Raw genomic sequence first — 57,671 nt, 5'->3', positions numbered from 1 at the left:
TGCTTATACTTACTACAATTGGTGGTTCCTTATAAAATTTTCTATGAAAAAAATTATCATTAAGGGTGCAAAAACCCATAATCTGAAGAACATCGATGTTGAAATACCTAGAGATAAACTAACTGTTATTACAGGACTTAGTGGCTCCGGTAAATCATCATTAGCTTTTGATACCTTATATGCCGAAGGGCAAAGAAGGTATGTTGAGTCTTTATCCTCATATGCAAGACAATTCTTATCAATGATGGATAAGCCAGAAGTTGAGCATATTGAGGGACTTTCACCTGCTATTTCAATTGATCAAAAGACAACTTCTCACAACCCTCGATCAACAGTCGGGACAGTTACAGAAATATATGATTACTTAAGAGTATTTTTTGCTCGAGCTGGTACTCCTAGATGTCCAACTCATCATATAGAGTTAAAGGCTCAAACTATAAGTCAAATGGTTGATAAAACTCTAGAGTTTGATGATAACACTAGATTAATGATATTAGCACCAGTAGTTTCAGAGAAAAAAGGTACTCATCATACATTGTTAGACAAGATATTAGCCCAAGGTTATATCCGAGTAAGAATTAATAATGAGTTTTATAACCTTGATGAAGAGCATCCTGAGTTAGATCGTTATAAAAAACATAACATTGATGTTGTTGTAGATAGATTTAAACCTAAAAAAGATAACCAACAGCGGATTGCAGAATCTATAGAAACAGCTCTAGATCTAGGAGAAGGTATCGTTAGGTTAGTAAATATGAGTGATGAAAATGCTGAAGATATTTTGTTTTCATCAAAGCATGCTTGTCCTTTATGTAATTTTGCTTTAAAAGAGTTATCGCCAAGAATATTTTCGTTTAATAGTCCTTTAGGGGCATGTAGTAGCTGTGATGGTCTAGGTGTTAAAGAGTTCTTTGATGAGAAAAAAATAATTATAGATCCTAGCTTATCTTTAAAAAGTGGCGCTATCGTTAAATGGAATAAAGCAAATCAATATTATTACTCGCAACTAGAATCTATAGCAACTCATTATGATTTCTCTTTAGATGAACCTTTTGAAAAGTTATCAAAAAAAATACAAGATATAGTTTTGTATGGTTCAGGTGATGAGATGATCAAGATGACTATTGACTCAATTCGAGGCGGTAGACAAGTTAGAAATAAAACCTTTGAAGGAGTTATTCCTCATTTTGAACGCAGATATTATGAATCTGATTCGGATATGGTCAAAAAAGATCTTTATGAATTGATGAGTAATCTTACATGTAAATCATGTAATGGCGCTAGAGTTAATGAGTATGCTAGAAATATTTTTATAGCTGATAAGAATATTGCAGATGTTTGTGCTTTATCAATAGAAGATCTATTAAATTGGTTGGATGATTTAGAGTTTGTTGGTCAACAACAAGTTATTGCGGAAAACTTACTTAAAGAAATTAAGCTAAGAGTTAGGTTCTTAGAGAATGTTGGTTTAGAGTATTTAAATCTTGCTAGGCAGGCAGATACTCTTTCTGGCGGTGAAGCCCAACGTATTCGTTTGGCAAGTCAAATAGGAGCTGGTCTTGTTGGTGTAATGTATATATTAGATGAGCCATCTATAGGTCTACATCAAAGAGATAATCAGCGCTTATTAGATGCCTTACACAATCTTAAGAGTCTAGGAAATACAGTAATAGTTGTTGAGCATGATGAGGATGCTATTCGTCAGGCAGATTATATAATTGACATGGGCCCAATGGCAGGTGTTCATGGTGGTGAGGTTGTAGCTGCAGGAAGCTATAAAACTATTGTTAGTAATAAAAAATCATTAACTGCAGATTATCTAAGTGAGCGTAAAAAAATAGAAGTACCTCAGAAGCGCCTAAAGGCAAGTAAAAATAGATATTTACAGATTAAAGGAGCTTCTGGGAATAACCTTCAAGGCGATGATCTGAAAATTCCAATAGGAGTGCTTACTTGTGTAACAGGTGTTTCAGGATCAGGCAAGTCAACTCTTATAAATAGAACATTATATCCTTTAGCTTCAAGGTTACTAAACAGAAGTAACTTAGTGCCAATGGAATATCAATCACATAAGGGCTTCAATCATTTAGATAAAGTTATTGATATTGACCAATCACCAATTGGAAGAACGCCACGTTCAAATCCTGCAACTTATACTGGTGTATTTACACCAATTAGAGAGTTATTTGCAGCTACAGCTGAGTCTAGATCTCGAGGATATACTGCCGGTAGATTTAGTTTTAATGTTCGTGGTGGTCGATGTGAAGCTTGTCAAGGTGATGGTGTTATTAAAGTAGAGATGCATTTCTTGGCAGATGTATATGTTGCATGTGATGTTTGTGAAGGTAAGCGTTATAACCGTGAAACATTATCCGTACAGTATAAAAGTAAAAATATCTATGAAGTTTTAGAAATGACTGTTGAAGATGCTCTTGAGTTTTATGATGCTGTCCCAAGTATTAAGTCTAAGCTTCAAGCATTAGTAAATGTTGGCTTATCGTATATCAAGCTAGGTCAAAGTGCGACGACATTATCAGGTGGTGAAGCCCAACGTGTAAAACTAGCTAAAGAGCTTTCTAAACGCTCAACTGGTAAGACTTTATATATACTTGATGAGCCAACTACTGGTCTGCATTTTTATGATATTCATCAGCTTTTAAAAGTAATTATGGACCTACGAGATAAAGGTAATACAGTAGTAATTATTGAGCACAATCTAGATGTTATAAAAATGGCTGACTGGATTATTGACTTAGGCCCAGAAGGTGGTAATAAAGGTGGACAGATTATATTTGAAGGGACTCCTGAAGATATCATTGAATGTAAAGAATCATATACAGGTAAGTATCTAAAAGATCTAATTTGATTTTTACTTTCTTCTAGTTACCAAAATTATTTCTAATATTTTAAAATTTCTTGAGATCTTCGTATTAAGTACGAGGATGACGATGATTTTTTAGAAGACTCTCTATAGGAATGTTGTTTCTTATTAAGTAATAAATAACTTTAAGTAGCTGGAATATCTTTTAAATCTTGGGGTTTTCCTAATATAACATAGATTAGAATTGATATAAGTCCTAGACAATAAATAACTTGTACCCAAGAAAATGCAGATATAGATATTACGGATTTAAAATCTATGTGGGTGATACCTGATAGGCTTGCTAGTACAATACTAACCCAAGAGATTGCAAAAGCGTTGCTAAGTTGAATTACTGAACTATTAATAATACTTGTTGGGTTCATATATTTATCTTCTTTTATAGAATTGTATATTCCAGCATTACAGACTGTAGTAAACATACTGAAACAAGCTCCTATAATTATAAGTAATATAGAGAAAATTAAGAAGTTAAAATCAATTAAGACTAACCCTAAAAGTAAATATCCAAGAGCCATTAGACATAGGTTAATTATGAAGAATTTATAATAGTGAAGCCTAGACAATATTTCCTTAACTATCTTTTTTGCAAACCAAAAAGGTATTAAAAAACACATTATAACTAAACCTGACTCAAAGGCGTTAAACCCTTGCTTTGTTTGTAAATATAGTGGCAGTAGGAATAATATTCCCATAGTTAACAATCTGGTTAATGAGCTAATTATAATAAAGTATCTAAAGCAACTATTTTTAAAAATATTAATATTTATAACAGCATTATTCTTTAGTAACATAGCATGCTTTATATATAGTAAAAAGAGAATGACTGAAACTATTAGCATTAACCATTTTAAATAAGGTAAGATTTGTGGATCGATTATTAAATCAATAAAAAACATAAGTAGAGAAATTGATAAGCCAATAATTATAAAGCCTTTTAAATCAAATCTTCTAACATAAGAAGAAGTAATGTTTGGTAAATAGCAATATATTAATATTGCAGTAATTAGCCCAACAGGTAAATTGATAAAGAAAATCATGCGCCAACCTAAATGAGTAGTAATGGCACCACCAAATAAAGGTCCTATAATAGGTCCTAAGGTTGCTACAGCAGATACAAGAGCCATAGCTTTGAGTCTATCGTGTTTAAATATCTTAACCATAGCCAGACGAGCAACTGGTGCAGTAAATGCTCCAAAAATTCCCTGAATAGCTCTAAAAAAAACTAGACTAATAATCCCTGTAGATAATCCACATGCAACTGATGATATCGTAAATCCTATAATTGAAACTATAAGTAGGTTCTTACTTCCAATTTTATCAGAGATCCAGCCAGAGGCAGGGATGAATAAACCTAGTGTAAGAAGGTATACTGTAATGGCTACTTTTAATGTTATAGCATTCACATGAAGGTCATAAGCAATTTGAGGTAGAGCTGTATTTAGAGCCGATCCATCAATTAGTTCAATAAGTAATATCAGACCTATTGTATAGGCGATTATTTTGTCTTTATTCATTTGTTGAGTAAGAGCATAATTAAGTTTACAATTACATGAGAGATATTTTAGCTTTAAATCCTTTATATGATAGAGCTTTTATGCAATTATTTAATAAAACGACTAGCTAATAGGCAATTTTTTTAATATAGTATACTAGTCAAAATTATATTTTAAGAATTCAAAGAAAAATAGGATAATAATAATCATATGGCACAAAAAAATGATAATAAAAATAATATGATAAAAAATATTATTTTTTGGGTGTTAATCATTGGTGGAATGTTGCTGCTTTTCAATGGTATTAATGATACGAGTTCATCGTCTAATAGTTTAGATTATTCTGCTTTTGTCTCAAAATTAAAAGATAATCAAATAAGTTCGGTTGATGTTGATGGAAGAACAATCAAAGGTAAAACTACTTCAGGGCAAAGCTTTGTAACTTATGCGCCACTTTTAGATGGTGGATTGGTTAATAAGCTTGAAGATAGCAAGGCTACAATCAAAGCTAAAGCCCCTGAAAAACCAAACTTGTTCTTAGCATTCTTACTAAACTGGTTGCCAATGCTGCTTATATTTGGCTTTTTCATATATATGATGGTAAAAGCTGGTGGTGGAAGCAAAGGAGGACCTTTTTCTGTTGGTAAGAGTAAAGCAAAACTACTTGGTGAGGATGAAATAAAAGTAACTTTAGAAGATGTCGCAGGTGTTGATGAAGCAAAAGGAGAGGTTGCTGAGATCGTTGATTTCTTACGTGAACCAAAAAAATATGAAAAAATTGGAGGTAAGATCCCTAAAGGTGTATTAATGGTTGGGCCGCCAGGAACTGGTAAAACTCTATTAGCTAGAGCTATTGCTGGAGAAGCTAAGGTACCATTTTTCTCTATTTCAGGTTCTGATTTTGTAGAGATGTTTGTCGGTGTTGGTGCATCTCGTGTGCGTGATATGTTTGATCAAGCAAAGAAAAAAGCACCTTGTTTGGTATTTATCGATGAAATAGATGCTGTTGGAAGACATCGTGGCTCTGGTATGGGTGGCGGTAATGATGAGAGAGAGCAAACTCTTAACCAAATGCTTGTAGAGATGGATGGTTTTGCTGATAATGAGGGTGTAATCGTTATTGCTGCAACAAACAGACCTGATGTTTTAGATAGAGCATTATTGAGACCTGGTAGATTTGATAGACAGGTTGATGTAGGTTTACCAACTGTTAAAGGTCGTGAATCTATACTAAAAGTTCATATGAAAAAGGTGGCTCTTGGCGATGATGTAAGAGCAGACTGGATCGCTCGAGGAACTCCTGGTTTTTCAGGTGCAGAGTTAGCAAATCTTGTTAATGAAGCAGCTTTATTCGCAGCTAGAGAATCAAAAGATAAAGTTACAATGGCTGATTTTGAGAAAGCTAAAGATAAAATTCTTATGGGTTCTGAAAGAAGAACTATGGCTATGACTGAAAAAGAGAAAAAACTTACAGCTTATCATGAAGCAGGTCATGCTATCATAGGTAGATTAATGCCAGAACATGATCCTGTTTATAAGGTAAGTATTATTCCTAGAGGTAGAGCTTTAGGTGTAACTATGTATATGCCAGAGGGTGATACTGTTAGCCAAAGTAGGTTAGTGCTTCATGGTCGTTTATGTAGTATATTTGGTGGTAGGATAGCAGAAGAACTTATATTTGGTTATGATCATGTGACTACTGGTGCGTCTAATGATATTCAAGTAGCTACAGATATTGCGCGTAATTATGTCGCTCGTTGGGGTCTTTCGGACTCTATGGGTACAATATTATATGATGTTGAAGATGATGGCCCATTTGGTGGCAATGGTGGAAAATCTGCTAAACTTTCAGATTCTACTATTCGTGAGGTTGACTCAGAAGTTCGTAAACTTATTGAGACAAGTTATAAAAAAGCTAAGAAACTTTTAGAAGAAAATATAGATATTCTGCATGCAATGGCAGATGCTCTAATGAAGTACGAGACTATAGATGCTATGCAGGTAGATGATCTGATGGCAAGACGTGATGTTCGAGAGCCTGGAGATTATGGTGATAGTTATAAACCTAAAGAAGAACAAGCTAAAGTTATAGCTCCAATTGCTGATGAACAAAGTGATTCAGAGGACACATCTTCAGAAGAAAATCTATAATATTCTAATCTTAATTTAAATATCTCTTGTATAAATTCCATTTTTCACATAAATTAAAAATAATTAATCGTATAAATTTATTATTAGAATAATAAAATTTTTCTAATTATGCTAATATAGTTCCAAGAGTTTTAAACATTACTATTAATAAGGAAAGAGATATGTCATTACCTACTCCTCATATAGAAACGCCAACAAAAGAGGAATTTGCAAAAACTGTAATAATGCCAGGAGATCCTCTAAGAGCAAAATATATAGCTGAAAATTATTTAGAAAATATTACAAGAGTAAACGCTGTTAGAAATATGTTTGCTTATACAGGCACATATAAAGGTAAAAAAGTAAGTGTCATGGGTTCTGGTATGGGTATGCCTAGTATGGGTATTTATGCATATGAGCTTTTCAAGTATTATGATGTTGAGAATATTATTAGAGTTGGTTCGGCAGGGTCTTATAAAGCAGAATTAGAAGTTTATGATGTTGTTTTAATTAATGAAAGTTATGGTGAATCTGATTATATAAAAATTACTACAGGTGAAAATGTCCGTAATGTTTCTGCTAGTGAAGAACTAAATGAAAAGCTAATAAAATCAGCAAAAAGATTAGAAGTTGAGCTTAAAGTTGCAAAAGCACACTGTAGTGATGTGTTTTATAGAAAAGATGCAACTGACTATAAGCAAATCGTTAAAAATCATAAGTGTGGATTGGTAGAGATGGAAACAGCTGCATTATTTGCTACAGCTAATGAACTTGGTAAACAAGCAGCTGCAGTTGTTACTATTTCTGATAGTTTTATCACTGGTGAATCTACTACTTCTCAACAAAGAGAGCAATCATTTACAAATATGATGGAAGTTGCTTTAGGAATTGTTGACGAAAAATAGTCTATAACTTTAAATCTTTTTTTAATTTTTCTATCGCTTTTTTTGTATACTTATTAACTTTTTTGGTATTACCTTTTTTAGGCTTACTATAGTCTATAGTTATATCTATTTCATTAACCTTTGAAAAGAAAGTAGTTTTATTTAATCTATCAATAAATTGATCATGTAATTCTTTAACTTTTGATTTTAATATTTCTCTATCGCTTTGCAGGATAATTTTTTGAGGTGAATAAAAAACAATCTCTGTTTCATTTAAATATGGTAGGTTTAATTTTTGTAATTCTCTATTAGCAACTTCAAGAGAAGTTTTTAGATATGAGGCTCTACTTATTAGTTCTTTACTAGCATAAGTTGAATTAGTTATTTTTTTGCGGGTTTTGTGTGAGTTAATTTTAGCAACTTTTTCAGGGATTATTTTTATGCTCATTATCTTTAGTAAACTCTTTTTGCATTCTCTAACTGAGAATAGAATATTTGAACAGCTTTGTCTATAGCTACTGACCGACCTTGCTTTGAACATGCTTTGACACTGTATTGTTTGGGATATATTTGTCCAGAAGTTTTATCAAAGACTTGAAGTTCAATTTTATTGTTTAGACAGTAGTTTTGATTTTTATAAACACTATCATAGCTTTGTAATTTTAGTGTAATATAAATATTTGCAAGATCTCTATTATTAACAATTGTATAGTCATTAACTCTTAGAAACTTTTCTAGGGAATCATAAAAAAATCCGCTATTTTGTTTATCTACATATATTTGTATACTTCTTTTGAGATTAATTAGTTCGTTATCTATATTATTTAGCTCTATCATTTGCTGTTCAATATTTATATCAGGAGATAATATAAGTAATGTTCTAAGGCTACTTCTTATAGTTTTAATATTATTATTCACATTTTGTGCTATATCAAACCTATAAAGAGAGCTTTTATTTAGGGTATTGCCTAAAGATTTAGTTGCTAGCTCAAGATTACTTTTTATAATCTTTTGTAAATCGTTGATAGTGTGTTGTTTATTGATTTGTATTTCAATATAGTAAGTGTCGTATGATTTTTCCTGATTGATAATATTATAATTAGGAATATTAAATTTAGCTGTATGTGTCGTAACTTGTTGGATTAATCTTTGTGAGACACTGTTATTATTGATGATATTTTCAAAGCTTGTGGTTGAGGAAACTATCACTTGTAACCTTTGAGTCATATCAGCTAAGGCATTACTTGTTGCTTGATCTAAAGTTTTGCCTGTTCCAAAACCATAGAGTAGATTATCAGAATTATTTTGCCCAGTTGTAAACCAACTAGGAGCTATAGATTCAGTTTTTTTTATATTTTTTGATGTTTTTAGAGTATTTGTTTTTTTATTATTATGATCAAAATTAAGCGGGTTATAATACTTAGGTGAAGTGCTACACCCAAAAAGTGTTATACAGGCTAAGCTAATAAATAAACGCCTCATTATTATGAGTTTGCCTATAATTGTTATAATATTGTATCTATCTTAATTTAAATTTCTTATAAACTCTATATAATGTATGTTCAGAGTATTATATTTATTATAAATTTTTATAAGAGAGTTGGTTAAATAATAATGTTAGGTTTAGTTCAAAAAATTGTTGGTAGTCGAAACGATAGATTTATAAAAAAGATTTCTAAAACAGTTGATAAGATTAATTCACTTGAGCCTGAAGTTGAAAAGCTTACAGATGAGCAGATTAAAGCTAGAACAACTGAATTTAAAGAAAGATTAGCAAATGGTGAATCCTTAGATAGTCTATTGCCTGAAGCTTTTGCAACTGTTAGAGAAGCTGCTAAAAGAACTAAAAATATGCGCCATTATGATGTGCAGCTGATTGGCGGTATTGTTTTACATCAAGGTAAAGTAGCTGAGATGAGAACTGGAGAAGGTAAAACACTAGTTGCTACATTACCAGCATATTTAAATGCTTTGACTGGTGATGGTGTTCATGTAATCACAGTGAATGACTATCTTGCAAAGCGTGATGCTGAACTAATGAGTGAAATTTATGAGTTTCTAGGTCTTACAGTTGGAGTAATTGTTGCCGATCTAGATCCTGAGCAACGTAAAGAGTCTTATGCTTGTGATATTACTTATGGTACCAACAATGAGTTTGGTTTTGATTATCTTAGAGATAATATGGCTTATGAAAAAGAGCAGCAAGTTCAAAGAAGCCGTAATTATGTAATTATAGATGAGGTTGACTCAATCCTAATTGATGAAGCAAGAACTCCTCTTATAATTTCTGGAGCTTCTGATGATAGTTCTGACATGTATAATCTTTTTAATAGATTAGTACCTTTCTTGGAAAAGCAAGATAAAGAGGAAGTGGAAGAAGGTCAAGAGCAGAAAGATTTTTATGTGGATGAGAAGTCTAAAAATGCATACCTAACCGAAAAAGGTTATGCAAAGATCGAAGGTATGCTTAAAAAAGAAGGCGTACTTGAGGAAGATGATAATCTTTATAGCCCACATAATATTACAAAAATGCATTATTTAAATGCTTGTTTAAGAGCACAATCTTTATATCAACTAAATGTTGATTATATCGTGCGTGATCAAGAAGTTGTAATTATTGATGAAAGTACTGGTAGAGCGATGCCTGGACGTAGATGGTCAGATGGTCTACACCAAGCGATAGAAGCAAAAGAAGGTGTTAAGATAAACGCTGAAAATCAAACAATGGCATCTATTACATTCCAAAACTTCTTTAAGCTATATAATAAAATAGCAGGTATGACAGGTACTGCAGATACTGAGGCTTTTGAGCTTCATTCTATTTATAATTTAGAAGTTATAATTATACCTACAAATAAACCTTTAATTAGAAAAGATCATCATGATGAGATTTACGGTAGCGTTAGAGAAAAATTTGATGCTATAGTTGTTGATATTAAAGAGAGAATATCTAGAGGTCAGCCGATATTGGTTGGTACTGCGTCTATTGAAGCATCTGAAGTTCTATCTACTTTATTAAAGAAGAAAAAAATCAAGCACAATGTCCTAAATGCTAAGCAACATGAAAAAGAAGCAGGCATTATTGCAATGGCAGGTTACCCTGGTAATGTAACAATTGCGACAAACATGGCTGGTCGTGGTACAGATATTATCCTTGGTGGTAACTGGGAAGTTGAGATTGCTGAGTTAGAAGATGCTACTGAAGAGGATATTGCTAAGATCAAAACAGAATGGCAACAGCGTAATGAAACTGTTAAAAATGCTGGTGGTTTATGTATCATAGGTTCAGAAAGACATGATTCGCGTAGGATTGATAACCAGTTAAGAGGGCGTGCTGCTCGTCAAGGTGATCCTGGTGAAAGTAAATTTTATCTATCTATGGATGATAATCTTTTAAGAATTTTTGCATCTCAAGGTATGGCTGAGAGAGTTAAAAAAGGTTTAAAAGGTGGAGAGTCTTTAGCATTTGGATTTATGTCAAAAGTTATTTCAAAAGCTCAAGGCAAGGTAGAGAATTATCACTTTGATATTCGTAAGAATCTTTTAGAGTATGATAATGTTGTAAATACACAGCGTAAAGTTATCTATGAGCAAAGACAAGCTTTCTTAGATGCTGAGGATGTTAGCGATATCTTAGCGGATATACGTATAGATGTCGCAGAGCAGCTATTCCATGATTATGTTCCAGCAGGTTCTATGCATGAGTTATGGGACTTAGAAGGTTTAGAAAAAGCTCTTAAATCTGACTTTATGATAGAGGTTGATTTACAAAAGCTTTATAAAGAAAATGATAATCTTGGTGAGGAAGACCTAAAAAGGCTTGTGAGAGAGACGATCACTTTAGAGTTCGATGAAAAGACAAAAGAGCTAGAAGCAGAAGCTGTTAAACAATTTGAGAAATTCTCGTTATTACAAGGTTTAGATAATCACTGGCGTGAGCATTTAAGCTCGATAGATCATTTACGTAATAGTATCAATCTACGTGGATATGCACAAAAAGATCCTAAGAATGAATATAAGAAAGAAGCTTTTGAACTTTTCTCAAGTATGCTTGATAGCTTTAAATATGAGGTTATATCTTCTTTAGCTAAGATTAGAATCTCTACGGAGGAAGAAACTCAACGAGCTCAAGAAGAGTGGAAAGAATCTATGGGTGATATCAAAGCTGAGCATGAGAGTGTAATTGATAACAACCAAAGAGAAGATGAGCAAGAGTTACAACAAGAAGAAACTCCTAAAATTCAGCAAGTTAAAAGAGAAGGACCTAAGATAAAAAGAAATGATCCTTGTCCATGCGGTTCTGGTAAAAAGTATAAACAGTGCCATGGCAAAGTAGAGTAGTTTTGTCATCAAATCTACTTAATTTCTAATCAAGACTCTTAACTCTAAATTTGTAATTTCTAACTTAATATTAATACTTTTAAATCAAAAATTTCATCAAAATTCAGTATATCTAAAATAGTACTCTAAACCTTACAAATAAATTGTATTTATAGTTTTTAGTTTCTAATATAAATCTTAGAGGTTCTGTTTCTTATTTAAGGTTTAATTTATGAAATTAAGTAAGATATTACTAATATCTCTGATCTCATTTGTAATATTTGCGCAAGGTTATAGTCTTGGAAATAGCTATAAATCTCAAATGGCAGATATGGAAAAAAACTATGCAGAGAAGACATATGGTGGAGAGCTTAAAATAGAGAGAATTAATTTTGGTGGATTATAAGTCATATAAGGAGCTTATGAAAGTACGGGTTGGTTTAGTAGTAGAAAGTTATATGAGTGTAAGGTAGATATTAAAAATATAAAATATGCAAAAAATGCAAATCGAAATGTATCTATTATAGCAGGAACTTATAATGTAACAGGTTCTAGCTGTGGCTATGTAATGATAATACAAAAGCTGACAAAATATATAGAAAAGAATTTTTGTACTAAATATTATATTTTAGATAATATAGATTTTAATGCTGATTTAAGAGCTAATGCACCACTTAACTCAAATCTTGCTACAGAAATGACTCATTACATTTCTTCAGAAAAGTGGCAGTTGGAATTTAAATACAAAAGAATGGCTAACTAAATATAAAGATAAAGTACAAATTGATAATGTTTCTATAAATATTTACGAACAACCTAAAAATGCAGAAAACATAGCAAAAGCAATGGAGTTTGACTATAAACTTAATGAGTACTTACGTGGTTTGACAGATAGTCATAAGGTAAATGGTATTTTTATTTATATCTATAGTTTAGATATGAAGGCTGCTAAAGAAAGTGGAGGGAAAATATCTAGAGTTAAAGATTCTAAAGGATATAACAGGCTAATACATAACTATTATTCAGCTATAGGTGATGGAGGCTGCATTAAATATAAGCCTATAACAAATTCAAATAGTGAAGTTGATTTGATTCCAATTAAAGATACAAAATATTATCAACCAGTTAAAAAATATTAAATTCAAAATTAAATAAAAAAGAGATTTAAAATCGATTGTTAAAAGCAATTTTTGATACAATACTCATTTATATTATTTATATATAAAAACTATGAAAAACTACTTATTACAAATAGAGTATTTCGGTAAAAATTATTGTGGTTGGCAAAGACAATCTCATTCACCTAGTGTGCAAGAGGAGTTAGAAAAAGCGCTATCTAAAATTGCAAATCATAATGTAGAAGTAATTTGCGCCGGTAGAACAGATACTGGTGTGCATGCTACTTCACAGGTTGTTAATTTTTATTCAGATGCTGATAGAGCTTTAAGTTCTTGGCAAAGAGGAGCTAATGCTTTACTACCTAAAGATATTAAGATATTAGATATTAAAGAGGTTGATGGTGATTTTAATTCTAGATTTTCTGCTATAAGTAGAACGTATAACTACGTTATATATAACTCTACTATAAGCTCACCTATTTTTGTAGAGCACTGCTTATGGGAAAATCGCCAACTTGATATTACAAAGATGAACCAGGCTTGTAAGTATCTTTTAGGAGAGCAAGACTTTAGTTCTTTTAGGTCATCCCAATGTCAGTCAAATACTCCTTTTAGGAATATTCAAAAAGCTGAGTTTATTAAACAAGGTAATTTTATAGTTTTTGAGGTTATTGGAAATGCTTTTTTACATCATATGATTAGAAACCTAGTAGGATCATTACTAAAAGTAGGTTTAGGTTTGCAGTCACCAGAATGGATAAAAGAGCTTTTATACGCAAAAGATCGAACCAAAGCAGCTGAAACAGCAAAAGCACATGGCTTATATTTTGTTGGAGTGGAGTATCCTGACTTTCAATTTAAGCGTCAAGTAATGCAATTGTTTTGTTAACCTCAATCAACACTAAAATAATTATACCTAGTCAAGGTTAGTATATATTTATTTGATATACCTTATGAAGTGAATGTGATCATATATTTGATACGAATTTTTTATTAAAATAGATTCTACGATCAAGTCGTAGAATGACATGTTTCTTTTGATTAGCTATACTGATACCTTGGTACAAGAATATTTAATATCTGATATGAAAAAGTTATCTACAATGGCTGTGATATTTATCTCGACTGGTGGGATGATTGGCAGCGGTTGGTTGTTTTCACCATATTATGGATTTCAAACAGCAGGTCAAGGAGTTATAGTCTCTTGGGTTATTACAGCTTTACTTACTTTACTTGTGGCATTGTGTTTTGCCGAGGTTGCATCTATGTTACCGATAGTCTCCGGAGCAATGCGTTTTTTACGAATTACACATTCTCGAACGTTAGGCTTTTTATTTGTTGCTTTAGGTTGGATAAGTTATTTGGTCTATTTACCTTTAGAAGCACAGTCAGTTGTCCAGTATTTAGGATTTTGGTTTCCAAGCTTAGTTGATTCAAGTTCAACAGGAGTTTTCTTATCATATTATGGAGTAACTTTTGCATTTTTGATTATGCTAGGTTTGACATACTTAAATACTTATCAACTTAAAAACGTTGCCAAAATTAACTCGATAGTTAGTATTTGGAAAATCTTTTTGCCAATAGCTATTGCTGTAGGAATGTTAGCTTTTTATGGATCTTTTAAGAATTATCATGCTAATACCTTGCATATAACTGTTAATTTTGAGCATATTTTATTAGCTATTACAGGCTCTGGTTTAGCTTTTGCTTTTTCTGGTTTTCAAAATGGTTTAATCGTAGCAAACTCCGCAAAAAATCCTAAATTAGCAATTCCTCTATCATTAATAGCTCCAGTAGTAGTTGGTTTGACAATGTATATATCTTTATCGTTGCTTTTTATGTTCTGTATACCTGGATCTGTGAAAGGGTTTGATGGAGGCGTGGCACCTTTACTAGGTCTGTTAAGCTTATTTAGTTTACATATTATTTATACGATATTATTTATAGATGCTATGGTTGCTCCATTAGGTACTGGTAATGTTTATACAGCTGTTACAGGCAGAATTCTTCAAGCATTTGGATTAGAATTTTTCAAAAAATCAGTTCTAACAAGGTTAAATAAAAATCATGTGCCAATATTTTGTATTTGGATTAACTTTTTTGTAGGTTTGATATTTTTATTTCAATTTCCAACTTGGACAGCTTTAGTAAATTTCTTATCTTCTTTAGTTTTATTTAGCTGTTTATCAGGACCTGTGGTTTTGATTATCTTTAGAGATAAATTTCCTGAGATAGAGAGAAAATTTAAATTGCCTTTTTATAAATTATTTGGGTATTTAGGGTTTATATCTTGTACATATTTTATATATTGGTCAGGTACTTTTAATTTATTATGTTTAGTTATACTAGTTGCTGTAGCTTGTATTTTCTATTGGTTTGTCTTTATGCGTAGTCATTTTATTGATGTATTTAAGCAAACGTGGTTTGTTTGTGCATATATCATATGTCTATGGGGTATTTCGTATATTCACGAGTTAAAACTAGTAGCATTTCCTTACGATAACTTAATTGTGACTATAGTTAGTGTCTTATTCTTAAAAGTGTTTATTGCTACACAAGCCTCTACAGAAACTATTCAAGAAAATATACAAGGAGTTATGTCAGAGGTTGAGAACCTTAAAAGTGTTTAAATAATCATTTTTTCTTATCAAAAGCTAATTACAATTAAGTCCTTTTAGGATAAAATAACACATTAATCATTTCTTTATTTTTAGAAAAAATAATGGCAGATATACATAATCATAAAATTTTGATCTTAGACTTTGGCTCACAGTATACGCAGCTTATTGCTCGTAGAGTCAGAGAAGTCGGTGTTTTTTGTGAAATTTTCCCTCATGATATAGATGATGAGTTTATTAAAGAATATGGCGCAAAAGGCATAGTTCTTTCAGGTGGACCTGAGTCTGTTTATGACTCTCATGTGAAAGCTCCCGAGGTAGTTTTTGATCTAGGCGTTCCAATTCTTGGTATTTGCTATGGTATGCAAACTATGGTTATGCAACATGGTGGCGAGGTCAAAGGCTCAGATCAAAGTGAGTTTGGTAAAGCAATAATTAATATTTTAAGCTCTGATGATAATATCTTCTCTAATTTAGATAGTGAGCAGCTAGTTTGGATGAGCCATAGTGATAAAGTTACAGAGACTGGTGAGTATTTTGAAGTGATTGCATCTTCAGTAAATGCTCCTGTAGCTGCGGTTGCTCATAAAACTAAGCCTTTCTTTGGTGTACAATTTCATCCTGAGACAACTCATACAGAAAATGGAAAACAAATTGTAGAGAATTTTGTTGTAAACATCTGTGGTTGCGACATTTTATGGAATATCGATAATATTATCGAAAATGATATTGTTGAAATTAAAAAGAAAGTTGGCTCTGATAAGGTTATATTAGGTTTATCAGGAGGCGTTGACTCATCTGTTGTAGCTGCAATTTTACATGAAGCTATAGGTGATCAGCTAACTTGTATATTCGTTGATACTGGTTTACTTCGTTTAAATGAAGGTGATCAAGTGATGGAAGTTTTTGCAGAGCATATGGATATTAATGTTATTCGTGTAAATGCAAAAGACAGATTCTTAAGAGCTCTAGAAGGAGCTTGTGATCCTGAGCAAAAACGTAAAATCATAGGAAAGCTTTTTGTAGATATATTTGATGAAGAAGCTGCAAAAATCGAAAATGCTAAATGGCTTGCTCAAGGCACTATATATAGTGATGTAATTGAGTCTGCGGGTAACAATAAATCAAAAGCTCATGTTATAAAATCTCATCATAATGTAGGTGGCTTACCTAAAGAGATGAAGCTAAAACTTTTGGAGCCTCTAAGAGAGCTCTTTAAAGATGAGGTGCGTAGATTAGGCTTAGGATTAGGTTTACCATATAATATGCTTTATAGACATCCTTTCCCAGGTCCTGGATTAGGTGTGCGTATATTAGGTGAGATCAAAAAAGAATATGTAGAAACTTTACAAAAAGCCGATGCTATATTTACAGAAGAGTTATATAAGCATAACTTATACCATGATATTTCTCAGGCTTTTGGTGTCTTTTTGCCAGTTAAATCTGTAGGTGTTGTTGGTGACCAGCGTAGATATGAATACGTAATAGCTTTAAGAGCTGTTGTGAGTATTGATTTTATGACTGCAACGTGGGCAAATTTACCTTATGATTTCCTATCTTTGGTTTCTAATAGAATAGTCAATGAGGTGAAAAAAGTTTCTCGTGTTGTTTATGATGTGACAGGTAAACCACCTGGAACTATTGAATGGGAGTAAATAAACTCCCATAATATAAAGTATAAGTTTAATTAGTATATATTTTATACTTTTAAATTAGGTGAACATTTTTATACTATGCCAAAATATAAAATTTTAGATAAGATAAACACTCCAAAAGATCTAAAGCATGTTCCTGAAAGTCAGCTTAAGGAGCTATCATCAGAGCTAAGAAGTTTTTTGGTCGATACTCTTGATGTTAGTGGAGGGCATTTTGCTAGTAGTCTCGGAGCTACTGAGCTAACTGTGGCTTTGCATTATGTCTATAATACTCCGCATGATAATATCGTTTGGGATGTAGGGCATCAAACATATATTCATAAGATTCTTACAGGAAGAAAAGATCAGTTAGTAACCGTCAAAAAAGATGGCGGAATATCTGGTTTTCCAAAACGTAGTGAGAGTGAATATGACACTTTTGGTGTAGGGCATTCTAGTACTTCTATTAGTGCTGCTATTGGTATGGCAATAGGTGATAGGCTAAAAGGTAAACCATCTAGTACTGTAGCGGTTATTGGTGATGGAGCTATTACAGGTGGTATGGCATTTGAAGCTCTAAATCATGCTGGTGGCATAAAAGAAGATGTTTTAGTAGTGCTAAATGATAATGAAATGTCTATTTCGGATAATGTAGGTGGACTTTCTGCTCATTTTAGTAAGATTATTTCAGGTGGTTTTTATAATAGCATCCGAGAAAAGGGTAAAGAAGTTTTAAAAAATATTCCTCCGATGTTTGAATTTGTTAAAAAAATTGAGACTCAAACAAAAGGGATGTTTGTTCCGGCAAACTTTTTTGAAGATTTAGGTTTTTATTATGTTGGACCTATAGATGGTCATGATGTTAATGAGCTAGTAAAAACTTTAAGAATTTTAAAAGACCATAAAGGACCTAAGTTATTACATATTATAACTAAAAAAGGTAAAGGCTATACTAAAGCTGAATCAGATCCTATTAAGTTTCATCATGTAGCACCAAGCTTTCATACTGGAGAGAGTAGTTCTAAAGCTTCAAAACCTACATATTCAAATATTTTTGGTAATTGGATTTGTCAAAAAGCAGCTAAAGATGAGCGTTTAGTAGGTGTTACTCCCGCAATGAGAGAAGGTTCTGATTTAATAAGATTCTCTCAAGAATATCCAAATAGATATTTTGATGTCGCTATAGCAGAGCAGCATGCTGTGACATTTGCTGGAGGTTTAGCCTGTCAAGGACTAAAACCCGTTGTAGCTATTTACTCAACATTTTTACAAAGAGCCTATGATCAGGTTATTCATGATGTTGCCTTGCAGAATCTTGATGTTTTGTATGCTGTCGATAGAGCTGGTTTAGTTGGTGCTGATGGTGCGACACATGATGGTAGTTTTGATTTATCATTTATGCGTTGTATTCCAAATCATGTGATAATGACGCCTAGTGATGAAAATGAAGCTTATCATATGCTTGATTTAGGTTATAAGTATAATGGGCCAGCGATGGTACGTTATCCGCGTGGAGCAGGTATAGGTGCTGAAATTACTGATAAATTGGACTTAGAGCTTGGTAAATCAAAATTGATTAGAGATGGCTCTAAAATAGCTATATTGAATTTTGGAACTTTGCTACCAGTAGCTAAGCAAATTGCAGATAAATATAATGCTACAATTATCGATATGCGCTTTGTAAAACCTCTAGATGAAAAAGCTATAGATGACGTTTGTAAGTCACATAAAATAATCTTAACTTTAGAAGAAAGCTCTATTGCAGGCGGAGCAGGCTCTGCAGTTAATGAATATTTGGTGGCTAATAGTTTAAATAAAGATTTAACTATAAGAAATTTTGGCCTTCAAGATCAATTCTTAAATCATGGAACAAAAGATTTATTACTAGATCAAAGCAATCTTTCTTTTAAAAAGATATCTACGGAAATTGATAATATTCTTAAATAATTAATTCAAAAATCATACATATATCTTATACTTATAATTAAAGCTATTTTAGTGCGCTCAAGTAAATGAAAAAAATAATTATAGCTATAATCGCTTGTATTATAATTTATCTAATTTATTATATTTTTTTCTCAACTAGTTATAATAATTGGCATATTATCAATATTCAGCCTAAAGGTAAAACTATAGTTGCTTTTGGGGATAGTTTAACGGCAGGCTATAGAGTTAACAAAAAAGATAACTATCCATCACAGCTTTCTAAAATGATTAATCAGCCTATTATTAATATGGGAGTATCTGGTGAGACAACTCAGCAGGCTTTAGAGAGAATTAATAGTGTAGTAGCTAAAGACCCTAAAATTGTGCTTATAACTCTAGGTGGCAACGACCTTAAAAAAAGAGTTCCTGCTGGAGAAGCTTTCGATAACCTCAAACAAATAGTCGATATTTTACAAGCAAATGGCGCACTTGTTGTTATTGGAGGTCTAGATATTCCTTACTATTCTAATGATTATGCAGATGATTATATTACATTTGCTAAAAATAATGGTTGTTTACTTGTTCCAGATGTTCTTAATGGATTGTTTGGTAATAAAAAGCTAATGGTTGATACAGTTCATCCTAATGCAAAAGGATATACAGTTGTAGCAAAAGAATTTTATAATGTTATTAGAGATTATATTAATTAAAAGATTATGAAGGGAAACGAGTTATTCTAGCAATTTCTTCTTTTGTGTAAGAATGGAAAACATCTAGTAAGCCTAATTTTTTACGAATATATGGTAAAGAAAAATAACCTCGAATATATTTTTCACCATCTTTGTTTTTGTCAGAAACAACAAAGTGAGGATGAGTGGAATTTATCAGTGTATTTAATATATGACCAATCTTTGCTTCTTTGATAATTGCATATGGCGCAACATTAACCATAGATATATCAAACTTTGCATCATCAGCAGTTAATTCTGCGGGTTTAACGCCAGCATCTCTAGCCCTTTCTTGTAAGCCTTGACCTTCAATATAATGTAAAGAAATAGTACCTGTAACTTTATCACTAGAACTAGTTACAAGGGCATAATCCAGATGATTATCAATTAATTTAGCTTTCACATCTTTTATATGAGTATCTCCTCTAACAACTAAAGCTTTATGTGCTTCAAAATCTCTAAAAACTGCCAGTGCTGGACTATCTAAAAATAACAAGCGATTTACTTCATCTTTAAGGTATTCAACAGATTTAGTATCTTTAAAGTGAGAAAGTTCTATTTTTTTGAATTCTTTTAGATCCACTAGTTTCTCCTAGTATAAATAATGGAATAATTACTTAGATTTTAGACAAAATATTTGCCTTTTTCAAAGGTTATTAGCTATTATTTACACAAGATAATATTTAAATTGATATACTATGGCAAATTACTTAGTTACTGGAGGGTCAAATGGAATTGGAAAGGCTCTCATTGATATATTAAAGCAAGATGAAAGCAATAATATTTTTAATGTAGATCTTACTGGATCTAGTAATGAGAATAATGTTAGCTTTATTAAAGCAGATTTAACAAAAGAACAAGATATTCTAGAAATTGTATCTAGAGTTGAAGATATACAATTTGATGGTATTTTTCTAAATGCTGGAGTATTAATCAAAGGGTCTATTTTTGATATTGATATAAAAGATATCAAAAAAGTATTTGATGTGAATGTTTGGTCTAATATTTATCTAATCAAAGGTTTAAAAGATTCTATACGTCATGGTACTTCTATCGTGTTTAATGGTTCTGATCAATGCTTTGTTGCTAAAGCAAATAGTTTTGCTTATACAACAAGTAAAGGAGCTATTGCTCAGATGACAAAGTCATTAGCTATTGATTTAGCTAAATATAATATTCGTGTAAATGCAGTATGCCCCGGAACTGTTGATACAGATTTTTATAGGAATCTTATACAAAAATATGCTCAAAACTCGGGAATATCATTTGAGCAAGCACATAAAAGTGAAGAAGAAGAATTTCCTTTACAAAGAATTGCTCAGCCAGAAGAGGTCGCGAATTTGGTGTATTTTTTACTTAGTGATAAAAGTAAATTTATGACAGGTGGCTTGATTCCTATTGATGGTGGTTATACAGCTCAATAGTTTTACGATAAAATATATAACAGTGTTATACTTTTAGTGTAAGTACCTATAATTTATAAGTTAAGATATGATTGAAACAGATAGAATAATTTCAGCAAATACTGTTCAAAGTAATGATGAAAATGTTATAGATAGAGCTATTAGACCTAAGACATTATCTGAGTATGAAGGTCAACCGACAGTTCGTGAGCAGATGGAGATATTTATCGAGGCAGCAAAGTCTCGTAATGATGCTCTTGATCATACTCTTATATTTGGCCCTCCAGGTTTAGGTAAGACAACTTTATCAAATATTATTGCTAATGAAATGGGTGTAGAACTTAAGCAAACAAGTGGTCCAGTATTAGAAAAAGCAGGCGATTTAGCAGCACTTTTGACAAATCTTGAAGAAAATGATGTTTTGTTTATTGATGAAATTCATCGTTTGAGTCCAGTTGTTGAAGAGATATTATATCCAGCGATGGAAGATTATCAGCTTGATATAATGATTGGAGAGGGTCCCGCTGCAAGATCAATAAAGATTGATTTACCACCATTTACATTAGTAGGAGCTACTACAAGAGCAGGATTATTAACATCACCCCTTAGAGATAGATTTGGTATTATTCAGCGTTTAGAATTTTACTCTGTTGAAGATTTAGCAAAAATTGTTTATCGTTCAGCTAAACTACTTGAGTTAGATATAACTGAGGATGGGGCACAAGAAATAGCTAAACGTTCAAGAGGAACTCCAAGAATAGCAAATAGGTTATTACGCAGAGTTAGAGATTATGCTCAAGTAAAAGGTTCTGGTGAAATAAATTTTGAAACCGCAGATAAAGCTTTATCAATGTTAAAAGTAGATCCCGTAGGTTTTGATCATATGGATCATAGATACTTGTTAACACTTATTGAGAAATTTGCTGGTGGTCCAGTGGGATTAGACACTATGGCTGCTGCATTAAGTGAAGAAAAGGGTACAATTGAAGATGTTATCGAGCCATATTTAATTCAGCAAGGCTATATAATGCGTACAGCAAGAGGTAGAATAGCTACTTTAATTGCATATAATCACTTTAAGTTAAAAATCCCAGAAAATTTAGATCCTAACAAACAGCAGAACTTATTGATTTAGTTCTTTATCATCCTGATATACAAGGATATCTCCCGGTTGGCAGTCTAAATATTTACAGATAGCTTCTAATGTAGAAAACCTAACTGCTTTAGCTTTTTGATTTTTAAGTATAGAAAAGTTTTGCTCTGTAATTCCAATAGCTTGAGCTAGCTCTTTTGATCTAACTTTCTTATCTGCCATAATAGCTGCTAAATTAATCTTTATAGCCATATTTAAAGTATACCTTTTAGATTGTTAGTTCATTTTCTTCAGAGATTTCTTTGGCTTTTTGCATTACTGATGCAATTGCTATAACTATAGCTCCAGTAATTAAAGCTAGGATATCTAAAGTATCTATAGAAACACCAATAAATCTTTCTCCAGGGGAATTATTATAGCTTAGAGTCAATGTTATTAAAGGTCCATAGATTAATTTAGCAATAAACCAATATACTAAGGCATTACCAAGTTTCTTATAAATAATGACTACTTTAGATGAGAATACTTCAAGATTTTCATAATGACTAAATAGCCTTATAAGCAGTTCAATAATATTTAGAACTGCAAGAGTAGGAATTAGACTCACAAATAATGCAAAGATTCTTGTAGTAAGTGAAAGCTTGTGAGAAATATAGCTTGTAAATGACTGAGATACTCCAATAGAGTCAAAAATATCAAGGTTTGTTTGAACACATGCCCAAAATAATGGAACTAATATTATTATAACTATGAATACTAGCTTAAAGAATTTTTTATATAATCTACTTTTTTGCTGAAGTGAGTACATTTGTTTATTTTATTAATATTTATTCTATTAACAAAATATAACTTAAAAATTATTGTTTTTCAATATTTAGTTATTGTTAAACAGTAAGTTTTTGTATTATTATAGGAAATAAAACAATATAATTAAGATCATAAGGATATAGAATATGAGGTTTTTAATTATTATCATTGTCTGTTTTTTGATAAATACTTTACAGGCAGAAGATTTAGGAAATTATCTGATACAAAAATATGATTATCAAAAACTAAGCTTACTTGATAATTATAAGAATTTTCCTGCTCTGTATTTAATAGGAAAAGTAAATAATAACAAAGCTTATATTTTGTTTGATACAGGCTCTAATGGAATAAGTATTTTTAATAGTTCTGTTAAACAGCTTAAGCTTAAAGAAGACAATAGTTTAAATCATTCAAAAAATATGACTGGGCAATCAAGTATTAATCATAATGTGATTTTAAAGCGAATAAAAATTGGTGATATTTTTTTAAAAAATGTCAAAGCTGAGATAACTAACCAACCTAAAAAAAAGCAATATCCGACTATTGTTATAGGAACCAATTTTTTAAAGAAATACAATGCTATATTTAACTTCTCTAATAATAGTATATATTTAAGCACTAGGCAGATAACACCTAAAGATCATTATTTAATTGGTCAGAAACTACAAGTTAAGAATTATTTATTAATTAATCTAACAAAACTACTTTCACAGCATCAGATTATACCAGTAGTATTTAATAAAAGTTCTCCAGTGAATTGTTTGCTTGATACAGGGACTTCAAATTTTACAGTGTCGGATGAATATAGTAAGAGCATTGGTTTAAAAACTACCTCTAAAGAGACAATTAAGGCAACAGATGGAACACTGACAATCTCTAATACTAACATTGCTAGCCTTACACTTAATCCTTTAAATACTTTTTATCAAAAGAGATTACAGTTATTTAACCTTAAAGCAACTTCAGCAAATATAGAATCTTTAAGTAAATTCTTAGGAGTAGTTTGTATATTAGGATTCAAGGAGCTAAAAGACACTAAGTCAGTTTATGAGTTTTCAGCAGCAAGGCTCTATATTCAAAGTGATTTATAATTCATTATTATTAAATATATTTTTATAAAAAAGTAAAATTATTAATGCTGCTAAAACTTTAGCAAGACAAGGTAATATACAATAAATTAGTCTTAGAATAGTATCAAGATTTTCAGGAGTGGAGTAACTAATAATAGGAAAAGTAATAATGGTAGCTATTGCAAAACTAAATTTACCTATAAAAGCTAAAATTGCATAGTAGCCATTTCCAAGCTCTCTACGTTCAGGGTAGCTATCTATCCATTTAGCTAATAATATACTTGGTAGTATTAGTTCTGCGGCTAATCCTGCTCCTGCAAATAGGCAAATTAGTGTAAAAGCTATATATTGCCCCGCAGATAAAATAAATACAAAAGAAAAAACTAAAGCATAAAGTATCAATACTATAGCCCAGATTTTTAAGATCCCAAATCTTAAGGCTAGTTTCTTTATAATAGGAATAAATACAATAGCCCCTAAAAAATATGTAAAAAGATATACACCAGTAAAATCAGGAGTCTCTAAAACATATTTACTAAAAAAAACTAATGTAACAGCTGGCAGGGTAGAGCCTACAGCACTTATTGTATATACAATAAACAATAAGACACCTTGCTTATCAAAATGGTTAATGTAGTTTTTTATATTAAAGCTATATATTTTTTGCGTGTTATTATCCGTTGAGCTAGCTTTATCTAACCATTTGAAGAAAAATATACTAGAGATAATTATCAAAATAATTGAGATAATTGCGTAGAGAAAATAGCCACGTTGACTTGGTAGATAGATCAAAAATACTGATAGTAGTACTGATGCTGTTAAAACACCGATGATATTTGAGATTTCTCTAGCACCAATTATTATTGATTTACTATTATCATCCTTTAACCATAATGCACCTTTTGTAATAGAAAATATTGTTATATAGCTAAAAGCAAATGTTGATAAGAATATACCTATTGTGAGGTTTAATATTTTATTTGAAAATACAGGTACACACATAATATACACACCGATTATAAATGCAAGTATAACTATGACTAGGCTGATCTTACTTAGTTTATGAAATCTATCACAATACCAACCAATAAATGGATCTAATACTGCATCTAAACATCTAAGTATAAATAAGACAATACTTAGTAATGTTAGATTTATAGCATAATTTGTATGGTAATAATCAGGTAAAAAGATATATATAGGAATACTAGCAAATGCTACAGGTAGGGCAATAAAAGCGTAATTAAAGATATCTTTTTTTCTCAATTCCATAATCAATATTAAAATGCTTTGGTATTAACTAGGATAACATTATTAGAAATACTTATAGATTAAAAGTTTGTAAGGTAATAAATATTGTTTTATTTTATGAAATATATCGAAGACTATATTCGACAAACTTTGGTTAATTCTATGCTGTCATGATTTTATAATTATTGCATACTAATATTTAAACTAGGAATGTACGTATGGAGTTAGATAGAGCTCAATTACTTAAAGATTTTAATAGTTTGTATAAAAATGAATTTGATAGCTTAACAAAAGACGATTTTATAAAAATGCAAAAAAAAGCAAGTAATTTTGAGTTATCATCGATTTTAAACACAGGGGGGGCGTTAGTTTTTCCTCATGTTCATGTTGCCGATTGTGGATATATGCTTTTAGCTGTAATAAATGCCATACTTAAGTCTGGCAGTAAAAAAGTTCTAGCAATCAGTGTATTACATCCATTCTCTGATGAAATGGAAGAGGCGAGAATTAGAATTGCAACTAACTCGTTGGAAAATATCACAAAAGAGCCTTTACGAGGAATTTATGGTCCAGGATTATCTGAAAAAATTGATACATGGAAAGATGATCATGCTTTGTATGCATTTCGAAGAATGTTGAAGGTTGTTTCAGAATCTATAGGTGTTGAGGAGCCTACAGTGATAGAAAGATATATTCATCTAACAGGAGATAAGCCACAAACTCTACCAGGAATAGAGGAGTTAAAAGAGCTAGCAAAAGACTCAGTAATAGTTGCTACAGCTGATCATTCACATCATGGTATTGCTTATGGTACTCCTAAAGAAAAGGCATATTTTCCTGATAATAAAGGTCTAAAAATTATCAAAGCAAGAGTTCAAGAAGGTTTAGAGTTACTCGATGTTGGAGATTATAAGCAATATATAAAGCATTGCTATAATGTGACAGGAAGTGATTGGAGAGACGCAGGTATTGTTATTCGTTATTTATTAGGACCAATGAAGTCAAATATAATTGATGTTATTGGTAGTGATTTTTCAGAATTACCATATAAGTCAGAAAGCCCATCCTGGGCTTTAGGAGCCTTAGTTTCTTGTGAGAAAATCATTTAACTATAATGGTAGTCAAAAGTTAGATATAGAGTTACATATGAAATAGACTTTATATTGCAGAGGAAGTCTCACAAATGAAAAGGAATATTGGATTTTTATATGCTTGGGGCTATATTTTAAATATAGCTCTTTCTACAGTATATGTTGAAATATTAGGGAGTTTAGCCAATATTTGGGCTATGTTATTGTTCTCTACATTATGCGCATATATTATTTTTAATATGTGTAATTTAGGTAATATTATATCTTCACATAAAATGATTTTTAAAGATATTAAGCTCTGGCTTCTTTGCTCAAGCTCTATATCTTTTGCATGGCTATTTTCATATGTGGGTACAGTATATTCTGGAGCATCATTTTCTTTAGCTGTAACTTTTTTATCTTTAGCCGCATGCTCAGCTATTTGTAGTAAATATTTAATTAAAAGTATTATATGTATAATAGCAATATTAATATCATATATTTTTAATGTAGATGTTTCTTTAATAGGTTTAATCGCCTGTATTTTGAATGGGTTTTTTCTATATTTATATGCAAAATCTTCAAAAACTTTTTCACAGAAAAATGATCTAAATGTTATAGGAATGTTATCTATTAGGTTTTATCCTTTAATATTAATATCATTTATAGGTTTTGGTTTTTCTATATCTTATGGTCAATATGAATATATAACAGTATCGTATATTTATTTAGTAGTACAACTTATTTTACTTGGAGTAATTAATAGAGTTCTACCTATGCTTTTTTCCCAAAATGCTATTAATATATTAGGAGAAAATGAAATCGGTATATTATTTTCTTTTATTCCTGTAACTACATTTTTCTTTGAATCGTTAATAGATCAGAATTTTTCTATACTATTATTTGTTGTAAGCATGATTGCTGGTTTTGCTTTAAATTTAGATAAAGTTTTTAAAAGATATATTCGAGCGTAAGTTTTATAGGTGAAAGTTTATAATAAAGAAGGAACTGTCCTAGATAACTAAGTTATGTTAGGATGGTTTTGATGAGGAAAAGTAGATTAAGTACATACAAGCAAGACAAATTAATAGAGTTATTTATAGCAGGAAGTAGTCATGGTTAAATAACTGGGATAATTTAACTGTATTCTTGCAATACCCTCCCAAAATCCGTAAAGTAATTTATACTACTAATGCGATAGAATCGCTTAATAGTCAATTTAGGAAAGTTATTAAGAATAAAAAAATATTTCCTAAAGATGACTCTGTTTTGAAATCTTTATATTTGGCTATAGATTATTTGACTAAAAAATGGTCTATGCCTGTGAGATATTGGAATGAGGCTATGCCTTTTTTCGCTATTGAATTTGAAGATAGAATTCAGAGGTTTGTGTAAGTGAATTTACACACTTATTTGGAAAGGCTCCTTATATAACAGGCACAAAGAAAAAGTAGTTTAAAAATAACTTCGTCTTTCTTATAAGTTCCAAGAATTAATAGTATTATCTTTGAGATCAATTAAACGATTTTTTAATCTAGTTCTTTCTGCTTTATCATCATTTCCACCTGTCCTAAAAATTGTAGTTGGCCTTACTTCTTGTTTACGTTGAGATAAATATTTAACAAATTCTTTTAATATACTTGATTGTATAGAGCGTCCAAAATCATTATAAAAACTATTCAAAGCTCTTAGTATATAAGATAAACATGAATTATGGTGAATATTGATGCTTCCACTAAATTTTTTATAAGATCCTGTTTTATTGGCAAATGATCTTAGCTCATTTATAAGTCGAATTTCAAAATTAGATGATAATGGTATAGTTGAATTTATTTCATCTTTAATGTTAATGAGAGCTTCAGAAATACAACGTGCCCTATCTCGACCAGAACGGCCATGCTTATGGTGAAAATGAAAAAAACCATGGTTTGCTTGTTCATTATATGCAATATAGGCTCCAATATCTTTAATAAGCTTATCTATTAGACGTAACAAATGTTTTTTTTTCTCTTTCTCCTTATCTTTCTCTTCTAGTGAAGGTAATAGGTATTTTTGTTTAAAATTTTTATAAAATTCTGTTTTTACGACACCAATATAATTATGGCTTACAAATTTATTTTCTGGATAGTTTTTTCCATGTTTAAATATAAAGCCCTCTTGTGGTCTTTCTTCTGTTGAGAAGTCTAACATTTTATTAGTATATTCCATAGTAACAAGAGTACCAATATAACCTACAACAGAAGTTTTATAAAATCCTTTGCTATTAAGGGCTACCATAAAATTTTTACAAATCTGATCTCCATCACACATAAGTAGATGTATTTTAAGATTATTTTGTGCATGTTTTGGAATATATTCGGCCATTAATTCTGCTAAATAATCCACGGTTAAATAGCATGCCACTAATTTATGATTAGAATTTAGTATTTGCTGTTGGAGATTTTTTGGTGGGGCCCCATGAGCGTTAATATATATAACACTATATGGCACCACATCTTTTAAATAGTCTTTTAGTATTTCTTTAGCAATTTGAGTATTAGTTTTTTCATTACTTATATTTAGAGATTTTCTTTTAAATCTGCCATCACGACCATCAAATGCAAAATTGATTAGACAAGTTGGAATAGGTTTTCGATTAGGTACAAGTTTACGAGGAAAATTAATTGCAAAATTTATAGTTTTCTTTTCAAAAATACTATTAAAACCGGTTGTTTTATGATAAAAGCTCTGAGAGGTAGGATGTATATCACCAGACTTATTAGAAGCATTGTAACAAATATAAAAAGCTTTATTAAATTTAGGATTTGGCATATGATTATTGTTAATAGTTAATTCTTAATAAAGAATAGTCTTTAACTTTTATATTGTCTTCAGTAGAAAATACTAATTATAGTAACATCTTTATTTTTAGATATTATCAAGTTCTGTGTACAAAAATAATCTTTGATCGTAGTCAAATAAAAGCACAAACTAATTTAACCTCAGTGCATTATTAGTCCAATTAAAATCAATAACTACAAGTATTTAGATATAAAGTAATTATCTAACTAAGGTTGCTTGTTTTGCTTTAAGTTTTGATAAAGTTTTTAGAAAACATATTCGAGCGTAAGTTTTATAGGTGAAAGTTTATAATAAAGGATTAATTACCAATTTATTTTTTTCTTAGGAACCCATTTATCTAGTAGTGCGGTATATTTTTTCTCTAAAACCTCTTTGGGTGGTAGTTCAGGTAATTTTGAATATAGGTCAGCTTTTTGGAAAGCTTTTAATAAAGGAAGTAGTAACCAATCTTTTTCACTAGCAAGCTCTTGATATGCTAATCCGCCTGTTTGTGGTGTATGCCAAGGATAGAAAGAGTGATAGCGAAGAAGATATAAGCCTTCATAAGGTATATCACTACCTTGTTCAAAAACTTTATAAATATATTCATCATGACCAAAACTCATATCAACATCATCAAAGCCACATCCTTTTTCATATTTCCCATAATGAGTTTCTGATTGTGAATTATACTTATCATAGTCCTTAGATTCTTCTACAAACTCTTTATGAGAAAAAACATTAGCACTAGCAAAAGGACAAGCTACTGGATAGGTATCACCAACAGTTGACCATTGTGGTAATTGACCATAATCTGGTAGAGTCATGATTTTACCTAAATCGTGTATAAAGCCAACTAGTGGGAACCATGACCAGTCCTTAATATGGCTATATAAATTGCTTAAGCTCTGTTTTTCTGTGTAGAAATCCTGCCATACTTTAGGAAGACTTTGCCATTCATGATCTCTAAACAATGAACTAATTAAAGCGTTATCTCTAATTTCAGAGTCATTTTTCAAAAACTTATTTTGGCAAGCTTCAGCTGTTTGATATGCATGTTCAATTTGTGGTAGATCATTATCAGGATCACTCTCATCATGAACATCTTCAAGAAGTTTAAATACCTCATAAACATCCATATTACCTAATTTAAGTTTAAAGTATTTTTTCTTCATTTGGGTAACATAATCAGGATTTTGATTAATATGCATTTCTCTATAAGTTCTTTCTACGCGGTCTTGGAACTTACTATCTGTATAGTTACGAAATTCTCCGAAAGTATTTTCAGCTGTTTGAGACATTTTATTTCTCCTTAAAATTAATTTGTAAACTTATAATCATCTTTACCTAAATACCTTGTTGGAACACCTTTATTAAGGTTGTTCTCAATAGTTTCAAGATGTGCGCCCTTAGTTTCAGGGACAAAGAAATATGTTACTACAAATGCTAGCGCTGCAATACAAGCGTATATTCCAAAGGTAAATGATATTCCTAAGCTTGTCAATATAGTTAAGAAAGTTGCTGCAACAACAAAGTTAGCTAACCATTGAATAGATGCAACAAAACTCATAGCAGAAGCTCTTACATTTAACGGGAAAATCTCTGAGATAATTAGCCAGAAAAGAGATCCAACACTTATACAATAACCTACAATATATACCAAAAGACATACTAAAGCTAATATAGCAGTAGCTCCATTTGAAACGTTATGTAGTAGATAAATCATACTAAATAAGCTTAATGCTGCCATAGCAGATCCTATTAGTAAGAACTTTCTTCTACCTAGTCTATCAATATATATAATAGTAACAATCGTTGCGATGAAATTTACTAGACCTAAAGATAGTGTCATAAGCATCTTCATTTCATCACCTTGGAAGCCTATGTTTGACATTATATAAGGCCCATAATACATTACTGTATTTATGCCAAAGAATTGTTGGAATATACCAAGTGCTAAACCTATATAAAGAACGGGACGAACTGTTTTATTAAAAATAGCGGAGAACTTAAGTCGACTAGAGTTTTCTAGATTATTTTTAATAGCAGTTAATTCTTCAGAAACATCATGCTCAGTTTCTCGGATCTTAGATAAAGTTTCATAAGCCTCACTTTTCTTACCTTTAGAAAATAACCACTTTGGCGAATATGGCATAAAACACATACCAATAAAAAGTAAAACAGCTGGGATTAACCCTGTAGCAACCATAGCACGCCAGCTACCACTACTTGTAAAATAGTAATCAACTAAAAAAGCGATAACCTGTCCACCTGTAAGAAAAGCACCATTCCAAAGTACTAGAGATCCTCTTTTAGAAGCAGGTGCAACTTCAGCTATAAATAAAGGTGCTGCAAATGAAGCAATACCTATAGCTGCACCTAAGATAAATCTACCAAAAATTAAAGTCTCTATATTTGGTGCTAACGCAGCTATTAATGTACCAATTACAAAAAGTAGACTTGTAGCAATCATTGCTTTTTTACGACCAAACTTATCAGTAAAATAACCACTTACAAGTGCACCAAAAAAAGCACCTAAAACACAGAAGCTAACAACCAACTCTAGTTGCCAATGTTCAGCTGAAAATTCTTTTTGAACAAAAGGTGTTGCTCCAGCAATAATAGATGTATCAAAACCAAATAGTAAGCCGCCGATTGCAGCGACAGCTACTATTATAATTACATATAATTTAGCCGATTTTTGTTGAGGTTGCATGTTATTATTTCTCCGTAATATTCATATTAAATATTTTAATAGATTGAGTGTAAGTCAAATCATAAGCTATATCTAAAGCATCTTGTTTAGATATTCTACCTAAAAGTACCATTTCAGCTAGATACACAGCATCTACACGTCGAGCTATATCATGTCTAACCGGGATAGATAATAGGGCACGAGTGTCATCTATAAATCCAGAGCAATTATAAAAACCGGCTGTTTCTGTTACAGCGTGACGAAACCTTTTCATTCCTTCTGCAGAATCATTAAACCACCATGGAGGACCTAAAAAGACACTAGGATAGTGTCCAGCTAGAGGAGCTAGCTCACGTGAGTAAGTTGATTCATCCATAGTGAATAAAACTGTTTTAAAATTACGATTATTGCCTACTTTACTTAAAAGGGGATATAAACCATTTACATAATCACATTTAAGGGGAATATCACAGCCTCTATCATTACCGAATTTTCTTTGGATTCTTGTGTTATGATTTCTAAAAACACCAGCATGGATCTGCATTACAAGTCCATCATCAGTAGCCATCTTTGCCATTTCTGTAAGCATTTGTCCACTAAAGACTTGTTTTTCTTTAGAAGTAGCTGTATTAGAAATAATTTTTTTAAATAAACTACGACGCTCAGTTTTATCTAAATCATAAGTATTTGGCACTGTAACACCATGATCTGAAGCTGTAGCACCATTAGCTTTAAAGAATTCACGTCTTTCCGCTAAAACCTGAATAAAATCATCATATGAATCTATTTTTGTATTAAGTTTTTTGGATAATTTTTTAATGTTTTTATGAACTGGGTGTAGCTCAGGATTTGTAACACTATCTGGACGAAATGTAGGTATTATTTGACAGTTAAAATCAGAATTAGCAATATTTCTATGATGAGTTAGATCATCAGCTACGTCATCAGTAGTTGCGATAGCTTTTATGTTAAACCTATTACATATCTCACGAGGAAGAAATTCTTTTTGTTTTAAACAGTTATCAATATGTTCATATAGTTCATTGGCGGTATCAGGTGTAAAAGGTTTGTTATAGTTAAATACTGTTTTTAACTGAGCATCAAACCATAGACCAACTTGAGTGCCTCTAAATAAATACCAGTTTTCTGCAACTTTTTGCCATATTTTTTTAGGATCTAGCTCAACAGCTTTGCCATCCTTTCGTGAAATACCAAAATCTTCTAATCTTAATCCTTGAGAGTAGAACATTCTAAAAATGTAATGATCTGGCTTTATAAGCAGCTCAACAGGATTTTCAAAAGGCTTATTTTCATCAAACCATGCGGGATCTGTATGTCCATGAGGACTAATTATCGGTAGATTTTTGATATGTTGATAAATCTCAAGGGCTAAATCTCTTGTTTGTTTATCAATAGGCATTAACACGTTATCGCTTAACATATATTTTCTCCTTTTATATTAACGATGAACTTCCTATCGCAATAACATTTTCCAGGTCTAAATATTCGTGCTGGTTTTCAGAGTTAACTCCACCTGTAGCACAGAATTTTACATCAGCAAATACGGATTTGTAGTTTTTTAAAACCTTTACTCCACCAAATGCTTCAGCTGGAAAAAATTTAACTATATTAAAACCATAGCCCATAGCTGTCATGATTTCAAAAGGTGTTATAGCACCTGGTAAATATTTAAGGTTGTGTTCACGAGCAAAGTTCAGTAAATCATGGCTACTACCGGGAGAAACATAGAAATCAGCTTCAAGATACATTGCCTTTCTAAATTGCTCAAAATTTGTTATAGTTCCTACACCAATAATTAGGTCGTGATTAGATCTGATCACTTGTCGAATAACATCAAAAGAGTTTGGAGTTCTTAAAGTAAATTCAATTATATTAAGGCCTTTTCCTTTAACTTTTTTTATTGCATTATTTGCCTCTTCAAGAGTATCAACAGAAACTACAGGTATAAGAGGATTATCTTCAAGTAATTTAGCTATTGGCATTTGTTAGCTCCTTTAACTTATTTATATATTTATCAGTATGCTTTTTATCAATTATAGCACCATGATGCTGAATAATTTCAGCAGCAAAATTTTGAGCAAATTTAATACTTGCTTCTAAGCCTAGTTTATTTGCAAAAGCTGCTAAGAAAGCTGCATTAAAGCTATCTCCAGCGGCTGTTGTATCTATAGGTATAACTATTTTAGTAGCTTTAATTAAGTTAACTGAATCTTGATGTTGTAATACAGTAGGATTTATACCATGCTTTATGATAACAATAGGGATATTGAAATTATTGTATCTATCAAGGGTTTGCTGATATCCTGTATCATCAAAAAGAAGTTCTTCATCATCAAAAGTTGTAAGAACTATAGTTACATATTTTAAAACTTTATCTAAGTAAGCTTTTGTTTGCTCTTTTGATTGCCAGCATTTCGGACGATAATTTAAATCAAAAATAATTTCTTTATTTTCACCAGAGGCTTTAAAAGATTTTAACCAATTTACAAATATTTCTAACTGCTTATCATCCCACCTAGAAAGTGAAATACCAGAAAAATATAGATACTTATATTCTTTAGTATATTGTTTTAGATCTTCTATTGATAGATAGTTAAAGATTTCCTTAATAGGGGCTTGCTCGCGCCAGTAATAGAAGCTTCTTTCTCCTTTATTATCTGTTTGAATTGCGTATAAACCAGGGACTTTGTCTTTTATTTTTAAAACTTTTGAGGTATCAATATTTTCAGTATCCCAGTTGGATATCATTTGAGTAGAAAAATTATCATTACCAAGAGCTGTAAGAAAAGAGACATCTCCACTAAGCCTTGCAAAATACAACGCTGTATTTAAAACATCTCCACCAAAGTTTAGTTTAGCTTGAGAACCTAGTTGGATCTGACCACTAAGTTCAAGCATACATTCTCCAATAGCTAAAAGTTTATTTTGACTCATTTTCTAATTCTCTTTTAACAGCATATGCAACACCACGAACTTCAGCAAGGCCTTTCATACGCCCAATGCATGAATATCCAGGATTAGTTTTTTTATCTAAATCTGAAAGCATTTGTTGGCCATGATCAGGGCGCATATATATTGGTTGTGAATCTTTCTCAATCTTTAGTATCTCTTTGATAAGAGCATACATATCTGTATTGCCACATAAATGCTCAGCTTCAAAAAAACTACGATTATCAGGATTAAGCGCAACATTTCTTAAATGAGTAAAGTATATTCTTCTGCCAATTTTTTTAGCCATAAGAGGTAGGTCATTATCCCATCTAGAACCTAGTGATCCAGCACAGAATGTTATGCCATTAGCCATAGATGGGATATTCTCAAATAGCCAATCATAGTCCTTTATAGTACTAATAATTCTTGGTAAGCCAAATAGCTCAAAAGGAGGGTCATCAGGGTGTATAGCCAACTTAGCTCCAACTTCCTCAGCTACAGGAATTACTTTTTTAAGGAAGTAGATTAGGTTTTCACGTAATCTTTCTTGATTAACATCTTTATATTCATCAAGGGCAGCTTGGAATTGCTCTAATGAAAAACTTTCTTCAGCACCAGGTAGCCCTGCAATTATATTAGCAGTAAGTTTTTCTATTTCATCATTAGACATATTCTCAAAATATTCTTTTGCTTGAGAGATGATATCAGCTTTATAATCTTTCTCAGCATTTTGTCTTTTTAGAATATGGATATCAAAAGCTGCAAATGCAACTTCATCAAATGATAATGTTTTTGCGCCTTTAGATGTTTGCTTACCTAGATCTGTACGAGTCCAGTCCAGTACTGGCATAAAGTTATAGATAATTAGTTTAATACCACATTTTGCTAAGTTACGAATACTTTGACAGTAATTATCTATGTATTCATCACGTGTGGACTTACCTTTTTTGATATCTTCATGAACTGGTATACTCTCAACAACAGACCAAGTTAGGTTTGTTTTTCCTAACTTGGTAGAGTTTTCAACCTCATGTTGTCTTTTTTGAATTTCATCTATCGGCCATACTTTACCATTAGGAATATGGTGAAGAGCAGTTACAATATCTGTAACTCCAGTTTGCATAATATCTTCAATACATACAGGATCATTTGGCCCAAACCAACGCCATGATTCTATCATTTTATTCTCCTAATTTAGCTAGAGTTTTAGTGACACTATTTTTATTGATTTGCTCAATAAAAAATATTATTTTTTCATGTAAGTTTTTATCTGTAGCAATCTTATCTGGAAATATACTCTTTAGTGATAAGAAGCTATTAACTATATCTTTATATTGATTATTGTTTTGATATATGGATTTGTAAGTATCTTGTAATGGATCGCTAATTTGTAGATCTTTACCATACTGATTTTTTCCACTACAAAATAATATCCATCCAGCTATACCAAGAGCTAAAATATCGTAATTTTGTTTGTTTTTTAAAAGATGCTCTAAAGAGCCTAACCATCTTTGAGGGATCTTTTTGGAGCCATCCATAGCTATTTGCTCAGTTTTATGTTTTAGATGAGGGTTAGCAAATCTATGTAAAAGCTTATCAGCATATTCTGAAGTTGAGACTTCTTGAGGTAGACCCTCAACTAAAGGAGCAGCGACTTCTAACATATATTTTCTAATAAAGGTATAAAACTCAGGCTGAGATATAACTTCATCTACTGTTTTCAAGCCAGCATATGCACCAAGATAAGCAATCAAACTATGACTACCATTTAACATAGTTAGTTTTAATTTCTCAAATGGATCAATATCTTCAACAAACTCAACCCCAACTTTTTCTAGAGCAGGGCGTCCATTAGCAAAATCATCTTCGATAACCCATTGAGAGAACTCTTCAGTTGCCACCGCGGAGATATCTTTCTGGCCAATCATACTTTCAATATTATCTAATGTTTGTTGCGTAACAGCAGGAACAATTCTATCAACCATAGAGCTAGGGAAGCTTACATTTTTAGATATCCATGAGCTTAACTCATTATCTAATTTGTTTGAAAACTCAAGAATAGCTTTTCGTAGGATCTTGCCATTGTTTGGCATGTTATCACAACTTAGTAGAGTAATAGCTTCAGGATTTTCTTGCCAACGTTTATATAATCCAGCAACTGTAATTCCTATAGCAGTTTTAGGAGCTTTAATGTTATCTAAATCATAAATAATATCTGGATTTTCAAAATCTAATTCTTGAGTTGATAAATCAACGTAATAACCTTTTTCTGTTACTGTATAGGTGATTATCTTTATATTTGGATCTGAAATTTTAGTAATTAAGCTTTGAGACTGACTATTACCTGCAAAGTAGACATCTCTTAGAGCACCTATTAGAGTGTTTTTAGTTCCTGATTCATCATTAGTAGATAGTGTATATAGGCAATCATTTGCTTTTAGATCATTTATTAGTTTTTGGTTAGTCCTAATAGTACCACTTATATAGCCCCAGTTTAGAGCATCTTTATTGCCAGAATTAAGTAGCTTATCAATATAAAATACCTGATGAGCTCGGTGAAAAGCTCCTATACCGATGTGTAATATTCCTTGTTTTAAATTATTACGCTCATATTTTGGTAAACTACAGTTATGTAATTTTTGAAGATTAAGCATTATATTCTAAATCCTTATTCATATTAATTATTTGAGGCTGAGTAATTTTGAAGTTCTCGTGACCATCATATTTATAGCTAATATCCAGTTTAGCATTTTTATTCTCAACTTTAATATGCAAAACACCACTTTTATTATTTAAATATTCCAAAGTCTCACCATCATCTAGATACATATGGTGACGTGTAGTTTCATTTTTTAAAGATGGGTAGACTTTATACATTAAATCTTCTTTAAAGTTATTAAATTGAGCTTTTGATTTATTAATGAGTATTACACTTCCTTCTTTGACGAATATAGGAATACTTTCTATGTCGACGTTTAGACTAATAGTTTTACCACCTGGGTAGAATTCTCCAGTGTAGTAGTCATACCAGTTAGATCCCTTAGGTAAATATATTTCACGAACTCTTTGATGTTTCTCTAAAATATTTGCTATAAGCAGGTCACCAATCATAAAATCTGGATTCTCTTGGAATGTTTTAACATCTGATTCAAAATCATAGAAGGTCGGTTTTATAATAGGTTTAGCATTTTTATGGGCTTGATAGCAGAGTTGATAAATATATGGAATTAACTCATTACGTAAATCAAAAGCTTTTTGTATAGTTCCTAGAGCTTCGGGATACATCCATGGAGTATTTACAGATTTATCATCATTCCATGAGTGAATAGTAAACCTAGGGTAAAAAATGCCATGTTGAATCCAACGAATTAAAAGTTCAGGCTCTGGAGCAGGTCCACTAAATCCACCGATATCATGTCCAAAATTATAAATACCTGATAAAGATAAGCCTTTAGACATCTCTAAATTATATTTTAGAGTTTTCCATTCAGTATAGTTGTCACCAGTCCAGGTTTGAGCATATCTTTGTAACCCAGCACATCCAGATCTTGTAATTAGGTAAGGGCGTTTATTAGGAGCATATGCTTTTTGGGCTTCAAAACTAGATTTAGTCATAAGAAGTGATTGAACTGGTTTAATATGTTTGATTTTTATTTCTTTACCAAAGCCATAACATATTGCATCGCCATTATAGACTTCGTATTCATTATTATCATTCCAAGTTGACTCTATACCTTTTTCTAGGAGCTGTCTTGTAATGTTATCTTGCCACCAATGAATGGTCTTTGGATTTGTAAAGTCTAGGTAATAACCTAACTCATCCCAGTATTGTACAAGCTCTGGTTTGGTATAATATTTGTTATTTATAAAGCCGTTAAAGCTAGCCACTTCATCCAATTTTGGGTGATCTTGGAGTAAACATGGTTTAATATTTGCACATAATTTAATACCGTTATTAAGATATTCTTGAGTAAAATCTTCTATGTGAGGAAACTTTGAGTGGTTCCAATTAAAAACATATCTTTTATCTCCAATAGAGGTATACCCTGAACTTAGCTGAAAAGAGCCGCATTGGATATTATACTTTTGACAATCATTGATAAAGTTATCCATTTGATATTGGGCATCTGGGAGGTCAGTGTAGGTCATCGTAGAACCTGAATAATATAAACTCCAGTAGGGTGGTAAAATAGTTTTACCTGTAATGGAACTAAAAGTTTCTGTAACATCTGCAATTTTATCACCAAGTATAAAATAGTAATCAAGATCTCCAGCTTTTGCTTCATAACTGATATATGGACCATGATAGTTGTCAATTTCTTTACCAAAGTTAAAAGAGCTATCACTTAAGTTATCATAAAAGATACCAAAAGATGTTCTACTTATTGGATTGTGAGATATGAAAAAAGGAATATGTTTATATAAAGGATCGGAGCTTTCTGAATCATAACCCATTGGATCTATAGATTTCATTTCATAACGCTTTTTATCACGATTAAGAGAACCTGTTTTTTCACCAAGACCAAAAAACATAGCATTAGAATCTTTCTTTATAGCATGATAAGAACCTCTATCTGACCAGAAATCTAAATTATATGCTTGAGTCTGTAAGTCTTGAGAAACTTTAATCCAATTATCTGAATCTTTTTTGTACCAACTAATAATAAAACCATCTAAATTTATTTCACATTTTAGTTTGTTAGTCTGTATTGTGGCAAAGTTATCATCTCCATAAGCTTCAAATTCTGGACAGCTAAAACTTGATGTATCTAATCTATCGACTCCTTCAAAAGGTATGTCATCTTTTGTTATTGACCATGTCTTATCTAAGGTTGGTTTTAAAGACTTAGTAAAGATTATTCTAAAAATATTTTCTTCTAATACATAAACTCTTACAAAAATTTGTTTTTCTGGAAGCTCAAATAAAATATGATCAGCCCGTGTGTCTTTAAGTTGAAATTTACAAATATCTAACATAATTTAAAACCCTAAAATGCGTTGTTTCGACCCCAAGTTTTTTCGTGTGGCCAGCCAGTAAGTTCTTCTACAATATTAATTGCTTCAGTCGGAGCATCTTCTAAATTACCTCCATTTCTAAGTCGCTCTAGTTCACTAACTAATACCAAATGTTTTGCTTGTGTCAATCTAAATCTTGAACTTGCTATTGCCCCTATAATACAAAATAGTATAGTTCCACCAATAAAACATATATTTATACCTAATAATGCTGAGCTAGACTGAACTGCAGCCCCAGCTTTAAAGTTAAATATAGATAATGTAAAGCCTACAATTGCAAATGCTAATGCTTGGATCAATTTACGAGATACAGTCATAGTACTTGCAAATGTTCCTTCTCTTCTTTTTGTGGTCAAAGCTTCATCTATATCAGCTATAAAATTATAAACATTCCATGGAGTAAAATAGCAACCAGCTCGAGCAAAACCTAATACAAATATAATTAAAACAAAAAGTATTAATGAAACAGTAGGACTAAATATTGGAATAATGATAAAGCTAAACATACTTAAAATAAGACAACCAATAGCAACACGATAACTCATTACACTACCAATTTTTATACATAAATAAGCAATTATTGGTACTGAGATCACTTGGATTATTGAAAAGCATGTATATACAACAGATGCTGAACTAACATCATAATGAAGAATAAATGTAAAATAATAAGCAAAACTAGCACCAAAAACATCTAGAGCTACAAAGGCACCTATATACATTAAAAGATTAAGTCTAAAAGCTCTAACTCGAAGAGTTGAAAAGATATTAATGAAAATGAACTTAATTTCTTTGAATAAAGAAGTATGTTTCTTCTTTGAAGTTTCAATATCTCTTTCCCATGTAAATTTATATACAAAAATCCATGGTAACATAAATAAAAATGAACAAATAAGTCCCATAATAACAAATGAGATTTTTTCACTTGAAAAAAAGTACATAATTGCTGCAGGTAAAAAACCTGCTACAATATTTGAGCTTTGTGAAAAAAGCATTCTAATCCCCGTCATTTTTGATCTAATATCATAGCTGTCTGTCATTTCAGCAGCTAAAGTTTCATAAGGGACTTGTATCATTGAGAAAATAAAGTTAAACGTAATATATCCAGCCAAATAGTACCAAAAGCCAAAACCTGGTATCCATAGTAAAGCAAATACCCAAACTAAAGGAGCTCCTATAACAAAGAAGAATTTCCTTCTGCCGATAGGACCACGCCAGTTATCTGAAATATATCCCATAATAGGATCAGCAAAAACATCCAACCCTCTCCCTATAGCTACTATCAATCCAGCTTCAGCTGCTGATAATCCAGCAATATTAGTATAAAAGTACATTAACCACAAACCAAGAATAGTAAAGGCACCACCACCAAAGAAATCACCAGAACCATAGGCGATCATATTAGGTAATCTAACTTGTTTATTTGACATTTGAAATATAAAAATTAACAACACTGATAATTCAAATATAGAGTATTAAGTGACTTATTTAAATAAAAATAATAAAGTTTTGTACAAATCTATTACTATAAATGTTGTTCAAAAAACTAAAAAACATAAACATATACATATATAATCAATTTCAAATAAATCTTTATATGGAAATCTTAATGTTAAATATTAGAAGGCAGAACCCATTCTTTTTATTATGTTTTTTTGAGTACTTTGAAAGGTTTGGCTATTATGGTTTTAGTTATACCTCAATACTATTTTTTATGAGCTCTTATGGTTTTAATTTTACAGAAAAACAGGCGGTTGTTTTATTTGGTGCATTCGCAGCATTAAGCTACGCTTTTAATGCTGTAGGTGGCTATATAGCAGATAGTGTACTAGGTATTAAAAGAACTATGTTTACAGGTGGGGTACTCTTATTAATCGGCTATGCCATGATAGGTTTAGGGGCATTTGTAGCATTTAAGGAGCTTATATACATTGCTATATCGCTAGTTATATTAGGCGCTGCACTATTTAAGCCAGCACCAACTAACCTTATTTCCAGAATATATACAGATCACTCAAAAATTGACTCATTATATACGATATTTTATATGTCGATTAATTTAGGTTCGTTGTCTGCATCATTACTGATACCTGTATTATCAGTAAGATTAGGATATACATTTACATATTTCTTATGTTCTTTTGGTTTTGTGATAGCTATTGTAAATACATTGATGAGCTATTCGAGCATCAAAGATATTGATAATGGAGTAGGCAGTACAAAATTAGAGCTTAAAAGAGTTTGTGGTTTTATTATAGGGCTTTTAGTAACAATATTTATTTTAAGCTATGTATTAAGACATGGTTATTTATCTACACTTATTCTTTGGGTTGGAGCTATACTTATCTTTTTTATATTTGTATCACAAATCTTTATTGAAAAAGATGTTCTTGCTAAGAAAAAAATTATGGTTGCGATAGTTTTACTTTTCTATGCCGTGATATTTTTTATAATATATCAACAGAAATTTACAACGATTTTACTATTTAACCTTCATCATGTAAATTTACATTTCTTAGGCATGAATGTGAATCCTCAACAAATTCCAGGGGTGTTAGATACTCTAGGGGTTATTATATTTTCACCAATATTAGCGTTAATATATACAAAATTAAAGGATAGAGATCTTTGTTTGCCACATAAGTTTGCACTTGGTTTATTTCTATGTGGTTTGGCATATGGGACTATGTATTTGGCTTGTATATTTAATGCTCCAACTGCAAAAATAAGTATCTGGTGGGAAGTTCTAGCTATTACAGTATTTTTTGCATCTGCAGAGCTTCTTATTAGTGCTTTAGGATTAGCTCTAATGGCTAAACTTCTTCCAAGAAGAATAATGGGCTTTGCAATGGGAACTTGGTTTGTGACATCTGCTATAGGTATCAAGTTAGGTACGATGATAGCTGGATATGTAAGTAGTGGCGTTAAATATAACTCTAGAGTAGGCTTTGATACACAAATGACTATAAGTAGTTATTATAGTTATCAGCATTTATTTGCGATGATATCAATAATAGCGATAGTTATTTCTATCTTTGCTTTCATAATAGGTAAGAAATTAAATAAAATGATCCAAGAATAATTTTATGCATAAATATCTATCGGCTAATAGAGCTTTAGCTTTGTTACTAATAACCATTACTATGTGGTCAACCGCATTTATTGGTATCCGTTACTTAATGCTAGAAGGTTTTAGTGCGGGAGCTTTATCTTTAGCTAGATATGCCATAGCAAGCATAGTTATGTTAATAATCTTTATTAGGCAGAAAAATAAAACTATTCCTACTTTTATGGACTTAGTAAAATTTGCGGTATTAGGATTTTTTGGTTTTTTTTCATACAATGTTTTTTTAAACTCTGGTGAAGCTAGAATTACAGCTGCTAGTGCAAACTTTATTATTGCTCAAGCACCTATTGTCGTAGCATTATTAGCATATGTATTTTTTAGAGAAAAGATGACAAAAACAGGTATTTTTGGGTTTTGTGTAGCATTAGTAGGTGCTGGAATAATCTTTTTATCAAATAATAATACCTCTTTTGAATTTATAGGTATTTGCTTTGTTTATATAGCTTGTTTTTCAGGTGCAATATATTCAGTTTTTCAAAAAAGTGTATTAGCAAAATTTCATCCCATAGAGGCTGTAGCTTACTTTATTTGGTTTGGTACAGCAATGCTTTTGGTGTATTCAAAAGATGTATACATAGAGGTTAGTAGTGCAAATTATATAAGTATTTTAGTTATAATTTATATAGGAGTTTTTCCAGGAGCTCTAGGATATCTGTTTTGGGGGTATGCATTTAGAAATTTAAAAGCCACGGTAGCTATAGCATCATTATACTTTATGCCAATCATATCTATATTTCTTGGTTGGTTTTTTTTACATGAGACAGAAGATTGCTTAGGAATAGTCGGTGGAATAGTAAGTGTGATAGGGGCTTATATAATTAGTAAATATGGATTGAATAAAAAAACTGGTTAAAACCTTAAAAGTTTGTTAGTCTCAACATTTTAATAAAAACCTTTTTTGTCTATAATATCTCTCAAGTTTTGAAATAAAGGATAAATATGCAAATAGTTGATCAAATGAAAGATAAAGCTTTAGAAGAGCTTAATCTTGTCAAAGATAAAAAGTCTTTAGATGATATACGAGTAAAATACCTTGGTAAAAAAGGTGAGCTAACTGGTATGATGAAGTTAATAGCTACTCTACCTAACGAAGAGAAACCTAAGCTAGGCCAAGCAGTAAATATAGCAAAACAAGCATTACAGGAAGCGATTAATACAAAACTATCTCACTTTGAAGAGGCAGAGCTAAATGAAAAGTTAGCAAAAGAGAAAATTGATGTAACTTTATCTGGTGTTGGGCAGAATCAAGGCTCTTTACATCCTGTAACAAAAACCCTAAATAGAATAGAATCATTTTTTAAGCAAAATGGTTTTGCAGTTGAATTTGGTCCAGAGATTGAAAGTGATTATTATAATTTTGAGACACTAAATATTCCATCTCATCATCCTGCTCGAGCTATGCATGATACTTTTTATATTGATCCAACTCATGTCCTTAGAACACATACTTCTGGTGTACAAATAAGATCGATGGAAAAGCAAGAACCACCTATTAGGATAATTGCTCCGGGCAGGGTTTATCGATGTGACTCAGATATTACACATTCTCCAATGTTTCATCAAGTTGAAGGTTTGGTAGTAGACAAAAATATATCTTTTTCTGACTTAAAAGGCTTATTACATGCTTTTTTAAATTCACTTTTTGAAAAAGATTTAAAAGTGCGCTTTAGACCATCATATTTTCCATTTACTGAGCCATCTGCAGAAGTTGATATTGGATGTGTAATGTGTGATGCAAAAGGCTGTAGAGTTTGTAAACATACTGGTTGGTTGGAAATTTTAGGGTGTGGCATGGTTCACCCTAAGGTTCTAAAAGCTGGAGGTGTTGATCCTGAAGAGTATCAAGGATTTGCCATAGGTATGGGTGTTGAGAGATTAGCAATGCTTAGATATGGTATTGATGATCTAAGAATGTTCTTTGAAAACGATCTAAGATTTTTAAAACAGTTTTAATTATTATTTGAGGTTTATAAATGAAATTTTCACATAATTGGTTAAATGAATATTTAAGCGATACTCAAAATAGCCAAAATTTAGCAGATACTCTAACTTTAGCTGGCCTAGAAGTTGATGCTATAGAGCCTGTAGTAGCAGAAAAAGTAATAAATGTTGTAGTTGGACAAATCAAAAGCATTACAAAACACCCGGATGCAGATAAGTTAAATATTTGTAGTGTTGATGTAGCAGAAGGTGAGCCTCTAACAATTGTTTGTGGAGCTAAAAATATTTATGAAGGTATGAAAGCACCTGTAGCAAAAATAGGTGCTGTATTACCTGGTGATTTTAAAATTAAAAAATCTAAATTACGCGGACAAGCATCTTTCGGTATGATGTGTTCAGAAGAGGAGTTAGGCTTAGCAGAAAAAGCAGATGGATTGATGGATCTACCTGTAGATGCTCCTGTAGGTGAAGATATTAATGAATATCTAAAACTAGATGATAATATAATAGAGGTTGATTTAACACCAAATAGGGCAGATTGTCTAAGTGTATATGGTATTGCTAGAGAAGTCTCAGCTCTTACAAAAACTCAACTTAAAGAACTTGAAACTCCAGAAATTGAAATAGATATCAAAGATACTAAAGAAGTAAATATCTCAGCTACTGATGCATGTAAATCATACTATGGCTGTATTATTAAAAATGTAAATAATGATGTCCAAACTCCTCTGTGGATGGTTGAGAAACTAAGAAGAAGTGGTATTGGTAGTATTTCATTTTTTGTAGATGTGACAAACTATATATTGCTTCTTACAGGTCAGCCAATGCATGCATTTGATCTTGCTAAGTTAGATGGAAGTATAAATGTTCGTTACGCAAAGCAAGATGAAGATCTGACACTTTTAGATGAGACTCAAGTTAAGCTTGATTCAGATACTCTAGTAATTGCAGATGATAACAAAGCTTTAGCAATAGCAGGTGTTATGGGCGGGCTTGATTCATCTATAACTTTAGCTACTAGAGATATATTCTTAGAAAGTGCTTTCTTTGTTCCAGAGAAAATTGCGGGTAAAGCGCGTAAATATAACTTACACACAGATTCATCACATAGATTTGAAAGAGGTGTAGATCCTCAACTTGCTAAAAAAGCTATGAAATTAGCTATTAAACTAATTACAGAATTTGCAGGTGGGGAAGTAGCTCCTATTCACGGTAGTGAGGATTTAGAAAGCTTAAATAAACAAGTTAAAATTACTCTTTCTATTGAAAAGTTAAATCGTGTTTTAGGTACTGATCTAAGTATTGATTATGTTACAGAAGTCTTAGAAGCTCTACATATGAAAGTTAATACAACTTTTGACAGTAATTGTATAGAGGTAGTGGCTCCATCGTATCGTTTTGATATGGAAATACCTGAAGACTTAATAGAGGAAGTTGCACGTATTTATGGATATTCAAAACTTCCTGAAACTATGCCAAAATATGCAGCTTCTAAAGTTAATATTTCTGAAACACAGCAGTCGTTAGAAGTTTTAAATAATCGCTTAGTTGATAGAGGCTATCATGAAGCTATTAACTATAGCTTTATAGACCCGAAGTATGACGAGTTTTTCTTTGAACAAAAAGGTATAGCTATTCAAAATCCAATATCTCAAGACTTATCTATAATGAGACAATCTTTGATACCTGGTTTGATGAATTCTTTTAAAGCAAATACTGCTCGTCAACAAAATAGAATTAGAATATTTGAAAAGGGTGCTTGCTTTAAATTAAAAGATAATCAAAGAGTTCAGTTTGATAGAATTGCTGGCTTAGCATATGGCGAGTTATTAAATATAAATTGGTCAAATACTAAGAAAGTAGATTTCTTTGATGTTAAAGCAGATATTGAAGCATTATGTAGTGATATTGCTAACCTAAGTTTTGAAGTTTGTGATGATGTAAAATGGCTACACCCTGGCCAATCTGCTTATATTTTATCTGATGATACTAAAATTGGTTTGATAGGGACAATTCATCCAAGTGTATTAAAAACTTTCCAAATTAAAGCTAAAGCTCCTATAGTGTTTGAAATTGATTTAGCAGTTTTAACTAAGAAGCAAATACCAAGTTTTGAAAAAGTCTCTAAATATCCATCAGTATCAAGAGATATTTCATTCTTAGTAGATAAATCAGTTTTAGCGGGTAATATTACAAAAGCAATAAAAGCTTTAGATATCAATATTCTAAAAGATGTTGGTATTTTTGATATTTATGAATCCCAAGAAAATGAAAGAAAAAGTATAGCATTAAGTATGCTTTTCCAAGATAATGCTCAAACCTTAGATGATAAAGTAATTACTGAAAGTATTGATAAAATTTTAGAAACTCTAAAAGCTAAATTTGATATTGAGCAGAGAATGTAATTTTACCTTACATAGAAATTTATAGCATGTAGTAATGCTGTGAATATTGGACTACGTTGCACAATAAGCTATAAAAAAGTTTTTAGTTAGATATTTTTGATGTGTCTGTATTTAATTCTTTAAGTATCAACTAAATAATTGTACATTTGGATGAAATTACTGATAATATTCTATAATTATAATACGACTTATTATGGCCCTATTATTTTGGGACAGTACTATAATTCTTTAGCAAATGATAACTATAATTAAATTAGATTTAGTAAATATAGAGAAATAAATAAAAAATACTTGTTTGAATAATATTTTGGGGAGTCATTGATAAATAAAATATTAGACAAACAAGTATTTTTTATTGAACTTCTAAGAGGTTAGGTTACGCATGAAGAATTAGGTTTTCTTGCTTACCTAGGCCTTCTATTTCCAGTTCAAGAATGTCATTCTCTTTTAAATAACGAGTTTCTTCACCAAGAAGCTCATTTTCTAATTGCACACCTTCAGGCGTACCTGTTAAAATGACATCGCCAGGCTCTAATGTAAAATATTGACTTAGCGTAGAAATAATATTAGCAATGCTAAATATCATTATTTTTGTAGAGCTATTTTGTACAAATTCATTATTTACTTTAGTCTTTATATATAAGTCTTCAGGATTATCAATCTCATCTTTACTTACTAAATATGGACCAAGAGGGCAGAAAGAATCACAGCTTTTACCCATGTTATATTGACCAGGTTTTTGGAATTGCATAATTCTATCTGCAACATCATTAGAGATACAATATCCAAAAATATGCTCATAGGCATTTTCTTCTTTAACATCTTTTGCAGCTTTACCAATAATTACTGCTAGTTCATTTTCATAATCAAGTTTGCCACCAAGCTTAGGAATATATATAGGATCATATGGCCCTGTTATACTGCTTGAAGGTTTCTGGAAGAATATGAATTTTTCAGGTTTAACTTTAGGTCCGCCAAGAAAATCAAGTCTTTCTAAGTGATCTAAATAGTTCATACCTATGACAACTATTTTTCCAGGGTTTTGAATACAGTTTTTGATATTCTTTTTTTCTATATTATCTGTAAGTACTGGTAATGACTTTAAATTAATATTACTTACTATAGAGATTAGTTCATTGATGTTATCAGGAGATATATCACTTACGTGATCTTTAAGATTATATAAAGTATCATTTAAAAGTACACAAGGGTATATATTCCCTTCATGGTTATAGCGTAAAAATTTCATAGATAACCTCCTATTGGCAATTAGTTAATTTATTATATTAGAATCTTTTTTGTACAATTAGTACAACTCATGCTTAAATGATACAATGTATTGCTATGCGATGCAAGATTATTTTAAAATAAATTATTAAAATAAATAATTTAAGCATGTTCTGCTAGCTATTTTTCATATTTGATATGTGATAAAGTGCATAATCTAAACAACTTAATACTATTGTGTGATTAGGGTTCTATGAATCAAATTAAAAAAGCTATATTAATTACACTTGCATCAAGCATGTCTATTTTAATTTTATATGTATTAAGTATAAGTAGTTTTATAATATATTTTTGGAGCATTATTTTCTCTATATTTCTAGCAATTACTTGTTCTAGAGTTACAAAAAATGATCAAATCTGGTTTATTTTAAAATCTAGTCTTTTGAGTGTTTTAGTTGTTTTTATAACTTCATTTGGTTTATGTTTTTCATTACCAATATTTTTGCTAATATTATTTTTTAGTGTTTTTTTCTGTTATTCAATTTCAGCTATTTTTGACTACTGTGAAAGATTAAGTATTTTTTTAGTAGTTTATATTGTCACAGTATTTGTATTTAAAGCACAATTACAGTTAGATTTTTGGTTAAGTGTGAGCTATTTTATATGTGGTGTATTCTTAGGGACAGCAACTACTATATTGTGCTTATTAATTTTGCCTAGAATTGATTTTCCAGAGGTTAGTAAAGTAGGGTTTAATCAATATCATTTAGCTCTTAGAGCAGCATGTGCTATTTGTTTAGGTTTTTTAATATTTAATATAAGCCCTTTATATAATTTTGCTTGGATTTGCTATTCTATTTTGGTTTCATTGCGACTTAATGTTGCTGATTCAGTTAAAGTTAGTATCCAACGCTTATCAGCAACAGTAATTGGTATAGTCTTAGGAAGTATATTAAGTTATGAAATTTTTATTCATTTTCCAAGCTCAATAGATGTAACAACTATTTTACTATTGTTTTTAACAATAGTTTTTATTGAGAAGAATTATTTTTTTGGGGTATTATTCGCTACGATGATACTATCAAATGTTTTTTATATTATTAACCCTGTAGGGTATACGATTACTAGCTATCTGTTAGTCAGAATTAGTGATACATTAGTTGGTTTGAGCATAGGTATATTTTGTTCTTTATTAATACTGCCAAAGTATGTTTTTTATGAGTTAAGGCTAGAGTTGATAGATATTTTGATAGGGCTAAGTGAGGTATGTAAGAATTCTAAAAAAGAGAATTTTGAAAATTTAAACTTATCATTTGATTCATTTAATACAAGCTATATTAAGTCTAAATATGAGCCAGTTTCACTATTTTCTAATAGATTTTCTTTTTTAGAGGAAATGATGCTTCATCTAGATCAGGTCTATAGATTGATTAAAGACAAAAACTTTGAAAAGGCTAATAACTTAGATTTAGAAATACTTTCTAAGAGGTTAGAAAATCTGATATATTTAATACAGACAAGGGGTAATCCAAGATTCCCCAACTATCTATTAGATAAGAAAATTAATAGTAAGATCATATCAGATATTGATAGACATATTTGTGAAATACAAAGGGTCTATTTAGCTATGATAAAAGTTAAAGAATGGAAATTCGATTTTAAATAAGTACTAAAAAGAAGCTTTTACAATGCCAAGATATTCATGAATTATTCTTTGAGTTATATAGAAGTTATATGCATTTGGTAATATTTTAATATCTGGAACAAGTTTAGATGAGGCTACACTAATAGTATTAATATTAAACTTATCAAATAGTATTTTAGATCTTTTATAATGAATACCTCCAGTAACTAAACAATAAGTTTTATCATTTTCTAGAAGTTTTTTAGTAAATTTGGCATTTTGATATGTATTTTTAGCTCTTTTTTCTAATTCTATCTTAGAATCCGGAACTCCTAACTTTTGTAGTTCTTTTGTATAAATTTCTGCTTCTGATACATTCTCTCCACCAGGTACACCACCGGTCACTATAATCTTTTGTGGGTATTTATTATAAATTTCAGCAGTCTTAAGTATACGATCATATGCACCAAGACTAGGTTCTATTTGGCCAAAAGCATTATTTAACCCTGCACCTAATAGTATAATTCCATTTGTTTTAGCACATGCTTTGATATCTGAAGTTTCTGACTGGATTGGTTTTGCTAAAAAATATCCTATAATACCACTACCAATTAAATAGTAAATTATTGTTAGAGCTACTAAGAAATAACGTAAATATCCTTTTGAACAAATACAGCAAATAATTAAAGCAATCAAAAATAGACAACCAATATCTAGCAAATTACTCATATTAACTCCATATTTATTTCGCAAAGAAGCCACCTAGCATTTGAGTATAAGTTTCAGTATCTTTATTATTACAACCACGAAATGATACGCAAGTATGTTTAGCAGTTATTTTTACTGAGACATCTTGTGTGCCGAGGATAAATTTTAAACTTTCAAATATTTGTGCAGTCATTCTTTCTTGTATTTGAGGACGTCGAGCAAAAAAATCACAAATACTATTTATGCGACAAAGACCTATGATATTGTTATTTTTTGGAATAAATGAAACTTCAGCAATACCTTCAAATGGAACAAAGTGATGCTCGCAAAAAGACATTATAGTAATATTTTTTTGGGTTAAAATTCCATCATATTTAAATTCATTTTCATATAAAGCACAAGCAGGGAAGTTATTATAATCTAAGCCATTAAAAATTTCTTGAGAAAACATTCTTGCTATTCTAAATGGAGTTTTATCGAATTCATGAGTTTCTAGACCTAAGGTATCTAATATTTCACGATAGGCTTTAGAGATCTTTTGTATTTTTGTATCATTATCTATGTTGAATTCTCTTGGTTGTTCTAAACCTAGTTTTATTAGATGGTCACGAACATTTCTACCTAGTTCAGAGCAGTATGTATTTGCCATTTTTAGCTTTAAATCTCATATAATCGAGTATTAGCGATATTATATTATTTAATAAATCATCTTTATAGAGTAAATGTTGATTATTAGTGTTAATATAGCTAAGTTAAAAATATAGGAAATAATAATACATGCAATTCTCAGATCTAGGTTTAAATTCTTCAATTTGTAGTGCTTTAGATAAAAAAGGTTATACAAAACCAACTACTATACAGGCAAAGGCTATCCCATTAATTTTAAAAGATAATGATGTAATGGCATCAGCACAAACTGGTACTGGTAAAACAGCTGGGTTTACATTACCAGTTATACAGAAGCTTTTAGATCAACCAAAAGCTCAAGCAAATAAAATTAAAGTTTTAGTTCTAACGCCAACAAGAGAGCTAGCAGCTCAGATCCAGGATCAAGTCAGATTATATGGTGAAAATACTCATATACGTTCAGCAGTTGTATTTGGTGGGGTAAGTATAAACCCCCAAATGATGAAGCTACGTAAAGGCGTAGAAATACTGATAGCTACTCCAGGTAGGTTACTTGATTTATATGGTCAAAATGCTATTAAATTTGACAGCTTGAATACTTTAGTTCTTGATGAAGCTGATAGAATGTTAGATATGGGATTCATAAATGATTTAAAAAGAATTCATAAGCTTTTGCCTAAAAAGATCCAAACCTTAATGTTTTCGGCTACCTTTTCATCAGAGATTAAAAGCTTGGCTCATGAATTCCTTAATAATCCTCAGTCTGTATCTGCGGATGTTGTAAACACTACTGTCAAAAAAATCACACAGAAGATCTATACTTTAGATAAAGCCAATAAAATTAACGCATTAATAGCTTTAATAAAAGAGCAAGACTTGCATCAAGTATTAGTTTTTTCTCGTACAAAACATGGTGCAAATAAAATTTCTGAAAAACTCAATAAAGCAGGTATAACAAGTAGTGCTATTCATGGTAATAAAAGTCAAACTGCTCGTACAAAAGCGTTAGCAGATTTTAAAGCAAAAGAAATAAATGTGCTAGTTGCGACAGATATAGCTGCTCGTGGTATTGATATTGCACAACTGCCATGTGTTATAAATCTTGATTTGCCAAATGTAGCAGAGGACTATGTTCATAGGATTGGTAGAACTGGTAGAGCAGGACAAGATGGTTTAGCAATATCTTTGGTTAGTGCAGATGAGGTAGAATCATTATCTAGTATTGAACACTTGATAGGACACCTTTTACCTCGTGATGAACTTGAGGGCTTTGAAGCTAGTCATAATGTACCAGTTACTAGTATGTCACGCAAAACTAAAGTAAAAAAGATTAATGAAGTTAAAATAATTGCAGCTAAAAGAGCTAATAAAAATAGTAGAAATAGCACACAAAAGAAAGCTTCTAATCATAATAAAGATTTTGCTAAGAAAATAAGACAAAAAATTAATACAAATAAAAGTGTTAGAAAACCTAAAGTAGAAGGTTAAATTAGAGATATTATTCAAAAAATAAAATTAATATTTATATCTTTGCAGTATAATTAGCAAAACACTACTAATGAAGATTAGAATACCTTCTAAATAAAAGTGACTAATCGAGATATATGACTCAACAAATACAATTATTCCAAAAGCGAAATATTGTATTAGTGAGAATAGTCCAGATGCAGCATTAAATTGTGTTTTAACATTTGTAAAAACTCTAGTGCTAGCAATAGCAAATGATATTGCTGATGCTAAGTTAAGTAGTACAGAATTACGTATATATAAGCATGACTCCAAGTTTTAAAACTAACTATAATAGCTAAAATACCTCCTAGTATAAAAATTACAATACCTAGCTTTACTATAGAATTTTTATGTATAAACCTTTCCAAAAAACCAACTAGAAAAGGGCATAATAATCCTGGTAATGCTAATGGAAATAGATATAAAGCTATATATTTTGAATCAATATTAAATGTATCAGCTAGCCAAAATGGTAAAGCTATAATATAAGTCCAAGCAACACCATTTAAAATCGCAACAAATAGAGTATATCTGATAAAAAGTTTTGTTTTCGTATGTGAGAAAATAGAAAAAATATTTTTTGTAAAACTAACTTTCTCTATAGTATTACTTTTTTCTTTTGAATTATTTAGCCTATATATTGCACTAATTACTATCACAAGCCAGATAAGAACAAGTGCATAGCCAAATTGCCACCCAAGATAAAATCCTATCCAGCCAGAAAAAAACGGAATCATAAAAGAGCAAAAGTATACTCCCATAAAAGTAATGGCGATAGATCTTTGCTTTTGCTCAACTTGATCAAAATAAATAAAAGGAAAGCTTCTAGAACATACCGAAAGAGAAAAGATAATACTAGTTGCAATAATATAGGTAAATGTAAATATGATAATATTTGAGGTCAGAAGCATTATAACTGTTATTATAAAGCTTATACTACTAGCACAGATAGCAAAAGGTTTAAGACCTATATGATCAATCAAAGGCCCCTATAGTAAGGGAGATAATGAAGAGATAATAAGTGAAAGAGATAATATCTGTTGGATACTTTGGTGTGATACGTTAAAAAAACTACTCATATCATTTACAAAAGGTAAGCCAGCTTTTGTAATTACCCAATAAGAAATCATTAATATCATTGGGTAGAAAGCTAAGTATTTATTGTGTATTGTTTTTGGATTTTTGTTTATCACTAAAAAAGAAAATATATTATTTTAATGATCAAAGTATAATCAGATTTACTAGAAAATATAATATATTTAAAGTCTTGTTTTGATGCTTTTATATTAAAAATGAATATAAGAAGAGAATTATTAAGAATAGAGTTTTGCTATTTAATATATTTTTCATTTAGAATATGTTCGCTATACTGAAATGTAGATACAAAAATCACATAGGTTTACCATATGAAAAAGTTATCTACAATAGCCATAGTATTTATATCTACAGGTGGGATGATTGGAAGCGGCTGGTTATTCTCTCCATATTATGGTTTTCAGACAGCTGGTCAAGGCGTTATAATTTCATGGTTTATTACAGCTTTTCTTACTTTACTTGTAGCATTATGTTTTGCAGAAGTAGCATCTATGTTACCGATAGTCTCAGGAGCAATGAGATTTTTACGCATTACTCATTCTCGAACATTAGGTTTTTTATTTGTTGCATTGGGGTGGATAAGCTATATTGTATACTTACCGCTAGAGTCTCAATCTGTAGTTCAATATTTAGGGTTTTGGTTTCCAAATCTTGTTGACTCTAGTGCTAAAGGAGTATCTCTATCATATTATGGTGTAGCTATAGCATTTTTAATTATGTTAAGTCTGACATATTTGAATACCTTTCAGTTAAAAAATGTTGCTAAGATTAATTCTATAGTTAGTATTTGGAAGATTCTTTTGCCAATATTTATTGCTGTCGGAATGCTAATTGCTTATGGGTCATTCAAAAACTATCATGCAAATACGGCTCATATTCAGGTGAATTTTGAACATGTTCTCTTGGCTGTTACAGGTTCTGGCTTGGCTTTTGCTTTTTCTGGATTTCAAAATGGTTTGATCGTAGCAAATTCTGCGAAAAATCCTAAATTGGCAATTCCATTATCTCTTATAGCTCCAGTAGTTGTTGGTCTAACAATGTACATTTCTTTATCGCTAATGTTTATGTTTTGTGTTCCTGGGTCGGTAAAAAATTTCTCGGGTGGAGTGGCCCCTTTACTAGGCTTACTAAGCTTATTTAGTTTACATATTATTTATACAATATTATTTATTGATGCAGTAATTGCGCCATTAGGTACAAGTAATGTATTTACTGCTGTTACAGGTAGAATATTACAAGCATTTGGTCTAGAGTTTTTTAAAGATTCAATATTAACTAAACTAAACAAAAATAACGTGCCAGTATTTTGTATTTGGATAAACTTTTTTGTTGGTTTGATATTTCTATTTCAATTTCCAACGTGGACAACATTAGTAGATTTTCTATCTTCTCTAGTTCTGTTTAGTTGTTTATCTGGACCTGTTGTTTTAATCATTTTTAGGAACAGGTTCCCTAAAATGCAAAGAAAATTCAAATTACCTTTTTATCAATTATTCGGATATTTAGGATTTATATCTTGTTCATATTTTGTATATTGGTCAGGGACTTTTAATTTATTATGTCTAGTAATACTTGTTTTGCTAGCTTGTATTTTCTATTGGTTTGTCTTTATGCGTTATCAATTTTCTGAATTATTCAAACAAACGTGGTTTGTGTGTGCATATATTATATGCTTGTGGGGAGTGTCATTTGCACATGAATTAAAATTAATAGCATTTCCTTACGATAATCTTGTTGTTGCTATAATTGGTATTATCTTTCTTAAGATATTTACCTTTACACAAGCTTCTACAGATATAATTCAAGAGAATATGAAGGAAGTAATATTAGAAATTGAAAATCTTAAAAGTAGTTAAAATAATCATATTTAAAATAACTCTTAATAAAGATCTTATTGGATCTTATGTCTTTGTAAAATAATTAGCAACACACCACAAATACAAATCAAGATCCCTTCTAAGTAAAATAGATCAATAGATATGTATGACTCAATAAATACAAGTACACCAAATGCAAAATATTGTATTAGTGAAAACAGGCCTGAAGCAGCATTAAATAAGGTTTTTACATTTGTGAATATTCGAGTGCTTGCAATAGAGAATGTTATGGAAGATGCTAGATTAAGTAATATTCCTGGAATGACATATATAAAAGCATAGTTCCATGTTCTTAGACCAACTAGTATCGCCAATACACCACTTAATATAAGAATTGTAAGTCCAAGCTTGACTATAGAGTTTCTATCTATGAATTTATCTAAAATCTTAACAATTATGGGACAAAGTAGGCCTGGAAGAGCCAATGGGAACAAGTAAAATGCTAGATATTTTGCACTAATATTAAAGGTATCGGCTAACCAAAATGGTAGAGCTATAATATACGTCCATGCAATCGCATCTAAAATTGCTACAAATAAGGTATAGCGAATAAACCATTTTGTTTTTAGGTGAAAAAATATAGTGGTGATATTTTTTATAAAGCTAGTTTGAGAAGTAGTACTTTTTCTTTCCCTTAATTTAGAGATAGCAAAGATTATAACTATAAGCCATATAACTACTAACACATAACCAAATTGCCAACCTAGATAAAACCCAATCCAACCTGAAAAAAATGGAATCATGAATGAGCAAAAATATACTCCCATAAAGGCAATAGATATTGCATGTTGCTTTTGTTGAATATTATCAAAATAAATAAATGGGAAACCTCTAGAACATACTGAAAGAGAAAGGATAATACTCGTTGCAATAATATAAGCCAAGGTGAATACTATAATATTTGCAGTTAAAAGCATTATACTAGTTATTATAAAGCTTAGGATACTTGCATAGATTACAAAACATTTAAGACCTATTTGATCAATCAAGGGTCCCCAGAGTAGTGGAGATATTGATGATATAACAAGTGATAGTGATAATATCTGCTGAATACTTTGATGGGATACGTTAAAGAAGTGACTCATATCATCAACGAAAGGTAGGCCAGCTTTGATAATTACCCAATAGCAACTCATTAGTATCATTGGATAGTAGGCTAGATATTTATTTTGTAGTATTTTTTTGTTTGGCAGATTCACTATTAAAAGAAGTATAATTTAAGTATATAAATTATAATGAGATTTGCTAGAAAATATAGTTATAAAAACCTTCGGGGTAAAAGCTTTTCTATGAACTCAGAAAATTTTTTAAAATTTCTCTATATCATTTATATGGTTGTACTTTTTTGAGAAATTTAATTGGGTATATTATCACTAGAATATCATGTATTTAACCTAAATAGCTTTTTGTTCATGTGAACATAAATAAATCGCAATATATTGCTGTAAAAAAAGGTTGAATCAGAAAAAAACTTAGATAATTTTGATTATATCTATCTAATTTAGAAGATGGATAATAATTGTTCAAAATACAGTTGTTTTAGAAAAAGAGAGACTAACAAGCTTAAAGGCTTATTGGTAATCTGTTATTTAATCATTAAAAAAGAGGAGATAAATATG

The 57,671-nt window shown here is 30.9% G+C and carries 46 protein-coding genes and 2 pseudogenes; 26 read left to right on the top strand and 22 right to left on the bottom strand.

Features of this window, described 5'->3' with window-relative positions:
* Nucleotides 1–43 precede the first annotated feature (43 nt).
* The gene (gene uvrA / locus F3D62_RS10615; RefSeq protein WP_150468222.1) at nucleotides 44–2,866 is read left to right on the top strand and encodes an excinuclease ABC subunit UvrA; all 2,823 of its coding nucleotides are present in this window, start codon (nucleotides 44–46) and stop codon (nucleotides 2,864–2,866) included.
* 140 nt (nucleotides 2,867–3,006) lie between these two features.
* On the opposite strand, the gene F3D62_RS10610 is transcribed toward uvrA, so the two are convergent.
* Entirely contained in the window at nucleotides 3,007–4,398 is a 1,392-nt protein-coding gene (locus tag F3D62_RS10610; RefSeq protein WP_150468221.1) for an MFS transporter, read from the bottom strand.
* A gap of 189 nt (nucleotides 4,399–4,587) precedes the next feature.
* Here F3D62_RS10610 and ftsH point away from each other — a divergent pair, with 189 nt between their 5' ends.
* Nucleotides 4,588–6,528, top strand: a complete 1,941-nt coding sequence (gene ftsH, locus F3D62_RS10605) for an ATP-dependent zinc metalloprotease FtsH (protein ID WP_191092605.1) — start codon at nucleotides 4,588–4,590, stop codon at nucleotides 6,526–6,528.
* Between the two features lie 161 nt (nucleotides 6,529–6,689).
* Complete coding sequence (gene deoD / locus F3D62_RS10600; RefSeq protein ID WP_150468220.1) at nucleotides 6,690–7,412, top strand: purine-nucleoside phosphorylase; 723 nt, start codon at nucleotides 6,690–6,692, stop codon at nucleotides 7,410–7,412.
* Nucleotide 7,413: 1 nt separating this feature from the next.
* Here deoD and F3D62_RS10595 read toward each other — a convergent pair whose 3' ends face one another.
* Complete coding sequence (locus tag F3D62_RS10595; protein ID WP_150468219.1) at nucleotides 7,414–7,839, bottom strand: hypothetical protein; 426 nt, start codon at nucleotides 7,837–7,839, stop codon at nucleotides 7,414–7,416.
* A 5-nt stretch (nucleotides 7,840–7,844) separates the two neighbouring features.
* On the bottom strand, nucleotides 7,845–8,873 hold the full coding sequence (locus F3D62_RS10590) for an LPP20 family lipoprotein (RefSeq protein ID WP_150468218.1): 1,029 nt from the start codon (nucleotides 8,871–8,873) through the stop codon (nucleotides 7,845–7,847).
* 132 nt (nucleotides 8,874–9,005) lie between these two features.
* Between F3D62_RS10590 and secA the strand changes: the two genes are divergently transcribed.
* From secA to F3D62_RS10550, 9 genes are all read left to right on the top strand, one after another.
* The gene (gene secA / locus F3D62_RS10585) at nucleotides 9,006–11,732 is read left to right on the top strand and encodes a preprotein translocase subunit SecA (protein WP_150468217.1); all 2,727 of its coding nucleotides are present in this window, start codon (nucleotides 9,006–9,008) and stop codon (nucleotides 11,730–11,732) included.
* Nucleotides 11,733–11,943: 211 nt separating this feature from the next.
* Complete coding sequence (locus tag F3D62_RS12785; RefSeq protein ID WP_191092604.1) at nucleotides 11,944–12,117, top strand: hypothetical protein; 174 nt, start codon at nucleotides 11,944–11,946, stop codon at nucleotides 12,115–12,117.
* A gap of 162 nt (nucleotides 12,118–12,279) precedes the next feature.
* Nucleotides 12,280–12,474: a hypothetical protein gene (locus tag F3D62_RS10580; RefSeq protein ID WP_150468216.1), complete on the top strand. Its 195-nt coding sequence runs from the start codon at nucleotides 12,280–12,282 to the stop codon at nucleotides 12,472–12,474.
* A gap of 82 nt (nucleotides 12,475–12,556) precedes the next feature.
* Complete coding sequence (locus F3D62_RS10575) at nucleotides 12,557–12,850, top strand: hypothetical protein (RefSeq protein ID WP_150468215.1); 294 nt, start codon at nucleotides 12,557–12,559, stop codon at nucleotides 12,848–12,850.
* A 91-nt stretch (nucleotides 12,851–12,941) separates the two neighbouring features.
* Nucleotides 12,942–13,718: a tRNA pseudouridine(38-40) synthase TruA gene (truA, locus tag F3D62_RS10570; protein ID WP_150468214.1), complete on the top strand. Its 777-nt coding sequence runs from the start codon at nucleotides 12,942–12,944 to the stop codon at nucleotides 13,716–13,718.
* 196 nt (nucleotides 13,719–13,914) lie between these two features.
* Nucleotides 13,915–15,459, top strand: coding sequence for an APC family permease (locus F3D62_RS10565; protein ID WP_150468213.1), 1,545 nt, complete (start codon nucleotides 13,915–13,917; stop codon nucleotides 15,457–15,459).
* 92 nt (nucleotides 15,460–15,551) lie between these two features.
* Entirely contained in the window at nucleotides 15,552–17,102 is a 1,551-nt protein-coding gene (guaA, locus tag F3D62_RS10560) for a glutamine-hydrolyzing GMP synthase (protein ID WP_150468212.1), read from the top strand.
* A 78-nt stretch (nucleotides 17,103–17,180) separates the two neighbouring features.
* On the top strand, nucleotides 17,181–19,028 hold the full coding sequence (dxs, locus tag F3D62_RS10555) for a 1-deoxy-D-xylulose-5-phosphate synthase (RefSeq protein ID WP_150468211.1): 1,848 nt from the start codon (nucleotides 17,181–17,183) through the stop codon (nucleotides 19,026–19,028).
* A gap of 65 nt (nucleotides 19,029–19,093) precedes the next feature.
* Nucleotides 19,094–19,717 carry an arylesterase gene (locus F3D62_RS10550; RefSeq protein ID WP_150468210.1) on the top strand — a complete coding sequence of 208 codons (624 nt, stop codon included), beginning with the start codon at nucleotides 19,094–19,096 and terminating at the stop codon, nucleotides 19,715–19,717.
* Nucleotides 19,718–19,721: 4 nt separating this feature from the next.
* On the opposite strand, the gene F3D62_RS10545 is transcribed toward F3D62_RS10550, so the two are convergent.
* On the bottom strand, nucleotides 19,722–20,318 hold the full coding sequence (locus F3D62_RS10545; RefSeq protein WP_150468209.1) for a hypothetical protein: 597 nt from the start codon (nucleotides 20,316–20,318) through the stop codon (nucleotides 19,722–19,724).
* A gap of 115 nt (nucleotides 20,319–20,433) precedes the next feature.
* On the opposite strand from F3D62_RS10545, the gene F3D62_RS10540 reads away from it, so the two are divergent.
* Together F3D62_RS10540 and ruvB are read left to right on the top strand one after the other, a co-directional pair.
* Complete coding sequence (locus tag F3D62_RS10540; RefSeq protein WP_150468208.1) at nucleotides 20,434–21,159, top strand: SDR family NAD(P)-dependent oxidoreductase; 726 nt, start codon at nucleotides 20,434–20,436, stop codon at nucleotides 21,157–21,159.
* 67 nt (nucleotides 21,160–21,226) lie between these two features.
* Entirely contained in the window at nucleotides 21,227–22,273 is a 1,047-nt protein-coding gene (ruvB, locus tag F3D62_RS10535; RefSeq protein ID WP_150468207.1) for a Holliday junction branch migration DNA helicase RuvB, read from the top strand.
* Here the strand turns inward: ruvB and F3D62_RS10530 are convergent.
* Both F3D62_RS10530 and F3D62_RS10525 read right to left on the bottom strand, forming a co-directional pair.
* Complete coding sequence (locus F3D62_RS10530; protein WP_150468206.1) at nucleotides 22,262–22,483, bottom strand: helix-turn-helix domain-containing protein; 222 nt, start codon at nucleotides 22,481–22,483, stop codon at nucleotides 22,262–22,264. The two genes, ruvB and F3D62_RS10530, sit on opposite strands and share 12 nt — an antisense overlap.
* A 16-nt stretch (nucleotides 22,484–22,499) precedes the next feature.
* On the bottom strand, nucleotides 22,500–23,039 hold the full coding sequence (locus tag F3D62_RS10525) for a DUF2975 domain-containing protein (protein ID WP_150468205.1): 540 nt from the start codon (nucleotides 23,037–23,039) through the stop codon (nucleotides 22,500–22,502).
* 145 nt (nucleotides 23,040–23,184) lie between these two features.
* On the opposite strand from F3D62_RS10525, the gene F3D62_RS10520 reads away from it, so the two are divergent.
* Entirely contained in the window at nucleotides 23,185–24,129 is a 945-nt protein-coding gene (locus F3D62_RS10520) for a retroviral-like aspartic protease family protein (RefSeq protein WP_150468204.1), read from the top strand.
* Here F3D62_RS10520 and F3D62_RS10515 read toward each other — a convergent pair.
* Nucleotides 24,124–25,380, bottom strand: a complete 1,257-nt coding sequence (locus F3D62_RS10515; RefSeq protein WP_150468203.1) for an MFS transporter — start codon at nucleotides 25,378–25,380, stop codon at nucleotides 24,124–24,126. The two genes, F3D62_RS10520 and F3D62_RS10515, sit on opposite strands and share 6 nt — an antisense overlap.
* Before the next feature lie 197 nt (nucleotides 25,381–25,577).
* On the opposite strand from F3D62_RS10515, the gene F3D62_RS10510 reads away from it, so the two are divergent.
* The 4 genes and pseudogenes from F3D62_RS10510 to F3D62_RS10495 form a co-directional block, all read left to right on the top strand.
* The gene (locus F3D62_RS10510) at nucleotides 25,578–26,468 is read left to right on the top strand and encodes a hypothetical protein (protein WP_150468202.1); all 891 of its coding nucleotides are present in this window, start codon (nucleotides 25,578–25,580) and stop codon (nucleotides 26,466–26,468) included.
* Nucleotides 26,469–26,542: 74 nt separating this feature from the next.
* Nucleotides 26,543–27,403 (top strand): hypothetical protein, encoded by an 861-nt coding sequence (locus F3D62_RS10505; RefSeq protein WP_150468201.1) that lies wholly within the window; start codon nucleotides 26,543–26,545, stop codon nucleotides 27,401–27,403.
* Nucleotides 27,404–27,465: 62 nt separating this feature from the next.
* Nucleotides 27,466–27,543 (top strand): annotated as a pseudogene (locus F3D62_RS10500) (IS1595 family transposase); the annotation flags it as partial.
* A pseudogene (locus tag F3D62_RS10495) lies at nucleotides 27,543–27,824 on the top strand (transposase); the annotation flags it as partial. The pseudogenes F3D62_RS10500 and F3D62_RS10495, both read left to right, overlap by 1 nt.
* An 81-nt stretch (nucleotides 27,825–27,905) precedes the next feature.
* On the opposite strand, the gene F3D62_RS10490 reads toward F3D62_RS10495, so the two are convergent.
* The 10 genes from F3D62_RS10490 to F3D62_RS10445 all read right to left on the bottom strand — a co-directional run bounded on the left by F3D62_RS10490 (nucleotide 27,906) and on the right by F3D62_RS10445 (nucleotide 41,342).
* Complete coding sequence (locus F3D62_RS10490) at nucleotides 27,906–29,240, bottom strand: hypothetical protein (protein ID WP_150468199.1); 1,335 nt, start codon at nucleotides 29,238–29,240, stop codon at nucleotides 27,906–27,908.
* A 332-nt stretch (nucleotides 29,241–29,572) separates the two neighbouring features.
* Entirely contained in the window at nucleotides 29,573–30,550 is a 978-nt protein-coding gene (locus F3D62_RS10485; RefSeq protein ID WP_150468198.1) for an inositol oxygenase family protein, read from the bottom strand.
* 17 nt (nucleotides 30,551–30,567) lie between these two features.
* Entirely contained in the window at nucleotides 30,568–31,965 is a 1,398-nt protein-coding gene (locus F3D62_RS10480; RefSeq protein WP_150468197.1) for a sugar porter family MFS transporter, read from the bottom strand.
* Between the two features lie 4 nt (nucleotides 31,966–31,969).
* Nucleotides 31,970–33,385 (bottom strand): glucuronate isomerase, encoded by a 1,416-nt coding sequence (gene uxaC / locus F3D62_RS10475; RefSeq protein WP_150468196.1) that lies wholly within the window; start codon nucleotides 33,383–33,385, stop codon nucleotides 31,970–31,972.
* A 13-nt stretch (nucleotides 33,386–33,398) separates the two neighbouring features.
* Nucleotides 33,399–33,947 carry a bifunctional 4-hydroxy-2-oxoglutarate aldolase/2-dehydro-3-deoxy-phosphogluconate aldolase gene (gene eda, locus F3D62_RS10470; RefSeq protein ID WP_150468195.1) on the bottom strand — a complete coding sequence of 183 codons (549 nt, stop codon included), beginning with the start codon at nucleotides 33,945–33,947 and terminating at the stop codon, nucleotides 33,399–33,401.
* The gene (locus F3D62_RS10465; protein WP_150468194.1) at nucleotides 33,934–34,899 is read right to left on the bottom strand and encodes a sugar kinase; all 966 of its coding nucleotides are present in this window, start codon (nucleotides 34,897–34,899) and stop codon (nucleotides 33,934–33,936) included. The genes eda and F3D62_RS10465 overlap by 14 nt, the downstream gene beginning before the upstream one ends.
* A complete protein-coding gene (gene uxuA / locus F3D62_RS10460; protein ID WP_150468193.1) occupies nucleotides 34,886–36,076 on the bottom strand; it encodes a mannonate dehydratase in 1,191 nt (396 codons plus the stop codon). The genes F3D62_RS10465 and uxuA overlap by 14 nt, the downstream gene beginning before the upstream one ends.
* A gap of 1 nt (nucleotide 36,077) precedes the next feature.
* On the bottom strand, nucleotides 36,078–37,550 hold the full coding sequence (locus tag F3D62_RS10455; protein ID WP_150468192.1) for a mannitol dehydrogenase family protein: 1,473 nt from the start codon (nucleotides 37,548–37,550) through the stop codon (nucleotides 36,078–36,080).
* Entirely contained in the window at nucleotides 37,543–39,873 is a 2,331-nt protein-coding gene (locus tag F3D62_RS10450) for a TIM-barrel domain-containing protein (RefSeq protein ID WP_150468191.1), read from the bottom strand. Before F3D62_RS10450 ends, F3D62_RS10455 begins: the two co-directional genes overlap by 8 nt.
* 11 nt (nucleotides 39,874–39,884) lie before the next feature.
* Complete coding sequence (locus F3D62_RS10445) at nucleotides 39,885–41,342, bottom strand: MFS transporter (protein WP_150468190.1); 1,458 nt, start codon at nucleotides 41,340–41,342, stop codon at nucleotides 39,885–39,887.
* Between the two features lie 179 nt (nucleotides 41,343–41,521).
* Here F3D62_RS10445 and F3D62_RS10440 point away from each other — a divergent pair, with 179 nt between their 5' ends.
* The 4 genes from F3D62_RS10440 (at nucleotide 41,522) to pheT (ending at nucleotide 47,385) form a co-directional block, all read left to right on the top strand.
* The gene (locus F3D62_RS10440) at nucleotides 41,522–42,994 is read left to right on the top strand and encodes a peptide MFS transporter (protein WP_150468189.1); all 1,473 of its coding nucleotides are present in this window, start codon (nucleotides 41,522–41,524) and stop codon (nucleotides 42,992–42,994) included.
* 4 nt (nucleotides 42,995–42,998) lie between these two features.
* A complete protein-coding gene (locus F3D62_RS10435) occupies nucleotides 42,999–43,892 on the top strand; it encodes a DMT family transporter (protein ID WP_191092603.1) in 894 nt (297 codons plus the stop codon).
* A gap of 86 nt (nucleotides 43,893–43,978) precedes the next feature.
* A complete protein-coding gene (gene pheS, locus F3D62_RS10430; RefSeq protein WP_150468188.1) occupies nucleotides 43,979–44,992 on the top strand; it encodes a phenylalanine--tRNA ligase subunit alpha in 1,014 nt (337 codons plus the stop codon).
* A 20-nt stretch (nucleotides 44,993–45,012) separates the two neighbouring features.
* Nucleotides 45,013–47,385 carry a phenylalanine--tRNA ligase subunit beta gene (gene pheT, locus F3D62_RS10425; RefSeq protein WP_150468187.1) on the top strand — a complete coding sequence of 791 codons (2,373 nt, stop codon included), beginning with the start codon at nucleotides 45,013–45,015 and terminating at the stop codon, nucleotides 47,383–47,385.
* A 376-nt stretch (nucleotides 47,386–47,761) separates the two neighbouring features.
* Here the strand turns inward: pheT and F3D62_RS10420 are convergent, their stop codons facing one another.
* Nucleotides 47,762–48,634, bottom strand: coding sequence for a fumarylacetoacetate hydrolase family protein (locus F3D62_RS10420; protein ID WP_150468186.1), 873 nt, complete (start codon nucleotides 48,632–48,634; stop codon nucleotides 47,762–47,764).
* A 231-nt stretch (nucleotides 48,635–48,865) separates the two neighbouring features.
* Here F3D62_RS10420 and F3D62_RS10415 point away from each other — a divergent pair, with 231 nt between their 5' ends.
* Nucleotides 48,866–50,278 (top strand): FUSC family protein, encoded by a 1,413-nt coding sequence (locus F3D62_RS10415; RefSeq protein ID WP_150468185.1) that lies wholly within the window; start codon nucleotides 48,866–48,868, stop codon nucleotides 50,276–50,278.
* 3 nt (nucleotides 50,279–50,281) lie between these two features.
* On the opposite strand, the gene F3D62_RS10410 is transcribed toward F3D62_RS10415, so the two are convergent.
* Together F3D62_RS10410 and folE are read right to left on the bottom strand one after the other, a co-directional pair.
* Nucleotides 50,282–50,965: a YdcF family protein gene (locus F3D62_RS10410; protein WP_150468184.1), complete on the bottom strand. Its 684-nt coding sequence runs from the start codon at nucleotides 50,963–50,965 to the stop codon at nucleotides 50,282–50,284.
* A gap of 13 nt (nucleotides 50,966–50,978) precedes the next feature.
* Nucleotides 50,979–51,593 (bottom strand): GTP cyclohydrolase I FolE, encoded by a 615-nt coding sequence (gene folE / locus F3D62_RS10405; RefSeq protein WP_150468183.1) that lies wholly within the window; start codon nucleotides 51,591–51,593, stop codon nucleotides 50,979–50,981.
* A 128-nt stretch (nucleotides 51,594–51,721) separates the two neighbouring features.
* Here folE and F3D62_RS10400 point away from each other — a divergent pair, with 128 nt between their 5' ends.
* Nucleotides 51,722–53,059 (top strand): DEAD/DEAH box helicase, encoded by a 1,338-nt coding sequence (locus F3D62_RS10400; protein WP_150468182.1) that lies wholly within the window; start codon nucleotides 51,722–51,724, stop codon nucleotides 53,057–53,059.
* A gap of 248 nt (nucleotides 53,060–53,307) precedes the next feature.
* Here the strand turns inward: F3D62_RS10400 and F3D62_RS10390 are convergent, their stop codons facing one another.
* Nucleotides 53,308–54,063, bottom strand: a complete 756-nt coding sequence (locus F3D62_RS10390; RefSeq protein WP_150468181.1) for an MFS transporter — start codon at nucleotides 54,061–54,063, stop codon at nucleotides 53,308–53,310.
* Nucleotides 54,064–54,486: 423 nt separating this feature from the next.
* Between F3D62_RS10390 and F3D62_RS10385 the strand changes: the two genes are divergently transcribed.
* Nucleotides 54,487–56,031 (top strand): APC family permease, encoded by a 1,545-nt coding sequence (locus F3D62_RS10385; protein ID WP_150468180.1) that lies wholly within the window; start codon nucleotides 54,487–54,489, stop codon nucleotides 56,029–56,031.
* A 35-nt stretch (nucleotides 56,032–56,066) separates the two neighbouring features.
* On the opposite strand, the gene F3D62_RS10380 is transcribed toward F3D62_RS10385, so the two are convergent.
* Nucleotides 56,067–57,188, bottom strand: a complete 1,122-nt coding sequence (locus tag F3D62_RS10380) for an MFS transporter (RefSeq protein WP_191092602.1) — start codon at nucleotides 57,186–57,188, stop codon at nucleotides 56,067–56,069.
* Nucleotides 57,189–57,671 lie beyond the last annotated feature (483 nt).

Source organism: Francisella sp. SYW-9 (assembly GCF_008711465.1).
GTDB lineage: Bacteria > Pseudomonadota > Gammaproteobacteria > Francisellales > Francisellaceae > Francisella.
Note: the sequence above shows the minus strand (reverse complement) of the source record. Positions and strands in the feature narration are given on the sequence as shown.

Bases quoted from the DNA above. Each gene is read 5' to 3' on its own strand.
- F3D62_RS10450 (WP_150468191.1), bottom strand. From the start codon at position 39,873: ATGTTAGATATTTGTAAATTTCAACTTAAAGACACACGGGCTGATCAT.
- F3D62_RS10380 (WP_191092602.1), bottom strand. From the start codon at position 57,188: ATGAGTTGCTATTGGGTAATTATCAAAGCTGGCCTACCTTTCGTTGAT.
- F3D62_RS10410 (WP_150468184.1), bottom strand. From the start codon at position 50,965: ATGAGTAATTTGCTAGATATTGGTTGTCTATTTTTGATTGCTTTAATT.
- F3D62_RS10510 (WP_150468202.1), top strand. From the start codon at position 25,578: ATGGAGTTAGATAGAGCTCAATTACTTAAAGATTTTAATAGTTTGTAT.
- F3D62_RS10505 (WP_150468201.1), top strand. From the start codon at position 26,543: ATGAAAAGGAATATTGGATTTTTATATGCTTGGGGCTATATTTTAAAT.
- F3D62_RS10445 (WP_150468190.1), bottom strand. From the start codon at position 41,342: ATGTCAAATAAACAAGTTAGATTACCTAATATGATCGCCTATGGTTCT.
- F3D62_RS10400 (WP_150468182.1), top strand. From the start codon at position 51,722: ATGCAATTCTCAGATCTAGGTTTAAATTCTTCAATTTGTAGTGCTTTA.
- F3D62_RS10420 (WP_150468186.1), bottom strand. From the start codon at position 48,634: ATGAAATTTTTACGCTATAACCATGAAGGGAATATATACCCTTGTGTA.
- F3D62_RS10490 (WP_150468199.1), bottom strand. From the start codon at position 29,240: ATGCCAAATCCTAAATTTAATAAAGCTTTTTATATTTGTTACAATGCT.
- F3D62_RS10565 (WP_150468213.1), top strand. From the start codon at position 13,915: ATGAAAAAGTTATCTACAATGGCTGTGATATTTATCTCGACTGGTGGG.
- F3D62_RS10595 (WP_150468219.1), bottom strand. From the start codon at position 7,839: ATGAGCATAAAAATAATCCCTGAAAAAGTTGCTAAAATTAACTCACAC.
- F3D62_RS10590 (WP_150468218.1), bottom strand. From the start codon at position 8,873: ATGAGGCGTTTATTTATTAGCTTAGCCTGTATAACACTTTTTGGGTGT.
- F3D62_RS10485 (WP_150468198.1), bottom strand. From the start codon at position 30,550: ATGTCTCAAACAGCTGAAAATACTTTCGGAGAATTTCGTAACTATACA.
- F3D62_RS10540 (WP_150468208.1), top strand. From the start codon at position 20,434: ATGGCAAATTACTTAGTTACTGGAGGGTCAAATGGAATTGGAAAGGCT.
- F3D62_RS10580 (WP_150468216.1), top strand. From the start codon at position 12,280: ATGATAATACAAAAGCTGACAAAATATATAGAAAAGAATTTTTGTACT.
- dxs (WP_150468211.1), top strand. From the start codon at position 17,181: ATGCCAAAATATAAAATTTTAGATAAGATAAACACTCCAAAAGATCTA.
- F3D62_RS10440 (WP_150468189.1), top strand. From the start codon at position 41,522: ATGTTAAATATTAGAAGGCAGAACCCATTCTTTTTATTATGTTTTTTT.
- truA (WP_150468214.1), top strand. From the start codon at position 12,942: ATGAAAAACTACTTATTACAAATAGAGTATTTCGGTAAAAATTATTGT.
- F3D62_RS10530 (WP_150468206.1), bottom strand. From the start codon at position 22,483: ATGGCTATAAAGATTAATTTAGCAGCTATTATGGCAGATAAGAAAGTT.
- folE (WP_150468183.1), bottom strand. From the start codon at position 51,593: ATGGCAAATACATACTGCTCTGAACTAGGTAGAAATGTTCGTGACCAT.
- deoD (WP_150468220.1), top strand. From the start codon at position 6,690: ATGTCATTACCTACTCCTCATATAGAAACGCCAACAAAAGAGGAATTT.
- uxaC (WP_150468196.1), bottom strand. From the start codon at position 33,385: ATGTTAAGCGATAACGTGTTAATGCCTATTGATAAACAAACAAGAGAT.
- pheS (WP_150468188.1), top strand. From the start codon at position 43,979: ATGCAAATAGTTGATCAAATGAAAGATAAAGCTTTAGAAGAGCTTAAT.
- F3D62_RS10610 (WP_150468221.1), bottom strand. From the start codon at position 4,398: ATGAATAAAGACAAAATAATCGCCTATACAATAGGTCTGATATTACTT.
- F3D62_RS10575 (WP_150468215.1), top strand. From the start codon at position 12,557: ATGGAGTTTGACTATAAACTTAATGAGTACTTACGTGGTTTGACAGAT.
- pheT (WP_150468187.1), top strand. From the start codon at position 45,013: ATGAAATTTTCACATAATTGGTTAAATGAATATTTAAGCGATACTCAA.
- F3D62_RS10550 (WP_150468210.1), top strand. From the start codon at position 19,094: ATGAAAAAAATAATTATAGCTATAATCGCTTGTATTATAATTTATCTA.
- guaA (WP_150468212.1), top strand. From the start codon at position 15,552: ATGGCAGATATACATAATCATAAAATTTTGATCTTAGACTTTGGCTCA.
- uvrA (WP_150468222.1), top strand. From the start codon at position 44: ATGAAAAAAATTATCATTAAGGGTGCAAAAACCCATAATCTGAAGAAC.
- F3D62_RS12785 (WP_191092604.1), top strand. From the start codon at position 11,944: ATGAAATTAAGTAAGATATTACTAATATCTCTGATCTCATTTGTAATA.
- F3D62_RS10455 (WP_150468192.1), bottom strand. From the start codon at position 37,550: ATGCTTAATCTTCAAAAATTACATAACTGTAGTTTACCAAAATATGAG.
- ruvB (WP_150468207.1), top strand. From the start codon at position 21,227: ATGATTGAAACAGATAGAATAATTTCAGCAAATACTGTTCAAAGTAAT.
- F3D62_RS10435 (WP_191092603.1), top strand. From the start codon at position 42,999: ATGCATAAATATCTATCGGCTAATAGAGCTTTAGCTTTGTTACTAATA.
- uxuA (WP_150468193.1), bottom strand. From the start codon at position 36,076: ATGATAGAATCATGGCGTTGGTTTGGGCCAAATGATCCTGTATGTATT.
- F3D62_RS10385 (WP_150468180.1), top strand. From the start codon at position 54,487: ATGAAAAAGTTATCTACAATAGCCATAGTATTTATATCTACAGGTGGG.
- F3D62_RS10520 (WP_150468204.1), top strand. From the start codon at position 23,185: ATGAGGTTTTTAATTATTATCATTGTCTGTTTTTTGATAAATACTTTA.
- eda (WP_150468195.1), bottom strand. From the start codon at position 33,947: ATGCCAATAGCTAAATTACTTGAAGATAATCCTCTTATACCTGTAGTT.
- secA (WP_150468217.1), top strand. From the start codon at position 9,006: ATGTTAGGTTTAGTTCAAAAAATTGTTGGTAGTCGAAACGATAGATTT.
- F3D62_RS10515 (WP_150468203.1), bottom strand. From the start codon at position 25,380: ATGGAATTGAGAAAAAAAGATATCTTTAATTACGCTTTTATTGCCCTA.
- F3D62_RS10525 (WP_150468205.1), bottom strand. From the start codon at position 23,039: ATGTACTCACTTCAGCAAAAAAGTAGATTATATAAAAAATTCTTTAAG.
- F3D62_RS10465 (WP_150468194.1), bottom strand. From the start codon at position 34,899: ATGAGTCAAAATAAACTTTTAGCTATTGGAGAATGTATGCTTGAACTT.
- F3D62_RS10415 (WP_150468185.1), top strand. From the start codon at position 48,866: ATGAATCAAATTAAAAAAGCTATATTAATTACACTTGCATCAAGCATG.
- F3D62_RS10480 (WP_150468197.1), bottom strand. From the start codon at position 31,965: ATGCAACCTCAACAAAAATCGGCTAAATTATATGTAATTATAATAGTA.
- ftsH (WP_191092605.1), top strand. From the start codon at position 4,588: ATGGCACAAAAAAATGATAATAAAAATAATATGATAAAAAATATTATT.